The organism is Mycobacterium nebraskense, assembly GCF_002102255.1.
GTDB classification, from domain to species: Bacteria; Actinomycetota; Actinomycetes; order Mycobacteriales; family Mycobacteriaceae; genus Mycobacterium; species Mycobacterium nebraskense.
Map to the genome: position 1 here is coordinate 57,041 of NZ_LQPH01000138.1, position 57,671 is coordinate 114,711.

Consider the following 57,671-nt stretch of genomic DNA (forward strand, 5'->3'; position numbering starts at 1 on the left):
CCCCGGCGGGCGCCGTGTATCGCGAAATCACACCGACCGACATCGAGCCCAACCCGCGCCAGCCGCGACAGGTATTCGACGACGAGGCGCTCTCCGAGCTGGTGCACTCCATCCGCGAGTTCGGTCTGCTGCAGCCGATCGTGGTGAGGGCCGTCCCCGGAGCCAAGACGGGCCCGCGGTATCAGATCGTGATGGGGGAGCGGCGCTGGCGGGCGGCCCAAGAGGCGGGGCTTGCCACCATCCCCGCCATCGTGCGCGAGACGGGCGATGACAACCTGCTCCGTGACGCCCTCCTGGAAAACATCCACCGGGTCCAGCTCAACCCCTTGGAAGAGGCGGCGGCGTACCAGCAACTGCTCGACGAATTCGGCGTCACCCACGACGAACTCGCCTCGCGCATCGGCCGCTCGCGGCCGTTGATCACCAACATGATCCGGTTGCTCAAGCTGCCGATCCCGGTGCAGCGGCGGGTGGCGGCAGGGGTGCTGTCGGCCGGCCATGCCCGCGCACTCCTATCGCTGGAAGCCGGTCCCGAGGCGCAAGAGGAGCTGGCCAGCCGGATCGTCGCCGAGGGGCTGTCGGTGCGGGCGACCGAGGAGGCGGTGACGCTGGCCAACCGCGCCGGCGCGGCCACCCCCGCGCCCCAGCGGCGCAAGCCGATCCAGATGCCCGGCCTCCAGGAAGTCGCCGAGCGGCTGTCGAACGCATTCGATACGCGCGTGACCGTCAGCCTGGGCAAACGCAAGGGGAAGATCGTCGTGGAATTCGGCTCCGTGGACGATTTGCAGCGAATCATCGACATGATGACCGCCGCCAAGGCCTGACCGGCCACACCCTGTAATTACGTCACTGTGACACCGGAGCGGTCACGGATGAGGCAACACCAAGCTTTCGGCGCCGTAGTATTACGAAAGCACATGCGTTTCAAGGATTCTCGGTAAAGAATCGATCTGGACGCTAACGCGCTGAGCGTTCCGGCGCCGTGATCGGTGCCTCGACCACAAAGCTGGCCCGATTGCGACATCCTCTCCTATCCTGGAGGGGTTGCCGGTGCAATTGGCTGCAGTACCGCACAGGAGCCAGGAGGCTAGTGTCCGCTCGAATCACACCGTTGCGCCTCGAGGCCTTCGAACAGCTTCCCAAGCATGCCCGCCGCTGCGTGTACTGGGAAGTCGACCCGGCGACCCTCGGTAACCAGGACCACCTCGCCGACCCGGAATTCGAAAAGGAAGCCTGGTTGTCGATGGTCATGCTGGAGTGGGGCTCCTGCGGCCAGGTCGCCATGGCGGCCACGGACGAGAGAAGCCAAGGCGAGCCCCCGTGCCTGGGCTATGTCTTCTACGCGCCGCCGCGGGCGGTGCCGCGGGCGCAGCGGTTTCCCACCGCGCCGGTCTCCGCGGACGCGGTGCTGCTGACGTCGATGGGCATCGAACCCGGGCAGGCCGCCGACGATCTGCCGCACGGTCTGCTCGCCCGGGTGATCGACGAACTGGTCCGGCGTGGAGTGCGCGCGCTGGAAGCGTTCGGCCGCACGCCGGCGGTTTCGGAATTGCAGGACCCCCTGGCGGCTAGCCCGGATGTGCGGCCGGTGTTGGAGGCCGTCGGCGACTGCTCGGTGGACCGTTGCGTCATCGACGCGGAATTCCTGCAGGCCGTGGGTTTCGTTGTGGTGGCGCCACACCCGTACTTCCCGCGGCTGCGGCTCGAATTGGACAAAAACCTCGGGTGGAAGGCCGAAGTAGAGGCGGCGTTGGAGCGCCTGCTGGAGAACGCACAGCTGCAAGAGCCGGTCGGAGCCGGGTCTGCGGCGGGGAATGCGTTGTGGGGCGCCGAGATCGGCTAGGAGCCACCGAGTCGGCTGGTCCGTTCCACGGACAGTTCGTGGGCCAGAAGTTCGGCGAAGGTGAATGTGCCAGTGGGCCGGTCGTTCTTGCCCAGAAGATAGAGCCGCTTGACCGCGGCGAGGATGCCTTCGGCGATGGCGTCGCGGGTTTGCGTGGAAATCAGCATCGCCCGATCCTGCGGATTGGTGATGTAGCCGATGTCAACCTGCACGGTCGGCATCCGGGTCAGGCGCAACAGATCCCACGTCCGACCATGCGTCCGGCAATCTCGTAACCCCGTGCGGGCCACCACTTCTCGTTGAATGAAGTCCGCAAGATTGCGCCCGATGGTGGACACCGAGCCGTGCGAGTTTCCGAAGTGAAAGGAAGCGACGCCGTTGGCCACGGGGCTGGGCTGGCTCTCGCAGCGCAGGCTGATCATCAGGTCCGCCCCGACGTTGTTGGCCGTGGCGGCGCGTTCGGCGTCGGACGGGCTGCGGTTGACCGGCCGCGACAGGAAGGTCTCCATGCCGATGGCGGTCATCCGCCCTTCGAGCCGGCTTGCCAAGTCCCACAACACATCCGCTTCGCTGACCGGTCCCGACGGGCCGTGCATGAGCTCGCCGTGGTCCGTACCTCCGCGACCGGGATCGATGATGATCCGCTTGCCCGACAGCTTGGGCCCCGACCGGCGGACCAGTTCTTCCTCGCGGATCGCGTGGGGTGAGCCGCCTGTGACACGGGAGCTCAGAAAGTACAAGGAGCGCAACGTTTCTGGACCACAGATGCCGTCGGCGGCGAGCCCGTACTCACGCTGGTAGGACATCAGGGCGTTGTGCGTCTGCAACCCGAAGTGGCCATCGACCAGGCCGGTGTAGAAACCGAGGTCCTGGAGGCGCGCCTGCAGGGTGGCGACGTCGTCACCATAGAGCGGGGCGCCGAATTGGTGATACAGCGTGCGCGCACCGAGGCGGTACGACGCCTCCTTCAAAGCCCGATAGGTGGCCTCACCGACGATGCCGTCGACCAGCAGGCCGCGGTGCTGCTGGAAGGCGCGCACCGCCTGGTCGAGTTCGATGTCGAAGAGCTCGGGGGGCACGTGCCGGCCAGTAGTGAGATCGTCCTCGGGGCTGTCCAGCAGCCCTAGCGCTGCCAACGTAGCCCGAATTTCGGTCACAGCTGCGCTGCGGTCACCACAGCGCAGCGCATCGCCGTATTCACGGCGCGGACTCGACATACCAAAGGCCCTCCGGGACACACTGACAGGCACGTATCTGGGCAACAGCTAACCGTAATTGTCGCAGACGGTTGGCATATTCGGGAAAACCCCAGGCTGAACGCCGGGGCGTGGTGCGGCGAACTTAGATCACGATCAGCTGAGGTTGGGAACCGCGTCGGAGAGCTCCCGCAGCAGCGCTGCCTTGCCTTTGGCGCCGACGATCCGCTTCACCGGCTGGCCGTCTTTGAACAGAATCATGGTGGGGATCGAGACCACCTGGAAGTCGCGCGCGGTTACCGGATTGGCGTCCACGTCGAGTTTGGCGATGGTGAGCTGCTCGGCTCGCTCGCTCGCGATCTCCTCGAGAACCGGCGCGACCATCTTGCAGGGCCCGCACCAGGTCGCCCAAAAGTCAACCAGCACAGGCTTGTTGCTGGACAACACCTCGGTGGAGAACGATGCGTCAGAGACTTCGATTGTGGCCCCGGCTTTTTCGGCGTCGGTCATTGAGGTGCTCCAATCATCTCGGTACTGCCAGGAAATTCGGTTGCGTCGCGTTGGGCGGCCGAGCTCGATTCGACGCGGTCGGCCAGCCAGCGTTCGGCGTCGATGGCCGCTGAGCAGCCGCTGCCGGCGGCGGTGATGGCCTGGCGGTAGGTGCGGTCCACCAGGTCCCCGGCGGCAAACACCCCCTCGATCGAGGTGGCCGTTGTGTGGCCCTGGACCAGAACGTAGCCCTCGGGGTCGGTGTCGAGGACGTCGCGCACCAACTCCGAGCGCGGGTCGTGACCGATCGCCACGAAGACACCCGTGACGGGAAGGGTTGATTCTTCACCACTGAGGGTGTCGCGGACCCGCAAACCCATCACCGTCTGATCCCCTTCGACCCCCAGCACGGCCTTGTTGGTCAAGATCGTGATCTTCTCGTTGGCCCGTGCGCGGTCGAGCATGATGCGCGATGCTCGGAATTCGTCGCGGCGGTGCACCAGGGTGACGCTGCGCGCGAACCGGGTCAAAAAAGTGGCTTCCTCCATCGCCGAATCCCCACCACCGATGACCGCGATGTCTTGATCTTTGAAGAAGAACCCGTCACAGGTCGCACACGAACTCACCCCACGCCCCAGCAGCTCCTGCTCACCGGGCACCCCCAGATACCTCGCCGCCGCGCCCATGGCCAAGATGACCGCCCGCGCCCGAAAGGTCTCGCCCTCGGCGGTCGTCACCGACTTGACCGGCCCGTCCAGCGACACCGACTCGACGTCTTCCATCCGCAGATCGGCCCCGAAACGCAGCGCCTGTTCGCGCATCTGGTCCATCAGCTCCGGACCGGTGATGCCATCACGAAACCCCGGGAAATTCTCCACCTCGGTGGTGGTCATCAACGCGCCACCAAACGACGTCCCCTCGAACACCACCGGCGCCAACTGCGCCCGCGCCGTATACAACGCCGCGGTGTACCCAGCGGGACCCGAACCGATGATGATCACGTCGTGCACAGTGTCGGCGGTCATAGAACCCTTTCAAACGATCGTCCCTGGATTCGTACAAACGCCAGCGTAGGCACGGCTGTTCCCGGGAGCCCCAGCACCTCCGGCACAACCCATGGCACCACCCTAAGGGCGGGGGATCTGGGTGTTGGCCAACAAGCCCGTATCGGCGGCGTTGCAGTTCAGCGCCACCGCGTACACCTCCAGGCTGTGGGGAGTGTCGCCCGGCACCACCAGCACGACGCCGGGGCGGGCGTTGATCTCTACCCGGCGCGCGCCCAGCACCTGCGTGGACGCCGGATAGCCCAGCCCGGTAAGGCATGAGGCGCGCCGTGCCGGGTCGCCGAGCGGGCCGTAATCCGGGCTCTGGCTGAGGAGGCCGAGGATCTCGTTCTGCGACAGCGGGATCACCATCGGCGGGGTCGAGACGGTGATGTGCTCGGCTGTCACCGGGGTGCTGGGGGCGGGCCCGGGCGCGGTGATCAGCGCCGCGGTGCCCACACCGACCGCCGCGAGCACCGCGCAAACGCCGGCCACCCCGGCGACCACCCGCCCGGACCGGATCCGCGGCCGGGCCGAGTGGGCAGCGGGCGGGCCTGCCTCCGCCGATCCCAGTGCCGCCGAGATTCGGGTGGTGAGCTCGGGCGGGACATCCGGCGCCGGGCCGGCGCCCAGCGTGGCGACGTCACAGCGCACCCGATTCAGGGCGCGCAGGAGTTGCTCCGCCTCGGGGTCATCGCGGACCCGTTGACGCACGCGGGCCGCGGAATCGTCGTCCAGCAGGCCGGCCTGCAGGTCGGCGAGCAGCTCAACCGTCAGGGGCGGCTCCGTGTCGTCATCGGCTTCACCCATCCGCCCCAGTGTCCGTCATGCGCTGCTTGACGGCCATGGGTGGGGCCAGGTCGGGTGGGGCTTTCAGGTAGCCCAGGAGCTCGGCGAGGCGCACCCGGGCCCGGGCGCATCGGCTCTTGACGGTGCCCTCGGCCACGCCCAGTAGCGCGGCGGTGTCGGCCACCGAGTAGCCCTGCATGTCGACGGCCACCACCGCCGCCCGCTGTTCGACGGGAAGCCGCATCAAGGCGCGCTGCACTGCCAGTGCGGTCTCGACCTGGGTCGTCCGGTCAGCCACCGGGTAGATGTCCTCCAGCGGGACGGTCGGGTGGGCCTTGGTGCGCCGCAACCGGTCCAGGCAGGCGTTGACGACGATGCGGTGCAGCCAGCTGCCGACCGCGGCGTCATGCCGAAACGCGCCGGCGCCGCGGTGCGCCGAGAGCATGGCGTCCTGCAGCGCGTCCTCGGCGTCCTCGGCAGTGCGCGTGGTGAGCCGGGCCAGCCGGTGCAGCTGTCGTTGATGGCGAAGGAACAACTCGCCGAAGGCGTGGCGGTCGCCGGCGACGTGGGCTGCCAGCAGCTCGGCATCACTGCGTTCGCGCTGGATGTCTCCCCGGGAGCCCACGGCCGGACAGTAACCAATCGGCTGCGGGGCGGCACTTCACCACGGCACGGCTATGTGAGCGCCGTCAGGAGGCGGCCTGAACCGTGATCTCGGAGAAACCGGCCTGGCTCTTGCCGTTGGTGGTGCCCAACGTGGAGATCCACACCAGCAGATTCGATGTCGGCGAACCGGCCCTTACGGGGATGACGTTGTGGCCGGGCTTGAGCGTGAAGGCCGGCGCCAGCACGGTGGTGTCGTTCAACGATGCCGGCGCCGCAGTGGCCGAAGATCGGATCTCGACCTTGGTCCCGCTGCTGGGCGTGTCGATGGTGACTTGGCCGACCACGGTCGGGTTCGGCAGTTGCAGGATCAACCCCTCGCCCTGCTTGAAGCTGGGGAAGGGGACGGCGTCGGTATAGACCTCGGTCGCCCAGGCGGTGGAAGGGTCGCCGTCGATGGCCTGGCCGGCCGTGCCCGCGTTGTCGGCATCACCGTCGGGGGAGTAGACCGTTGCCCTGGTCGGTTTGACAACGCTGCCCGCGGCCGCGGAACTGGTGGCCGACGACGAGCCGGAAGACGAGGGCCCGTTCAGCCCGAGCTCGTCCTTGTTGAGGCCGCCGCCGACGTTGCCGAAGATCTTGCTCACCACGGATGCCAGGACCAGCAGGGCGACCACGATGACGACAAGGCCGGCGCCGACGCCGATCAACACGTTGCGGCGCCGCCGCGCGAGGGCCGCCTCGTCCTGCCCCGCGGATGCGCGGGCGGTGGGCGGCGCGGGCGAATCGTCGATGGGCCCCAGCACCTCGGTCCGGTCGGCCACCGCGGTCGCTTGCTGCAGCAAGTTCAAAAGCGTTGAGGCGCTGCGTATCCCACCATCCTCCTGAACCGCCCGGACCGCGACGGCCGAAATCTGGAAGGGGATGTCGCGGTCGATGACCATCGGCTCCACCGGCTGGCCGGTCGAATCGCGTTCGGCCGGGGCGAGCCCGCTACGCACGCTGGACTCCGCGAGCGGCCACCGATTGACCAGCAGGGCATACAGCGCGGCGCCGATACCGCGGATGTCGCCCTGCGGGTTGGCTTCGGGCATGGTCGCCGGGTACGCCAGCACGACGTCGCCCTCGATGCTGACGCGCACCCGGCTCGGGTGGTCGATCGACAACGCGACGCCGGCCCGGTGAGCCGCGTCCGCGGCCGCCGCCAACGACTGCATGGCACGGACGGCGCCGACGGGCGACGGCGCGGTGTCGGCCACCTCCTGCAACGAACCGCCCCGCACCCACTCGGAGACCACCAGGCCGCCGTGGCCGGTGTGGACCACGTCGAGCACCCGGGCGATACCGGGCTTGTCGATGCGGCTGAGGCGCAAGGTGCGGGACAGGATTTCCTGCAGCACGTCGTCGGGCAACGCCCCGTCGGGGTCGACGAAGGTCAGCGCCACCTGCCGGTCTAGCGCGGTGTCCAGCGCCTGCCAGAACTGCAGCGGCGGCGCCCCGCCGTGGAAGACCAGCAGGCGATACCGGCCACCGGCGATGCGGGCGCCGGGAACCAAATGGACGTCGTCTCCCGCTGGGTCGCCGCCGCGGTCGCGGGGCGCATCCAACGGGGCCGGCCCGCGCCGCGATTCGGCGGGTATGTCCCCATTGGACGGCCGCGACGTCGGTGGTTCGGGCTCGCGGTCGGCGGGGATGTCGGGTTGGAAGTCGTCGGCAACCGGTCGTGGCAGCTCGGCACCCGACGCGGCACTCTCGACAGGGCGGTCGGTCACCTCCGGTCCTTTCGCTAGCCGGGCTGGGATTGCCCGCTCCGGAGGTCTGCGCCGGATCGGCTCCTGGACCGCATTTACCCCAGGCGGGGACGAATTCCTCTGCTCAGGGTACGTGACCGGGGACCGGCGAGACGATCGATCCCGTGTCAGAGGTTTGCGGGAAACCGGCGTCCGGCCTCCGAAGCGGCGCCTGACGGCGTCCAGCGCGGCCTGCGCCTCGGGTACCTGCGCGCGGAGCATGACCGTGGCCATGATGGGCAGCATGATGACCGCCAGAATGACCAGGCGCAGCAACGAGCCCGCGCCGCCGCCATGCGCGGTCAGCAGGTCCAGTCCCATCAGCCGGTCGGCCACATGGGCCAGCAAACCGGCCAGCATGGAGGCGGTGATCGTGACCAGGATGGTGCGCAGCTCACCTCTGCCGATCAGGTGCCCGCCCGTCGGCAGCAGGGTGCGCCGCAGCAGGAGGTAACCGATGAGGGCGCCGGCCAGAAACCCGATGCCGTTAGCCAGCCCCAGATAGCCGGCCACCAGCTTGGGGTCGTCGGTGAGGTGCGGCGCCAGCACGGATCCGACGATCTTGACGGCCGTGATGACGAGGATGATCACGATCGGCGTCCAGGGCTGCTCGCGCGCGTAGAAGACGCGCAGTTGTAGCAGTACCAGGCCGTACGGGATCAGCGTGAACGCCGACAGGGCGATCGCGGTGCCCAGGTACCCGGCGTCGACTCCGCCGAAGTGGCCGTAGGCGAACAGCGCGCTGCCGATCGCGGGCCCGCCGACGGTCATGAACGCGACGATCGGGATCAGCGTGATCAGGGTGAGGCGGGTGGCCAGCGATAGGTCGGCAAGCACGGCCTTGGTGTCATCGGCGGCGGCGTTGCGGCTCAGCCGCGGCATCACCACCGTCAGCACGGTGACCCCGATCATCCCGAACGGCAGCATCAGGACCAGCCAGGTGTAGTTGTAGATCGCGGGGCCCGAGGCCGCCGCCGTACTCGCGATCTGGTTGCCGACCACCAGGCCGAGCTGGCTGATCAAGACGTAGAGCACCATCGCGGCGGCCATCGTGCCGAAGCGCTTGAGGCGCTCGTCGATTCCCCACATCGGGCGCAGGTCGACGCGCTGGCGCCGCAGCGCCACCAGCAGCACCGCGGTCTGCGCGAACACGCCCAGCGTGGTGCCGATGCCGAGGACCAGCAGCTTGGTGTTGCCCATCCGAACGGGGTCGACGGACAGCTCACCGGGCGCGGCCGCATACACCGCCAAGGTGGCGAGGGCGACGACGTTGTTGACGACCGGTGCCCACGCCGTCGGCCCGAACACGTTGCGGGTGTTGAGGATCGCCATGAACACCGACGTCAGGCCGTAGGCCAGCACCTGGGGGAGCAGCAGGTAGGCGAAGGCGGTGGTCAGCGGTTCGTTGACCTGCGGGGCGCGGCCGAGCATCAGGCGCACCAGCAGCGGCGCGGCGAGCACCGACAGCGCGGTCGCCACCACCAGCAGCGCGGTCGTCAGCGTGACCAGGCGCCGCACGAAAGCCGCGCCGCCGTCGGCGTCGCCCTGCTCGGCGCGGGCCAGCACCGGCACGAATATCGCCGTGAAGGTGGCCTCCAGCACCAGCGCGGCCACCAGGTTCGGCAGCTGGTTGGCCACCGAGAACGCGCTGGAGAGCGCGGCGCCCAGGATGGCCGCAAGCAGCACGATCCGGGCGAAGCCGGTGAGCCGGCTGACCAGCGTGGCGAATGCCATCGCCCACGACCGCGACACCAGGGCGGCGTCGGAAAGTTCGGGCCGCCGGCGATCGATGCCCGCGGGGACGGGCGGAAGCGGACCCGTCGGTGGCGAGCCCGGGACCCTGGGTCGCCGCGGCGGCTGTGGCAGGCGGTGTTGTTGCGGAGCGGCCTGCCGGCGGGCGGGATTCATACTCGGTGCTCTTGTTCGACCCGATCGTCGGTCTCGTCGTCCACGTCAGCGGACCTGGCACCGGGTGGGTCGGGCCGGTCCAGGTCGGCGCGGTCGGGCTGGCCGCGGAAGCGGTGCCAGAGGCGCCGCCCGGCCAGCAACACCAGCACGGCCGCGGCGGTCATGGTGATCGCGAACAGCACCTTGCCGTAGGCGTTGGAATGCACCGACAGGCGCACCGGGTCGCCCAGCCGCATGCCGTCCGGGGTTCGTAGCGTCACGTCGATGGCGACCCGCTGCGTGAAGTTCACCTCGATCGGCACCCGCAGCGGTAGGTATCCCGGCGGCAATTCGATCTGGCCGACGTCGGTGACCGTCATTCCCGGCGGGGCGTCGACCTGCAGCCGCACCCGGATGGGAACGGCCAGGCCGTTGTGCAGCGCCAGCGGCAGGGGGCTGTGCTCGGTGGCCAGGGTGTAAGAGCCGCCCGGGTTGACGATCGTGACCGCGCCGAACAGGTCGTTGATCGTCTTGCCGACGACGGCCAGGCGTTGCTGGGCCATTCCGTTGCGGGTGTCGGGCGGCTCGGATTGGCTCAGCGCGCGCAGCATGTCCTCGCGCAGCGGGGCGGTGTACTGGATGCCGGTCAGCCCGGTGCGTTCGTCGGTGCTCAGCGCCGATGTCAGGCCCCACAGCCGGCCCACCTGACCGGCGACCGCGGCGGTGACGTCGTCGCCGAAGCGGCCGCGCGTGGCGGCGTAGGCGCCGGCCGGCTCGGACGGCTCGGTGCGGGCGGCGGCTTCGGCGACCACCGCCGGCAAGGGCCGCGGGACCGCCAGGCCGGATCGGATGCCGGTGGTCAGCGCGGTCAAGATGACATGCGCGTCGTCGGCCTGCAGGTTCCACGTCGCCGGCGGGACCAGGATCTGGGTGCGCGGCGCGTCGTCGTGGCGCAAGGCGTGCCAGAGCATGGACCCCAGGGCGTCCTGGCGGCGCGCGGTCACCGAATCATGCGCGAGCCGGACGGTCAGCGAGGAGTCCAGGTAGGTGGGGACAGCGGGAGAGCTTCCCGCCCCGGCCAGCGCGGCGCCCACCGCCGGGTCGAAGGGGGCGACCACCACTTGCGGGGACAGCCGCTGCGGCGCGGTGTCGACGGTGGCCTCGGAGGATCCCTGCGCATCCGGGGCGGACAGGTCGGCGGCGGCAATAGCGACGGTGCTTTCGTTGGCGCCGAGCAGGTTGACCGCGCGGTTGGTCAACGGGCCGTCGGGCAGCAGCGTGGCGCCGCGGGCGGAGGCCACGTCCAGGATGCGGTCGACGATGCTGTTGACGCCGGAGGTGGCGGCGGTGCTGAGCCCTCGGTCGTTGACGCGTTGCAGGGCGTCCAGATCGGCTTGCGCGTAGGGGAGCGGCGCGACGCAGGTGCGGTGCGCCAGGGCGCGCAGCCGGTTGAGCCACTCGGTCGCGACGGCCTGTCCGGCGCCCGGATGAGTCGGGGTGCCCGGGAGTTGGGCGGGGCCCTCGGGTGAATCGGACACCACGTAGCCGGCGGTCATCGCGTTGACGGTGACGAGCAGGTCGGGGTCGACAGCCAGACACAGCGCCCGGCCGACGGCGCCGTCGGGGTCGACGTCGTGGCTGGTGGCGACTTCGGCCGCGGACAGCAGGATGTCGAGCCGGCCGCCGCTGGCCAGGGAGGTGGCCAGGTCGTCGTCGATCAGGCGCACCGGAATGGTGCCGCCGGGCACGCCGGGGGCCAGCCGGGGCCGGTCGGCCAGCGGCCACAGCATGGTGATCCACACGGGTTTGGAGGTGTCGGGCGCGACGGCGGAGCCCAGATCGCCGGCCTGGTCGGGTGGCACACCGACGACGGGCAGCAGGAATCGCGCGTTGTCGAGCCGGGCGGGGGCGCCGTAGTCCGGTGTGCCATTCACGTTGACCAGGACCGGATAGATGCCCGGCTTGTCGATCCCCAACGACTGCTTGGTCAACGAGCGCAGCGGCGCCGACAGGGTGAAGCCGGCTTCTTGCCCGCGTTGCAGTTCGGGAGCGACCGTGAGGAAGTCAGCGGCCGGTTGGTACCCGTCGGTGTCGCCGTCCAGCGTGGTTCGCAAGCCCGCGGACGCGGTGATCGCCCCGCCGTGTTCGAGCCGGACCATCACGTCGCGGACGGGGCGGTCGCCGATGTTGGTCACCATCCCGCTGACGGTGACGACGGGTTGGCTGGACGTGGTGACCACGTCCGGGGTGACTTGGTCGATGCGGACCCGGACGAACGGCGTCACGCCGGGCTCGCCGGCGGTCGCGGGCGGGACGGCGGGCCCGGTGAGCACCGCGAACCCGGCCACGATGCCGATCACTGCCGCGAGGCGCAAGAAGCAGAGTCGGGATGCCGTCACGGCCCTGGCCCGTGGCCGTTCTTCCGGCCGGTGGCCGGTTTGTCGGCGTGCCGGGTACGCGAGTGTGTTTGCGGACGGCGGCGGGGAGAAGTGGGTGGCAGCGGCGGCAGGGCGGCGGGGCCGTCGCTCTGCAGCTTGTCGATCAGCTCGTCGGCCACCCGGGCCAGGCGACGTTCGTCGGCGTAGGCCAGCTTCGATGGCAGTTCATGCACCGGCACCCAGGCCACCTCGGCGACTTCGAGGTCCTCGTCGCACAACTCGCCGCCGGAGAAGCGCAGTAAATAGTGGTGCACGGTCTTGTGGACCCGGCGGCCGTCGGTGACGAACCAGTAGTCGATGCGACCGAGCGCGGCCAGCACGCTGCCGCGGATGCCGGTCTCTTCGGCGACCTCTCGTATAGCGGTCTGTTCCGCGGTCTCACCGAGTTCGATGTGCCCCTTGGGCAGCGACCACAGCATCCGGCCCCGCCGATCGACGCGGCCGATCAGCGCCGCGACCTGGGAGTCGCGCGGACCGTCAAGGCCGTCGATCACCAACCCCCCGGCGGATGTTTCGTGCACAGTGCGGAGCCGGTCCGGTTCGCGGCGAGGCGAACGGGATCGGCGCGATTTCGTCGCCGTCGAGTCGGCGGGCGTTTGGCCGTTCGTCTGGTTCTCGGTCGAACTCGCAGCGCCACGACCGCGTCGCCGCCCCCGGCGTCGACGTGGCTTGCCTTGTTCGCCGTCCGACACCCAAGCGATAGTAGCTGGCACGGCATTTTCTCCCAGGACATACTCGCCGCTGGCGGGGTGCGCGATGGCGCAGTGCCGTGATCGAACCGCGAGGTGCCTATGCCATCCCACTGGTCTGGTCTTGCATCAGATCGGGCCTATCGCGTTGGCGATGGCCCACACCGCACCAAAGATAAGCAGTGAGAGCGGCCCGGACAGGCTCCCGATGAACATTCCGCGCCCGATCTGACCGAGTTGTCCCGGGGCTCGCATGACGAGCGCCGAGATCGCCAAATAGAAGAGAACGACCGGAAGCACGAACACGATCGAGTACGGCATGAAGAGCCAGGTGGCGAACTCGACGACGAGGATATGTAGCACCGCCACCAGGAAGGTGATCGGACCGTAGGGAGACTTCGCTGCCTCGATCACCGATTCATCGGCCATCACAAGACCTTTCAGCGCAAGACCAAGTAAGCGTAGACAATCCCACCGATAAGAACGACCGCGGAAGATCCCGCAATGCTTAGCGCGAGACCATGATTGCGGGGCGCTGGCGAGCGCAGCAATGCGGCGGCGAGCCCAAGGGATACCACCGTCGTGATGACGGCGGCGGTGAGCATCCAGCCGCGTTCGCCGCGTCCGTTCTCGGTCGTAAAGAGCCCTTTGCCTAGCGCCCACATCGTGGCGAGCAGCAAACCCAAGACGATCTGAACAACGAACGGCGCCGACAAGGTCGCCGTGCGCCACGCTTGGGCGTCCAAGTCACGAACTCGAAGTGGCATCTGTACCTGCTCTCAGTTATCCACGGTCACGCAGGAACTGCACTGCCTGTGGGCAAGGGAGGTACCGAAGGAATGTCGGTGACTGGGCCGAAGTCGGTGGCTGGCAGCGGAGTCGGCACGTCGTATTTGGGGTTCCATCCACCGGTGTCGAATGGCGCGAACGCCTTGCCGCCGAGGGCACCGACGTCGTGGTGGCCGGGCAAGTTGAATGCCGGACCCCACGATCGGCCCGACTGGGCGGGGTCGATAAGTACTGTGTGGGTGCCGCCGTTCGGCAAGTCCTGATACACCTCCAAGGAGGGGTAGTCAGTGCGCGTTCCGTTAACTTGCACACCTCCTTGACCGGGCGTGAACACAAGGTCGCCATTGACCGTCACTGTATGGTCTGCAAACGGCCCGTTGGGATCGCCCGTAATGCCTGGCGCGAAAGGATTGCCCGCGTCGTATTTGATCCGGACCGATCCGTCTGGAAGTTGAGTCACGCTGCCTTTGGGTATGCCGACCTTTACCTCGCCCGGCCCGCCGGTCGGATTTTCCTCGACTGAAGGGTTCTGCCGTAAGACGACGATGCCATTTTCGTAGTCGATGTATGTGGTCACCTTGGTGTCTTCCGGGTCGAAATTGGGATTGGGCCCACGGTTGTTCCCGAGGTCTCGCTTCCAAGGCGGAAAGCTCGTCACGTCCCGTTGTTCGATCCACTGCGAGACACGGACGACTCCTTGGCCGGGCACGGGACGAATCTTCACCACTCGGACCTGCGATTTGGCCCCGCTGAATTTCGGGTCGTAGGTTTGCGGGTCTAGAGCTGCCGCGGTCTCCCAATCGGCCGCCGACGTCGGTTCGCGGCCAAAGACTTGCTTGAACGCCTCGATCTGGTTGCGACGCCGTTCGTCTGCGTTCTGCGGGGGTGCTTCCGGGATATCTCCGTCCAGGGCCTGGATTGGTGGCGCATATCCGTCCTGCTTGCCGAGGTTGGCTATCGACGCTTGCAGTTGCCGAGAATACTGATCGCGGACTTGGTTTAGTTTGTCGACCGAGGCCTTGGTGTCGTCAATCGCGTGCTTCTCAAGGCCGTTGATGTAGTGGTCCAGCAGCTGCCGTTCTGACTCTGGTAGCCGGCTATCTTTCTCCAGCTCGACGGCCTCACCGATTTGATCGTCGAGACCTTGTAGCAGTCCTTCCAGGGCGGAGATTTCGCCCCGTCCGGACCGCTGGGCCTCGGCCAGCGCGGCCGCAACATTTTCGAGATCGGTGCCGATCTTGGGCAATTGAGCAGCTTGTAACCCGAGTGACCTGGTGGCCCGCCGTACCTCGGCGGAGTCGTTGATCGGATTACCGCCATCCTGATGGATCCACGCCTTGTCGAAGCGGTTTCGCGCCAGCTTGAATGCGGCTTCTGCTTCGCCCGTGGACTGGCCCGCGTTATGAAACGCTTGCGCAAGGTTCGAGATCTGTGCTGGCCGACCGCTTTGCAATGTTCCGTCGATGCTCCACGGGTCGCCGCCCGCGAACGCGATCAGTGCGCCCTTGCTTATGTATCGGAAATGCACCGCATTACCCCGCCGTTCCACCCTTCCCGTAGCGCGTAACGCTACTACCGGACGTCGGCCGGTCAATTCACCGTCGATGCGTGCCAGTGGTTCCCGAGGGCAGGTGCGAGCCTCCTCACACGGGCTTTTCGGCCCCGGCCGACTACGCTGATCGAACGTGTCCGAAGCCGATGTCGAGCTGCTCGCCGCCGCCGCGGTTGCCCTGAATCAACACGCGCCGATGCTGCGCGAGCTGGGTTCGGCGTTCGACGTCGCAGGCCACGAGTTGTACCTCGTCGGCGGTTCGGTGCGAGATGCCCTGCTGGGCAGGTTGAGTCCCGACTTGGACTTCACTACCGACGCCCGCCCCGAGCAGATTCAACAGATCTTGCGGCCATGGGCCGACAACTTGTGGGACACCGGCATCGATTTCGGCACGGTCGGCGTCGGCAAGGGCGGCCACCGCTTGGAAATCACCACGTTCCGCGCGGACGCCTACGACCAGGTATCGCGGAAACCCGAGGTGCAGTACGGCGAGCGCCTCGACGACGATCTGGTTCGCCGCGACTTCACGGCCAACGCGATGGCCGTGCGCATCACGCCGGACGGACCGGGTCAATTCCTCGATCCCCTTGGCGGTTTGGCCGCTCTGCGCGATCGGGTGCTCGACACCCCGGCGGCTCCGTCGGTGTCCTTCGGCGACGACCCGCTGCGGATGCTGCGCGCGGCGCGGTTCGTTTCCCAGCTCGGCTTCGCGGTCGCGCCGCGCGTGCGTGACGCGATCGAGGAGATGGCCTCCGAGCTGGGGCGGATCAGCGCCGAACGGGTGGCCGCCGAGCTGGACAAGCTGCTCCTGGGAGACGACCCGGTGTCCGGCATCGACGTCCTGGTGCAGACCGGCATGGGTGAGGTGGTGCTGCCCGAGGTCGGCGGCATGCAGATGGCCATCGACGAACATCACCAGCACAAGGACGTCTACCAGCATTCGCTGACGGTGCTGCGGCAGGCCATCGCGCTGGAGGACGACGGCCCGGATCTGGTGCTGCGCTGGGCCGCGCTGTTGCATGACATCGGCAAGCCCACGACCAGGCGGCACGAAGCCAACGGCGGCGTGAGTTTCCACCACCACGAAGTGGTCGGCGCCAAGATGGCGCGAAAGCGGTTGCGGGCGTTGAAGTATTCCAAGCAGATGGTCCAGGACGTCTCGCATCTGGTGTATCTGCATCTGCGGTTCCACGGCTACGGCGAGGGGAAGTGGACCGATTCCGCGGTGCGCCGCTACGTCACCGATGCCGGGCCGCTGCTGCCCCGGCTGCACAAGCTGGTGCGGGCGGACTGCACGACCCGCAACAAGCGTCGGGCCGCGCGGCTGCAAGCCAGCTATGACCGGCTGGAGGCGCGGATCGTCGAGCTGGCCGCCCAAGAGGATCTGGCGCGGGTGCGTCCCGACCTCGACGGCAACCAGATCATGGAGTTGCTCGACATCCCGGCGGGCCCGCAGGTCGGCGAGGCATGGCGCTTCCTGAAAGAGCTGCGCCTGGAGCGCGGGCCGTTGACGACCGATGAGGCGACCGCGGAACTGCTGAGCTGGTGGCGCTCGCGCGGGAACCAGTAGCGGCGGTCGAGCGTCCGATCTTTCGTGGACTACTGCATGGCTGGCGACGACGGCACGGCGGCGATCTGGCACCGCCAACTTGATCTTGACCTGGACGGCGACGGCCGGCTCGATGCGTTCGGGCTGGACTTCGATGGTGATGGGCTGCACGACGACGCGCTCGCCGACCTTGATGGTGACGGCATCGCTGATCACGCGGTGCTCGACCTCGACAACGACGGCGCTCCCGAGGCGTACTTCACCGATGACGGATCCGGGACGTGGGGGGTAGCCACGGACCAGGGCCGGCAATTGCGATGGTTCGGGCTCGATGGCGTCGAGCACTCCGGCGGCCCGTTGGTGGATTTCGACGGCCACGGAGACCCCGACGATCGGCTGTTCGATGCCGACGGTGACGGGGTGGCCGATCGGGTGCTGTGCGCCGATGAGGGCGGCGTCACCGGATACGTTGACACCGACGGCGACGGCAAGTGGAACGTCCGACTGACCGATTCGGATGGCGACGGTTTCGCCGACGGCGCCAGCGCGTTATAGGCCGCGGCCACGGCCGCGATGACGTGAATTGATCAGTGTCGTCGGGGTATTTAGCGTGGTCAATAGCGGCGTGACAATGCGATTTCGTGCGCACGTCGGTTGGAAAGGGTGGCAATGTTCGTCGACACAGCGCTGCTGCACTCCGGAGGCAACGAGTCGCACCGCGCGGGCGGGCACGCGCAAGAGGGAGCCGACCAGCTCGCGGGCGGGCCGCTGGCGTCGGGAATGTTCGGTGACTTCGCCGCTGCTGATGCCTTCCACCAGGTGGTCACCGCCGCCCAGACCCATCACGTGCAGAACCTGCAGGGCCACCAGCAGACGCTGACCGACGTCGGCGCGAAGGCGCATTACGCGGCCAAAGGATTCACCAGCATGGACCAGCACAATGCCGGCGAAATGCAGGCTGTGCGACCGGGTTCCAACAACTCAACGTCGCAGACTTAACCGCGGACTCACCTTCACCGACTGACCAGCGGCACCTCGCGGGTGTGAAGGTCTTGCCTTCCCGACTCCCGCAGCACATCATGCGGGGAACTTCCGCATGAATTCCCAGGTCTGCAGGACTGAAATGAGGTCGTGATGACCGGTGAATTGCTGCCCGGCAGTTCCCTGCCCCACTATGGAGCGGGATGCACGGGCAAATCTTGACACATTGTCTCCACAGGGTTGGTGGCTGTGAGGAGGGCACATGGTGGGGAACCAGCCTTGGGGGCCTGACGTGGGGCCAGCCGCCCAGCCGCCTGCTGGGAATTGGCCACCCAACTATCTCGGGCAGCCAGCATCCCGTCCGCGCCCGTGGCTAGCGGTCGCCGTAGCCTTAACCGCCGCCGTGGCCATCGCCGCTCTAATCGTGGCCCTTGCGCGACCTACGGCTACGAGCCCGTCGACCACAGTTACCGCGCCAACACCTGGACCTGGGGAAATTGCCGCCGCTCAACAGCAACTTTGTGACGTCTACAAACTGGCGGCTCAAGCGGCCCAGGTCGACACGGCTGGAACAGACAAAGCGCTAGCACGCATCGCTACAACCAACGGCGCCCTGCTGCTCGAGATGGCGGCGGCTAATCCTGTTCTCGACGCGAAGCACCGGGATGCGGCGCAGGCGCTAGCGATGGCATACGGAACCCTTACAGCGAAGGGCAGCGCTGGAGTTGCGACTGACGCCGAGTACCAGGCGGCACTTAATGACGCAGTTGCGAAGGATGCCGCCATGAAAAAGGTATGCAGTGGCGGTTGACCTTCCGCCTGGTAAGTGGACAGCGGCGTTGATTGGGCCGTGGTGGCCGATGCCGTCAACGACTCTGCGCGGCGCCGCTCAGCATTGGAGCCAAGCATGCGCGGAGCAGCAGTTGTTTTCGCAGGACCTTCGCAGGCAGTGGATGACGATAGCGGCACACAACCAGGGCCGCACGGCGGACGACCTCATATCTAGATACCAAGGAGGCGAAAAGTTTCATCTGGATCTCGCCGAGAAGTACCAGGCCAAGGCGGAAGCCTTCGATTCGGGCGCTGATGTAATCGACTATCTACGAAGTCGATTGGCAGACATAGCGAATACAGGCAATAGGGAGATAGATCAAATACTCGCGTCGAAAAAGCCGGTGCCAGAGCAGGTCGCAGAGGTGCAGGCCGTCCAGTTGCGTTGCAACGGCGATGCCACGAACGCGAGCATGATGGCGGTCGACAAACTTATGATGGCGACCCAAAAGATTCTCGACGCTGAAGGTGTTGGTGGTGACGCCCGAACGTGGGCGCGTGAAAACGGCTTCAACATGGACAATGCTTCACCACCGCGGGCGATCAGCAAGGGCGACTTGAGTGGTGGGCCACTAAGTTCAGGTGGCCGTGGCGTGGGTTCCGCGAACGTACCCGCGGCTAGCACGCATGAGTCACAGCCAGGTCCACTCGCTGCAGGAGGCTTCACCGGAACCGGTAATAACCCGGGAGGAGTACCGAGTGCGGTAACCCACGGACCACCTCATACAGCACTTGGACCTGGTGGATTTGCCGAAGGGTCCTCGTCGCTTGGAACGCCGGCCGCGTCGACTGGTGTTTCGTTGCCTGGTGGCGGTGGATCAATGGCATCTGGGATGCCGGGCATATCCGGTGGCGGTGCCATGTCAGCGGCGGGACTTGGACAAGGCGGAACGCCAAATTTGGCGCAGTCCTTCGCATCCGGAATGGCGACGGGGCAACCGGCCGGTGCCGGTGCTCAAGGGCTGTCGGCAGGCGCGATACACGCGATGGAGTCCGGTGCGGGTGCGCCTCCGGAGGCCGGGCCGCCGGCCGGGATGCCGCCAGTGACGCCGACCGCACCTAGCGACGGCGTTTTCATTCCGACGAGCACCCCAGTCGACACCCCCCCGCCGGCCGCTTCAGCACCACCGGCTACAGGTGGAGCCGCTCCGGTAGCGCCGGTGATGACGGGGGGCACTTGGTCGGGGTCTGCAGCGCCAGTAGCCGGTAGCCCAAGTGTCCCTGCTGGGCCATTGCCCGCATACGGGTCCGACCTGCGCCCGACGGTCGCGGCGCCCCCATCCATGCCGTCGGTCCCTACAGGGCCGGTTTCCGGCGCGCCGGTCGCGCCCTCGCCGGCATCGTCCCCGTCCTCGGGAGGACCGGTGGTTTCTCCGGTGGAACGCGCGGCTCCCGGAGCCGCCGGGCAGGCGGGCGCGAACTCGTCGAGCATGGTCGGCGCATCAGCGGCGTCGGCGGCGACCGGCGCGACTGCCGGTGCGGCATCCGGTAGAGCGGCCGAACAGCAACGACTGCAGCGGCTCGTCGATGCGGTGGCGCGCCAAGAGCCGCGGCTGTCGTGGGCGGCCGGGCTCCGCGACGACGGCACTACGAGCCTGCTGGTCACCGACCTCGCCTGCGGATGGATTCCGCCCCACGTCCGATTGCCCGCCCACGTAACCCTGCTTGAGCCGTCGGCGCGTCGGCGTGATGCCAGCGTGGTGGACTTGCTGGGCGCCGTCGTGGTCGCAGCTGCTCACGAGCACAACACCTATGTCGCCGAGTCGGGCCCCGACGCTCCGACGCTGAGCGGCGATCGACCAGCCCGCTCAGCCGCGCCCCAGGTAGGGGAGTTGGGGCCAACGCTTGTCGAAGCCGTCCGCCGTCGGGACGGTCTGCCGCGAATTGCTCAGGCCGTCGCGGCGCCTGCGGTCCGAAATACCGGCGTGCTCGAAAACGAAACCGGACTCTTGCGTAGCTGCATTGCCGAAATTCAAAGCTCGGTGCTGGCGGCGTACCCCAACCACGACCCGGCTGCCGTCCGGGATTGGATGCTTCTCGCCGCAATTGAGGCCCTGATCGATGGGCACGAGTACCTCGCGAATTACCACATGGCGTGGTTTGAGGCGATCAGTCATCAGGCCGGCGTGTAGGGCGGCCTGCGGAAGATACCGCGCATTGGCTTTGCGCCTGATAGCGCTGTCGAAATTCGAGGTGAATACCGATCGCAGCGCGCTATGCCAAAATGATGAATACCAATCGCGTGTGCCGGAGCGCATGAAGCGGTTGCAGACTTCTGTAAACGGGGTGGAGGTGCGGCTATGACCGGGGGCGATGGCACCATCAAAAACGCTCCGGCCGTATTGGGAGGGCTGGTCGGCGCGCCGGAAGCGCCACCGCCGATGCCCTTTCCGGCTTCCGCGGGCGGAACCGCCCCCGGCGACATCGGCCAAGGATTGTTGCATTCCGCCGGCAATGCCGGCGTGCCGAAGGACGCGGCTGACAGCGCCGCCGCGGACGCCGATCGCCGGGCGCATGCGGCCGACGCCGCAGCGAAATTCCCTGCCAATGAAGCTGATTCGGCCCAGCAGATGCAAAACGTCGGCCAACAAGCCCCGCAGATGATGCAGCAGATGCTGCAAAGCATCACCGGCGCATTGGGCGGTGCGGTCGGCGGCATCATGGGGCCGCTGACGCAGTTGCCGCAGCAGGCGATGCAGGCCGGCCAGAGCGCCATCCAGCCGCTGATGAGCGCGGTTCAGGGTGCCCACGGCGCCGAAGCTCTCGCGGGCGACCCGCATCTGGTCGACAGCGTCGGCGCGGGTTCCGGAGCAGGCGGTGGTTCGGGCTTGGGCGGTGGCGGAGGCCTCGGTGGTGGCGGCGGCACCACCCCGGCCAGCTCTCTCGGCCCGCCACCCGCGCCGACATCGTCACCGCCGACAACTCCTGCCGGGGCGGCGAGGGCGGCCATGATGCCGCCGGTCAGTGGCGCGCCGACTACGTCGGGGCAGACCGGTATGGGTGGTATGGGGATGATGCCGCCGGGCGCGATGGGCGCACACGGCGACGGCGGCAACAAAGAGAAGCTTCCGGAGAAACGGATCTCGGCCCCCGGCGTGCCCAACGGCCAGCCCGTCAAGGGTCGCCTGACGATGCCGCCAAGCGCCCCGGGACCCAAACCCGGGGAGGACAAGCCAACGGTCGTCACCAACCGGCCGAATCGACGGATCGTGATCATGCCGACCGGGGACGAGCCGAAGGAATAGCCGGGCATTCGCGCCATTCCCACTCCGCCTGGAGGTGAGTGGTCGGGTAATGCGCCCGGCAGTAGGGTCGCTACGTAATCAAGCGAGCTTGGGTTGCTCGCTATTGACAGCGGAACCGCCGATTCGTGCATGCTATTGATACGGATTTTTCGCGGCCAAAGGGTGTGGGAGTAGTAGCTCGAGTGTCCGGAATGGATGCGGCGCCGAGGGGGCGCAGAAGCCGGTTAGAGCGGGGAAGGCGTTGACCGATCCGATCATGACCGAGGCGGTGGCAGCGTTGTCCCGCGGCCACGGTCTGTTGGCCGGCGACGTCATCGGCGCCCGTGTCGGCACTATGCCGGAACACCTTTACGAGGACGCGACCCGCAGCCTTCCCGCCGGCGCAGCGAAAAGGTCGACGCACGCGCTGAACGAACTTCGCCGGTCGAGCGACACCGACCGCGAGCTCGCGCGAATCTTTACGGCGGCCGGGGCCGACCACGCGTACGCACGGACGGCGACCCGTGCGGTCCTGGACGACGCGAAGGCTGACGCGCCATCGGCGGCCGATACCCCAATGGCGCGTCGCGAAGCGATGGCCCGGATGGCGGCGAGGTTGCGGGCTCAGCACCGCCACATCATGAACGTGCGTCGGCGGGCGCGGCTGCTGGCGTTGCGGCTGCGGCGCCTGCGCTACCGGCAAAGGCGGACGGCGATGCGAGGCGACCGGGCCAGCGGGCGGGCGGCGGTAGTCGCGGCGATCCGCAAAGCCTTGGATATCAAGGGCATTCACGACCCGGCCGCGCGTGCACGCTGGGAACGCGGCATGGATTTGGTTGCCCGCCGCGAGTCCAACTACGACGCCAACGCGGTCAACGATTGGGACTCCAATGCGGCACGGGGCACACCGAGCAAGGGCGCCTGGCAGTTCATCGGGCCCACGTTCGCGGCGTATCACCAGCCGGGAACGTCGCGCGACATCCGCAATCTGGTGGCGCAGGCATGCGCGTTCATCAACTATGCGATGGGCCGCTACGGCGTTGCCGCGGACGCGACCAATTTGGCTGATCTGATTCAGCAGGCCGATCCTCGCCGATCACCGAAGGGGTATTGAGCATGCCGCTGAGTTTGTCGAACCGCGACCAGAATTCCGGTCACCTGTTCTACAACCGACGGCTGCGGGCGGCCACCACCCGGTTCTCGGTACGGATGAAACACGACGATCGCAAGCAGACCGCCGCGTTGATGTTGTCGATCCTGTTGGTGGCCATCGCCGCCGGATGGATGCTGTTGCTGAACGTTCTGAAACCGACTGGCGCAGTTGGTGAATCATCAATCATCGGCGACCGCGATTCCGGCGCGATCTACGCTCGCATCGACGGCCGGCTTTATCCGGCCCTGAACCTGACGTCCGCCCGGCTGGCCACCGGGACGGCGAACCAACCGACGTGGGTGAAGCGCAGCGAGATCGCGAAGTATCCGACCGGGCCACTCATCGGCATTCCGGGTGCGCCGGCCGCGATGTCGGTGAATCGGGGCGCGATTTCGGCGTGGGCCGTGTGCGATACGGCGGGGCGTCCGCGCAGCGGGGAGAAGCCGGTCGTCACGTCAATCGCGGGCACGCTCAACGGCGGTGGCCGCGCGGCACCATTGGCCGAGGATGCCGGCGTGCTCGCCACGTTCGAGGGCAACACCTACGTGATCTGGGGCGGCAAGCGTTCGCAGGTCGATCCGGCCAGCAGGGCGATCACCTTGAGCCTGGGGCTCGATCCCGGAGTGACGTCGCCGGTTGAGATTTCGCGCGCGCTGTTCGACGGGCTGCCCGCGACCGAACCGCTACGCGTGCCGGACGTGCCCCAGGCGGGCGCGCCGTCGACGTGGGTCTCGGGTTCACAAGTGGGCGCGGTGTTGCAGGCCCAAACGGCCGGTGGCGGCAAGCAGTTCTACGTACTCCTGCCCGACGGGGTGCAGAAGATCACCAGCTTCGTCGCCGATCTGCTGCGCAGCGCCAACTCCTACGGGTCGACGGCACCCCGCGTGGTGACGCCGGACGTGTTGGTCAACATCCCCCAGGTGAACTCGCTGGCCGTGGACTACTATCCGACAAGGCGCCTGAATTTCGTTGACACGGCAGCTAATCCGACCACGTGCGTCGGCTGGGAGAAGGCCTCGACGGATCCGCAGGCCCGGGTCGTCATCTATAACGGGCGGGGCCTTCCGGCGTACTCGTACCTGGACGACCGGATCGTGCGCCTGGTGCGTGACGACCGCGACCCCGGGTCGGTAGTAGCTAACCAGGTGCTGGTGCTGCCGGGGGCGGCCAACTTCGTCACCTCGACCAGCGGGGTCGTCACGTCTGATTCCCGCGAATCGTTGTTCTGGGTTTCCGACAACGGCGTGCGTTTCGGCATCGCCGCCAACGACGAGACGATGCGTGCGCTCGGGCTCGACCCAGCCTCGGCGGTACAGGCGCCGTGGCCGTTGCTGCGCACTTTCGCTGCGGGCCCGGCCTTGTCGCGGGAGGCAGCGCTCGTGGCTCGCGACACCGTGCCGGCGCTCGGCAAGGCAGCCGTGGTGACGACATCAGCGAAGGTGGGAGGCTAGGGATGTCCAAGAAAGCGTTTCCCATCAACCGGGTCAAGATCGAACCGCCGAAACCCGTTCGGGTAGCACCGAATGCGCCGATCGCTCTGCCGGAGCGCGAGCCCCGCAACATCTGGGTGATGATCGGGGTGCCCGCGCTGATCGTTGCGCTCATCGGCACCATCGTCATGCTCTACGTGTCCGGTGTGCGCAGTCTGTCCACCGGGTTCTTCCCCTTGATGGGCATCGGCGCGTTCAGCATGCTGGCGTTTTCCGGACGCTTCGGGCGGGCGCGCAAGATCACCTGGGGCGAGATGGAGAAGGGCCGCCGCCGCTACCTTCGCGACCTCGACTCTAACCGCGATGAGATCCAGACCGCGGTGTGCGCGCAGCGGGAATGGCAGAACGCGTTGCACTCGGATCCGCGCGGGCTGGGGGCAATCATCGGCGGCCCGCGGATGTGGGAACGTGGACGCGGAGATGTGGATTTCCTCGAGGTGCGGCTGGGCACCGGAGTGCAGCACGCACCCGACTCGGTGTTGTCGGTGACCTGGCCCGACATCGCCTCCGATGAGGAGCTCGAACCCGTCACAGGACAGGCGCTGCGCGATTTCATCTTGGAACAGCGCAAGATTCGCGACATCGCCAAGGTCGTCAACCTGCGGTCGGCGCCGGGCTTCAGCTTCGTCGGCGACGACCTGGACCGGCTGCGCTCGCTGATGCGTTCGGTGCTGTGCTCGCTGGCGGTGTTCCACAACCCGCGTGACCTGAAACTGATGGTGGTCACCCGCAACCCCGAGATCTGGTCGTGGATGGTGTGGCTGCCACACAACCTGCACGACGAGCTGTTCGACGCGTGCGGCTGGCGGCGGCTGGTGTTCGCCACGCCGGAGGAGCTGGAGGAGACCCTCGGCGCCGAGCTGCACATGAAAGGAAAGCGCGGCGCGTGGACGCCGCTGGCGGCGGCCAGCCCGACCGCGATGGGATCGGCACTCGAAACCGGCGGCGACGGTGTGGATCTGGGACCGCACCTGGTGATCGTCGACGACAACACCGGCAGCCCCGACGCGTGGGAGAGCGTGGTCGGGCAGGTCGGCAAGGCGGGAATCACCTTGCTGCGCCTCGCATCCCGGGTGGGCACCGGCGTTGGCTTCGCGCAGGACCAGGTCTTCGAGATGGGCGAACGGCACAGCGCACCGGTCAACGGCGAAGTCAAATTCGGCCGAAACGGCTTCGACGCTGAGGGCGAAGACGGGCGCCCGGCACCCCTGCTGAGGGTGCGCGGCAAATTCTTCGCCCATGCCGACCAGCTTTCGATCCACCGTGCCTACCGGTATGCGCGCGCGATGGCACGGTGGTCACCGACCAGCCGTAGTGAGATCGCCGATTCGGCCGGCGGCGCAGCCGAGTTGCTGCGCGGGCTGGGCATCATCGATCCCCGCGAACTGGACGTCGATCGGTTGTGGGCCGAGCGGCGCGGCCGCGGCGACGAGCGGTGGTGTGAAATCCCGGTCGGCGCGAAGCCCACCGGCGAGTTGCAGAACATCATCATCCGTGCGAAAGACTTCGGCGGCTTCGGGTTTCACTCCGTCGTCATCGGTACCAGTGGCTCGGGCAAGTCGGAGTTCTTCCTGTCGCTGGTCTACGGCATCGCGTTGACGCACTCACCGGAGACGTTCAACGTCATCTTCGTCGACATGAAGTTCGAATCGGCGGCCCAGGACATTCTTGGCCTCCCGCACGTGGTGGCCGCCCTGTCGAACCTCGGCAAGGACGAGCGACATCTGGCCGAACGGATGCGCCGTGTCATCGACGGCGAGATCAAGCAGCGCTACGAGCTGTTCACCTCGGTGGGTGCGCGTGACGCCAACGACTACGAAGAGATCCGGCTCGCCGGACGAGACCTACCGCCGGTGCCGGTCCTGCTCGTCATTGTCGACGAGTATCTGGAACTCTTTGCCAATCACGAGAAGTGGATCAATCTGATCATCCACATCGGGCAGGAGGGCCGCGGCGCCAACGTCTTCTTCATGTTGGGCGGGCAGCGGCTGGACCTGTCGTCGCTGCAGAAGGTCAAGTCCAACATCGCGTTCCGGGTAGCGCTGCGCGCGGAGTCCGGTGACGACAGCCGTGAGGTGATCGGGTCGGACGCGGCCTACCACCTGCCGTCGAAAGAGAACGGGTTCGCCCTGCTGAAGGTGGGGCCGCGCGACCTCGAGCCATTCCGCTGCTTCTACCTCTCGGCTCCCTTCGTGGTGCCCAAAGGCAAGGAAGTCGCGACCACCGTCGACATGACCCTGACCAAGCCGCGGCTCTACAACTGGCAGTACCAACCACTGGAGGCGGCTGACGCCGCGGCGCTGGAGGCCGCCGCCGCCGTCGACACCGAGCCGGACGAATTCCTTTACCACGATGACGGTTTCAAGCGGAAGAAGATCGTCGACGTCCTGCGAGAGTCGTTGCAGCACGTTCCGCACCGGTCGCCGCGCCGGCCGTGGCTCGAGCCGCTTGAGGACCCGGAGCCCGTCGACGTTCTGGTGTCGGCCTACCGCGGCAAGCCGTGGCATGTGGACTACGGCCAGAACGGGGGGCTGATGTTCCCGGTGGGCGTCATGGACATCCCCGAGGAGTCCAAGCAGATCGTGCATGCGATCGATGCGCTGCGGAGCAACGTCATCGTGGTGGGCGCCAAGCAGCGCGGCAAGACGACCACCCTGATGACGCTGATGTGTTCGGCGGCAACGATGTACAGCCCGGCGCGGGTGACGTTCTTCTGCATCGGCGGGGCGACCCTGGCCCAGGTGGCGTCGCTGCCGCACGTCACCGACATCGTGTCGCCGAAGGACGCCGAAGGCATCGAGCGGATCTTGAGCAGCATGGACGCCTTGATCGACGCGCGCGAGGACTCGTTCCGCCGGCTGAAGATCGACCTCGACGGCTTCCGCGAGCGGCGGTTCGCAGCGGGCAGCGACGGGCTGGGCGGCACCGACCCCAACGATCCCTTCGGCGATGTGTTCGTGGTGGTGGACGACTACGACGACGTGTACTCGAAAGACACCGTCTTGGGGGATCGCATCATCTCGTTGAGCAGCCGCGGCCCCGAGTACGGGGTGCATGTGATGTGCAGCGCCGGCGGGTGGATCCACGGGCAGCGGCAGAGCCTGCTGCAAAACGCCACGGCGCGAATCCAATTGCGACTGGCCGACCCGAGCGAAAGCCAGATGGGGCACTCATCGCTCGAGTCGCGTGACGCCGCGCGGCGCACGCTGAGCCGGCCGGGCTTTGGTCTGACGGACAGCCTGCACGAGCTGCGGGTCGGCATCCCGGCGCTGGCCGACCCCGCCACCGGCACGCTGGTGAGCATCGTCGACGTCGGCGCGCAGATCGCCGATGTCGCGGGAGTGACGAAACACGCGACGTTGCAGCGGCTTCCGCAGCGGGTCGAATTGCGGGCAATTCTGGAGTACGACGCCGCGCATCCGAGCGGCGACGATCTGTCGATCGCGTTCGCGATTGGCGAGCGTCACGAGCTCGGTCCGGTCCCGCTGAAGCTCCGGGAAAGCCCGGGCTTGATGATCCTGGGCCGGCAGGGCTGCGGCAAGACGCTGTCGCTCGTTTCCATCGGCGAGGCGATGATGAGCCGGTTCGGGCCCGAGGAGGCGCAGCTGACGCTCATCGACCCGAAAACGGCTCCGCACGGTCTGCGGGATCTGACCGGCCCGGGCTATGTGCGCGCGTATGCCTATGACCAGGACGAGATCGATGAGGTGATCACCGAACTCGCGCAACAGGTCCTGCTGCCCCGACTGCCCCCCAAGGGCTTGAGCCAGGAGGAGCTGCGCGCGCTCAAGCCGTGGGAAGGCGCCCGGCACTTCGTGCTCATCGACGACGTCCAAGACCTGCGCCCGGACCAGAGCTACCCGCCCAAACCCCCGGTGGGGGCGGCACTGTGGAAGCTGATGGAACGCGCCCGGCAGATCGGCCTGCACGTGTTCACCACCCGCAACAGCGCGAACTGGGCGACGCTGCAGATGGATCCGTGGATGCGGTTCCAGAACTCGGCGAAGGTGGCACAGCTGTACATGGACAACGATCCGCAAAACCGGATCAACCGTTCGGTCCGCGCCCAAGCGCTGCCGCCGGGGCGTGGCCTGATGGTGAGCGTCGACGGTGACGTCGAAGGCGTGCTGGTCGGGATGCCGTCTACGGCCGCCATCCCGCAGCGGTAGCAACCGGAACCGGCTGCGGCTCGGGCGTTTCCACGGCAACGCTGGCCCGGCGGGGTATTGTGCGCGGCCACCAGAACCAGCGGCCCAGCAGCGCCACGATGGACGGCACGATGAACGCCCGCACCACCAGGGTGTCCACCAAAAGCCCCACCGCGATGGTCGTCCCGATCTGGGCGATGCTGAGCACGCTGCTGCTCAGCAACGCCAGCATGGTGAGCCCGAAGACGATGCCCGCAACGGTGACCACTCCGCCGGTGCCGCCGAAGGCGCGAATGATGCCGGTCTTAAGTCCCGCTGCCGCTTCTTGTTTGATCCGCAACGCCAGCAGCAGGTTGTAGTCCGCGCCGACGGCGATCAGCGCGATGAACGCGATCAGGGCGACCGCCCAGTGCAGATCCTGGTGAAGCAGGTGCTGCCAGATCAGCACGCTGGCACCGACAGCCGACGCGTACGAGGTGACGACGGTCCCGACGACGACCAGCCCCGCGACCGGGCTGCGCAGCATCGCCGTCACGATCAGAAAGATGAGGACCAACGCGGCGCCCACGAGCAGCTTGGTGTCGCCGGCGACGAACCGCTGTAGATCGGCGGTCACCGGGCCGACGCCGGCAAGGTCGACCTCCGTGGGGGTCAGGGTGCCTTCCTTGGTGGCCTCCTTGATGGCGGCGCGGACCTGGTCTGCCCGCTTGGCCCCGTCGCCACCCCACTCCGAACCATCGCCGTACACCAGCAGGTAAGCGGCACGGCCATTCTCGGAGATCAGGTGACCCAACGCGGCGGTGTACCGCGGATCGGCCAAGGCCCGCTGCGGCAGGTAGAAGTCCGCCGCCGCGCTGCCCTGAAATTGTGTCGCGATCTCGTTCAGGTAGTCGGTCAACTGATGCATCTGGGGTCCGAGCGTATCGGTCAGACCCAGTAGGTCTTGGGTGGCTGAACGAGCTTGCCCCAGCGCGTCTTTCATCGACGTCACGCTCTGCGGCAGACCGGACATCGCGGTGGCGGCCGTGCTCGAGCCGCTGGTGAGTTTCGCGGCGCCGGCGTTAAGCCGCGTCGACGTCTGCACCAGGCTATCGACCGGCTGCAGCACTCGGTCGACCGTCGAGCAGATCGGATTGGCGGCGCAGTCAGGGGTTCGCCCGACGAAGTCCCGTAACGGATCGAGGTAACCCGACACCGTCGTGACGTTTCGCTGCAGGCCGTCCATACCGGCGCGCATGTCCTCGGCGGCACCGGACATGTCGGCCAACCCCGCACTGCCGCCTCGCAACCCATTCCCGAGGCCGTCCACCGCGAGCTGGGTCTGCGCCAGCGCGCTGTCCAGCTCGGAGACTCGCTTGAGGCGTTGGGTCAGCGAATCCATGGTGTCCCCGAACTGACGGCCGAGCACGCCGGCCTGATAGCTCAACGTCGCCTGTTCGGGGACCTTACCGTCGGGACGGCTCGCGGACTGGACCGCGCGCACACCCGGTACGGCCATGACGCGGCGCGTGATCCGCTCGATGGCTATCAGGCCGGCCGGGTTGCGCAGGTCATGGTCGGCCTGGATCGCGATGACATCAGGCAACAAAGAATTGGCCGCAAAATGCCGGTCGGCGCTGACGTAGCCGCGGTTGGAGTCGGTGGACGATGGCGTGGCGGCGGGTTCGTTGAAGCCGACCCGCATGCCGGCCAGCGGCAGCGCGACCAGCAGGGTCAACCCGCCGGCGGTGACCAGGACCGGCCCGGGCCAGCGCGCCACCGTCGTTCCGACGCGACGCCAGCGCCGCGCCGTCCTCGACGGCCGCGGTTCGAGGTACCCGCGGCGTATCGCGAGGCTCATGAGCGCTGGCGTCAGGGTCAGCGCGGCAACCATGGTCGCCAGAATGCCGATGGCGCACGGCAACCCGGCGCTTCGGAAGGAACCCACCTGGGCGAACACGAGGCACGCGAGTGCCACCGAAACGGTCAGCGCCGATCCGATCACGACGGGCGCGATGGAACGGTAAGCCTCCGCCAGCGCTTGGGCCGGTGTGACGCCGCGGCGGCGGCCCTCGTGGTAGCGGCCGACCAGGAAGATCGCGTAGTCGGTGCCGGCACCCAGCGTCATGGCCGCCATCAACGCAACCGAAAACAGCGACACCTCAACCACATTGGACTGCCCGAGGGCGGCGACGACCGCACGGGCCAGCGCAAGCGCGAGTCCCACCGAGATTAGTGGAATCGCGGCCGCGATCGGCGATCGGTACACCGCCAGCAGCAGAAGCAGGATGAGACCGATGGTGGCGGCGGTGATTCCGAGCATCTGTCGATCGATCGCGGAGAATTCGTCGACGATCGTGGCGCCGGGCCCGGTGACATGGACTTCCAGGCCGGCCGGCGGCGCCAGTCTAGCGACGGTGGCGCGGACAGCGTTCACCGAATCGCGCGCCTGCGCGGTGCCGAGCATGCCGGCGAGCCGCACCATGACGCTGACGGCTCGCCCGTCCGAACTCTGCGCGCCGGCGGCCGTGGCGGGCTGCGACCACAGGTCGGTCACCGCGTACACGTGACGCCGATCGGAACCCAGCGCCGTCGTCATCGCGTCGTAGAACTGGCGGTCGCGTGGAGTCAGCTTCTGATTGCGTTCGAGCACAACGTAAACGAAGTTGTTGCTCGGGGTCTGATCGAACAACTGGGCGGCCCGCGAGGCGGCGACAGCGCTCGGCGCGTCGGTGGGCATGAAGGACCGGGCGTGTGAATCGACGACTCGCTCCAGTTGCGGGACCGCAAGGTTCGCGGCCGCCGCCGCCAGGACCCACAACCCGACGATCAGGACCGCGGAGCGACCCGTGACCCGCGTCAGTATTCCCTTTCCGTCATGCAACGGTCTGCCGATCACCGGTCGGTCCACCGAAGAGGCCCACGGCGACGTACTCGCCCCGGCACAGGGAGCGCACCCGCAGGGATCGCCGGGAGCCCATCCTGACCAAGGCGTGCAGGCCAGGCTCGGCGTCCTCGAGATCGGCTCGCACGTCTTCGGCCGACAACCCCTCATGGGCCGCCTGATCCAGCTTGGCCACCAGCATGGTGATCCAGCGCTGTCCCAACGAAAGCAGCAGGCCCTCCTCGTCGCCGAACAGCCGAGGCACCTCGGGTGAGTTGGCGACCAATGCAAGTGCCGCCTCAGGGTCGGTGTCGGCGGCTTTGATCACGTCGGCCATGAAGGCCATCCGGTCGTGCAGCAGTGTCCATGTCATGACTCGACGCTAGGAAATCGGCCGGCTGGTGCGCGTCGTGCCGAAGTGCAGTCTTTGCCTCCTACCACGGGCGGAGGCACTTGCCGCCCACGGCACGATGTGAGCGGGTGGCGCGCTCTTTTAGGATTGGACAATGTTGCGTGCTGCAACGAGATACTTGCGCGAACAGTTTCGCCGGCGAGGCGAACTGATTCCCGTCGGTCTCACCTGGGCGTCGCTTCTCGCCGTCGATGTCAGCCATGTCGGCGGCGGGGTGATCGCGATCCTGCAGCGCCCCTCCGCCGACCTGCCCGTCGGGCTGGCCGCGTTCGCGGTGTCCATCGCGCCGACGCTGGTGTTCTTCTTCCTGAACACGAAGCTCAGCCCGGTGTTGATGTGGGCGACCTGGTCGACGGCCACCGCCATGATGCTCTTCGGCACGTCGACCCCCATTCACGCCGATTTCGCCCCGGCGCTGCTGGTGCTGATGGTGTTGTCCATTGCGACGTTGAGCTCCATCGCGGGCGGATTCCTGGCCGCCACGTCGGCGGCCGCGCTGCTGCTGGCCGCCTCCGCACTGCACCGGCTCGACGCGGTAGTGCTGTACCTGGCTTTCGTCGGGGCGGGGTGGCTGCTCGGTTACGTGATGCGCACCCAACGGCTGCTGCTGGCCGAACAGATTGAGGCGCAGAAGATGTTGGCGGAGCACGCGGCCGCCGATGAGCGGCGTCGCATCGCCCGCGAGGTGCACGACGTCATCGCCCACTCGCTGAGCATCACCTTGCTGCACGTGACTGGCGCCCGTCGGGGACTGCAGCAGGATCGCGATGTCGATGACGCGGTCGAGGCGCTCGAACAGGCCGAGCGCCTCGGCCGGCAGGCGATGGCCGACATCCGGCGCACCGTAGGACTCCTGGACAGCTCGCCGACAAAATCCGCACAGACCACGCCCGAACCCGGCATCGACGACGTCGGCGTCCTCGTCGCGGATTTTCAGCGTGCCGGCCTGGACGTCACGCTGCGCATCGACGGAGCCACCGGACGCGCCTCGGCGGCGGTCGGCCTCGCGCTGTTCCGCATCACCCAGGAATCGTTGACCAACATCGCCAAACACGCGCCCGACTCGAAATCGACAGTGGCACTGAATGTCTCGGCGTCGTCGGCGAGCCTCACGGTCGACAATCGGTTACCGGTGGCGATCGCCGCTCCGCATTCCGCTGAAGGGCGCGGGTTGCGCGGCATGCGCCAGCGCGTCGAGCTGCTGGGCGGGGCCATCGACGCTGGCCCGACCGACGACGGATGGTCGGTGCGTGCCGACATACCGCTGCACGAAGGTGACACCGGCTGGCGCCCGTGGTGGTGCAAGTTGTGATCCCACACAGCCTGGAGACCCCCGAGATCACCGTCCTGCTCGTCGACGACCAGGAGCTGGTGCGCTCGGGGCTGCGCCGGATCTTGCGCCGCAAGGACGGCTTCGCCGTCGTCGCGGAATGCTCCGACGGTGACGAGGTGCCCGCAGCGGTGGCCGAGCACCGGCCCGACGTCATCGTGATGGATCTGCGCATGCGCCGAGTCGACGGCATCGAGGCGACGCGCAGGCTCCGGGGGACGCCGCCGGTGCTCGCACTGACCACATTCAACGAGGACGAGCTGCTGTCCGAGGCGCTGCGCGCCGGGGCTGCCGGCTTCGTGCTCAAGGACTCCTCCGCCGAGGAACTGATTCGTGCCGTGCGGGCGGTCGCCAGGGGTGACAGCTACCTGGATCCCGCGGTCACCGCGCGCGTGCTGACCACCTACCGCAAAGCCGCTCCCGGTCCTCGCGGCACCGCGATCGCCGAGTTGACCACCCGCGAGCTCGACGTGTTGACATTGATCGGCGGGGGCCTTTCCAACGCCGAGATCGCCGACGAACTCTGCATTTCCGGCGTCACGGTCAAGAGCCATATCGGCCGGATCTTCGGAAAACTGGACCTGCGGGACCGCGCGGCGGCGATCGTGTACGCCTACGACAACGGCATCGTCGTCCCGCGCTGAGGGTTAAAGAGGCGCGCCCTGCTCCGCGAGGTTGAGCAAGAGGTAAGCCATGCACATCAGGAAGTTCAACACCACCAGGACCAGCCCGGCGAACATCAGTGAGCGGGTGCCCTGTCGCTTCAGCCGCTTGTACCGCGCGATGCGCGTTTCACGGTCGAACTGCAGCGCGATCAATGCGAAATTCACATCCGTCACTTCATGAGCCGCAAGGGGCGCCCCCGCCAGCATCTCCCGCAGGCGCTCCGGCGCCGTGCGGACGCCGACCCGCGCGAAGTTCTGGCACATTCGCCGCGCGCGTCTTCGCGCGAGTGGTTGATATCGCATCTGTAGCTGATGCGCGAGTTGCCCTCGGTCGTCCCCCCACGGGTTTGACGGGGTCATCACGAGACGGATTCTAAATCGCATCCGACGGATTACGGCGTGTCTACACGAATTATGTTGGCGGCGGTTGATTCGTCGTGCCACCGCTCATTCGCTCAGACTGGGGCAGGTCCAGATAACGCTCGAGGTTGCGGTGCATGTTGATCACGCGCCGTTCCTCGCTGGACAGCACCAAGTGGGTGAAACCCGGCTGATGCATGCCGCGCTGCAGGCCCGCGAGCACCCGGATGTCCTGGGTGAGCACCACGCCGGGCTCGGCCTCGCCGGCGGTCACCCGGACGTCGGTCGGCTTGGCGCGGGCGGCGCCCGGCGGCATCCGCGTCATCAAGAACATGACCAGCTCGCCTTGATCGGGATCGCGGCCGGGCCGCGAGCACATGACGGTGAGGTGGTCGGCGTTGGCCAGCAGCGTCATGTTCGGGAAGACGTTGTACTGGTGCAGCCGGGTGATCCGGTCGGTGTCGGCCCAGTCGAGGGCGACCCCGCGGGTGGCGGCAAACGCCCGGGTGTGCTCGGCGATCAGATCCTGGACCGTCTGCCCGGGCCGGCGTTTCTCGGTGGGAAAGGGGGTGCCTTCGGCCGCGCCCATCAGCGCGCCCTGCGTGTAGACGTAGGCGTCCCAGACCTCTTCGTCGCTCAGCGCGCCGTCAAAGCGTGGGCTCTGCACCCCGTAGGGCTGGTCGGATTTGCCGGTGTGACCCCAGATCTGTTGCGGCGCATGGATGTCGTCGACACAGCGCAGCAACTCCGGGTGCAGCGTCTGAACGTGGTAGGTCTCGCTGTAGCCGTCGGCGATCGTCTTCCAGTTGGCGTCGACCTCGACGGTCAGCGTGGCGTAGCAGCGGAAGTCACTCAGCCGGCACCAGGCGATGTCGTCGGGCACCGCCTCCAGGTACTCGAGCAGCGGCATCGCGTCGAGGTCGAGATTGACGAAGACGAGTCCCTCCCAGGTGTCCACTCGAACTGGCACCAGCGGGAAGTCGGACATCCGCAGCGACCCGAAGCCCTTGCGGTTAGGCACCCGTTTGAGCATGCCGGCCAGGTCCCAGGTCCAGCCGTGGTAGCCACACTTGAGCTCGCGCAGCCCCGAGCCCGACCCCACGCACACCGAGTTGCCGCGGTGGCGGCAGACGTTCTGGAAGGCGCGCAGCACGCCGTCGTCACCGCGGACGATCAGCACCCCGTACGTACCGCAGCGGTACTCGAAGTAGTCACCCGGCTCGGCGACGTGGTCGACCATGCACGCGAGCTGCCAGACCTTCGGCCACATCCGCTCGACCTCGAGCGCGGCGAACGCCGGCGAGTAATACCGCTGCGCCGGCACCAGGGTCGGGCTATCCGGCGGGGTGCCGATCGCGTCCTCGTCGCGGGTGCGGGTCGGGTTGCCGGCGGGCGCGTTCATGCGTCGAGCCTTAACGCGCTCCGCGCACCAAACGTCCGGGACGGGCCCCGGTGTCGACGTCGTCGCGCCGGGTCACGGTCCCGCTGACGATCGTGGCCGCGTAGCCGCTGGCTCCCTGCAGGATTCGGTTGCCGCCGGCGGGCAGGTCGAAGGCCATCGCCGCGGGATGCAGTGTCAGGGCGTCCATGTCGATGACGTTGATGTCGGCCTTCTTGCCCGGCTCGATGGTGCCGCGATCGGTGAGACCGAATAGGTGGGCGGTATCGCGGGACTGCTTGCGGATCACGTACTCCAGCGAGAGCTTCTCGCCCCGGCGCCTGTCCCGCGCCCAGTGCGTCAGCAGGAACGTGGGATACGAAGCGTCGCAGATCATCCCGCAGTGGGCGCCGCCGTCGGAAAGCCCGAGCACGCCGGCCGGGTGCAGCAGCATCTCCCGGATCGCGTCGCAGTTGCCGTCCGCGTAGTTGAACAGCGGCAGCATCAGCATGGCGGTCGCGTTCTGCTCGAGCATGAGGTCGTAGAGCGTGGATAGCGGGTCCTCGCCGCGGGCTGCGGCGATGGCGGCGACGGTACGGTCCGGGGTGGGCTCGTAGTCGGGCGGATTTCCGAGCGCGTACAGCCGTCGGAGCGAGTGCTGGACGAGCGCGAACATCCCGTCGAACAACAGCGTCGGGTCGGCGGGCAGGTCCTCGTCGGCCAGGATGGCGGCCTTCACCGCTGGGTCGGCCAGCCGCTGCGCGAGCTCCTCGCGGCTGTATTTCGCCGCCAGTCGGCGGTAGGTGGGCCGGTGGCTGAAACCGTGATGGCCCTGGAATCCGATCATCATGCCGAACGGGCGCGCGGCGACTTGCGGGTAGAGGCGGGCACCCGCCGCGTGCGCGTCCGCGGAAAGGTCCAGCATTTCGCGCCACAACTTCGGATCGGCGTCCACCTGGATCAGGGCGAACGACACCGGCCGGTCGATCTCGCCGCTCAGCCGGCGCATCCAGTCCAATTCCTTCTTCGGCGCCACGATGTCTTCGCCCGCGGATCCCTGCGGGGCCAGCTCGAATACCGCCTGACCGCCGGCGGCCATGGCCCGCCCGAGTCCGAACAGCTCATCCTCGGCCGCGAACGTGCCGGGCACGGGCTCGCCATCCATCGCGCGGTGCCCCATCGTGCGCGACGTCGAAAACCCCAGCGCCCCCGCCTCGATCGCCTCCCGAACCAACCGGCCCATCGCGTCGATGTCGTCGGGCGTAGCCGGCTCGTTGCGGGCACCGCGCTCGCCCATCGCGTAAGCACGGATGGCGCCGTGGGCGACCTGGCTGCCCACGTCGATCGCGAACTTCTGCTTGCCGATCGCGTCGAGGTACTCGGGGTAGGTCTCCCAGCCCCACGTGATGCCCTCGGTCAAGGCGGTGCCGGGGATGTCCTCGACACCCTCCATCAACTCGATTAGCCACTGCTCGGTGCCGGGCCGGACCGGGGCGAAGCCGACGCCGCAGTTGCCGGTCACGATTGTGGTGACGCCGTGACCGCTGGAGGGCTCGAGGAGGCCGTCCCAGCTCACCTGGCCGTCGTAGTGGGTGTGGATGTCGACGAAGCCGGGGGCCACCACACGGCCTGTGGCGTCGATGGTTTCGGCGGCCCCGGCCATCTCCAGACCGCCGGTCTTAGGGTCACCGGCGCCGCGGCGGACGACGTCGACGATCTTGCCGTCCTTGATGCCGATGTCGGCGGGATAGCGCTCCGCGCCCGTCCCGTCGACGACGGTGCCACCAATGATCTTTAGGTCGAACATGAGACTCTCCTTGCCGCCAAGGGCTGAAGACGCACAAGACCCGCAGCATTACGCTACGGGAAGTAGCGTAACTCGTGTGGCGGCCAGCGCAATAGGTTCGGGCCAAACTTGGTTCGTCAGAGGGAACTCTTCAGCGCCGCGACCGTTTCCAGATCGTCGAGCGCCGCGACGCCGCGCCGCAGCCCTTCCATGGCGATGTCTTCGACCTGCATGCCGCCCATTCCCGCGGTGATCAAAGGGGCCACATATGCGTAGAGCGCGGCCTGGCGGAACCGCAGCCAGAGTTCGTCGCGGTCCAGTTCGGGTCCACCGGCCGCCGCGAGGGCGCGGCGGTAGTCGTCGAGTAGCTCACGCTGGGTCGCTTGGCGATCTTCGGGCGTGAGGCTGGTGATCAGCGTGTAGGCCAGTTCACGGGACGGGTGCCCGCGCCGTACCGCCTGCCAGTCCAGGAGCCCCGCCTTGCCGCCGTGGAAGTACATGTTGCCCGGGTGAGCGTCGCCATGCATGACGGTGTGTGGGGGAGTGTCGATGAGGGCGGCAACCGCACGGTAGTTGTCGGCGATGAAACGGCCGTTCTCGACGGGGATCTCGGTGTGCTCTCCCAGGCGCTTGATCGAGGAGTGCATCAGCGGGCCGGTCAGCAGTGAGGTGACGTCGCCGGACGGCGTATAGAGCCAGCGCAGCGGGCCGCGCGCATCGCGGGGGAGTCGTGTCCAGAAGGTGGCGTGCAGGTCGGCCAGCAGCTCGACGATCAGGCTGGCCTGCGCGGGCGACAGCGGGTGCAAGGTGTCGGGGAACTCGCACGACTCGGCGGGGAGATCTTCCAGCACCACGAGGTAGCGCCCGGTCCATGGATCGAACGCCGCACCGTAGGCATACGGTGCGCCGACGACCTGCGGGGCGAGCTGGCGGTAGAACCGCACCTCCGTCTGCCCGAGCCGGCCCAACTCACCCATCAAGCGGGTGGCCGCCGTCTTCGCCGCGAGCTTGACGAACACCGAGTCGGGGACGTTCTTTCCGGTCAGCACCAGCCGTGCCCGCGCCGACGTCCCCGCGTCGCTCTCAAGGAGGCGGACGGTTCTGACGGTGGTGCCCATCACCTTGGAGAGCACCGCCGCGTCGATGTCCTGCACTCGGCGGGGCAAGCCCAACCGTCCACCGACCACCGCGTCGGTGGCCACCCGGCCCACGCCTCGGCCCAGGTGAGCGGCTAAGCCGACGGCTGAAACAGCCTGTCCAACAACGCTTGTCATATCCACCACGCAGTTCGGGAGCCGGGCCGTTCGGCCGGTTGGGCCGCCGAACCGGCGCAGGGGCCGTCAGACAAAAATACTCGAACGTCTGGACATCAGACAATACGCCGTTATTGTCTGATCTGTGGTACCAGGGCCCGCACCACGAACTGCTCGACGAACTCGCGTTTGTCCGCGGCCGGTCGGTACCGCCACGAGGGCGCCAGCAGAAACAAGGTGGTCGCGTGGAGCCACTGGACCACCGACCGCGGATCCAGATCGTCGTGCAAGCGGCCCGCCGCCTTCCACCGATCCAACAGCGGTTGGTAGTGCCGCAACAGCGTCTCCACGATGGGCGCCGAACCTTTCTCGAGGGCCGACGCGACAGCGGTGCTCTCGGCGGCGAACAGCGCCTCGTTCAGCGGATCGCCCTCCACCGACTCGACGCGGGCCAGCACCATCTGAGGCACCGACCGCACGGGATCATCCGGAGCGGCCAGCGAGCGCACCAACTCGCCGAGTGCGTGGTCGACGCGCGTCAGGATCAGGCCCAGCAGGACGTCGTCGCGGCCGGGGAAATACCGGTACACCGTGGACCGCGACACCCCCGCCTCGTCGGCCACCTCGCCCATCCGGAACTGAGTGTTGCCGCGGTGCACGATGCAGCGGCCCGCGGCGTCCAGGATGCGCCTGCGGGCCTCCTCGTCGTCGAGGATCGCGCGGTCGTCGCCCCACCGACGGCTCGGTTGCATGGCGCAGATGTTACGGGATCGGTTGGGCAGAGCAACGAATTCCATTGCGAATCAAGCACATCGCCAGAGAGGGCAATCATGGCTTACTCCGCTGCCGACGAGTCGTTCACTCACCAGCTCCCGACGACCTTCGACGCGGTGCACGACCCCGATCCGACGTGGTCGGATCGATGTTACTTTTTCGCGGCGTCGCCGGACGGCACGATGCTGTTGGCCAGTGGCTACGGCAACAACCCGAACACCGCGAGCGCACTCGGCTACGTCAAGGTCAGTCTCGCCGATGGCCGGCATTGGGACCTGCTGTCGGGTCGGCCGGTGACCGCTGGTGATCGCGCCGAGTTGAGCGCCGGGCCGATGCGGTGGACCTGCGTTCAGCCGCTGAAGAAGTGGCGACTTGACGTGGAACCCAACGGATCCGGAATCGAGTGGGAGCTCTACTACGAGCCCACCGCACCGATGTGGGAGTTACTGCCCATGAAGGTGGTGGGCGGCGACGGCCGGCTGCTCGCCGACATGTATCACATGAAAGAACCCGGACGGTGGAGCGGATGGGTGCAGATCGACGGCGAGCGCATCAGCGTCGACGGATTCCACGGCGGTCGCGACCGTACCTTCGGCTTGCGCGTGTCCGACAAGATCGACTTCTGGCTGTGGCTCGACGCCGGCTTCGACGACCACGCGATTGAAGCGTGGATCATTGAATCAGCCGACGGCACAGTGCAATACGTGGACGGCGGGATCACCTACGCGGACGGCACCTTGTCGAAGCGGTTCGTCAAGATCGAGCACGACGTCGAGTTCGACGGTGAGCGCAAGCGGCCGGTCCGCGCGGTCCTGGTCTTCACCGACGAGGACGGCAAGACCCATCGCGTTACCGCCGACGCCCCGCACCAACACGTCAACGCCTACTACGGGCTGCCGATGGCGCACTGCCAGTACGAGGACCTCGGCGCCGGTGTGTACTTCATCCATTTCGATTGGGACAGCAGCGATCTCGAGCAGCTCGCCGAGACGGAAGGAAACTCGATGGCGCTCGACCAGCTGATGCGCTTCGAGCGCGACGGTCACACCGGTTGGGGCATCTTCGAATTGCTGCTCGGCGGCGACGGCTACCGCCGGTACCCGAACTGGACGGCGATGGATATGTCGGCGTTCACCCAGGACAAGACCCCGGTCGAGCGCCTGCCGGCCGGTAGTGACGAAGGAGCCCGTCAGTGACGGTGGACGCCGACTTCGAGGAGCGCCTGACCGCCTGGCTGCGCACCCGACTGCCCGACTCCGGTGACGTTCGCGTCGAGGGCCTGGACCGGGTGAGCTTCGGGCATTCGGCCGAGATGCTGATGCTGACGGTGGTCAGCCAGGACGGTGATCGGCGTACACGCCAAGATGTGGTGCTGCGGCTGCGCCCCAGGCCTCCCGCGCTGCTGGAGCCCTACGACCTCGCACGCCAATTCCGCATCCTGCGCGCACTGCAGGACACCGCGGTACGCGTGCCGCGGGCGCTGTGGCTGGAGGAGACCGGCGAGGTGTTGGGCCGGCCGTTCTTCGTGATGGAACGCGCCGCCGGCGACGTCTACGAGATGCAGGCGCCCGCCGACGTCGCCGACCACACCGTGGTGCGGATGTGCCAAAGCTTGGTCGAGCAACTCGCCGCGATCCATTCCGTCGACCTGACCGAGACCGGGCTCGACACGCTCGATGACGGCGGCACGCACCTCGGCCGAGAACTCGACCACTGGGCGTCGGAGATGGACCGGGTCAAGCGCGACTCGCTGCCCGCGCTCGAACGGCTGCACCGGGCGCTGCGCGAACGGCAGCCCGCGCCATGCCCGACGATCACCCTGGTGCACGGCGACGCCAAACCGGGCAACTTCGCCTTCACGGGCGGGGAGGTGAGCGCGGTGTTCGACTGGGAGATGACCACGGTCGGCGATCCCCTGACCGACATCGGCTGGCTGGAAATGCTGTGGGTGCAGCCGGTCGGCATCAACAGCCATCCCGCCGCGCTCCCCATCGACGCCCTGCTCGCCCACTACGAGCAGGCCAGCGGCATCAAGGTGCAAAACCGCGAGTGGTATCGGGCCTTCAACGCGTACAAGATGGCCGTCATCTGCCTCATCGGGGCGATGCTCATCGAGGAGGGGCACAGCGATGATCAAAAGCTCGTCCTGGCCGCCTACGGCACCTCGCTGATGACCAGAGCCGGGCTCGCCGAGCTCGGCATCGACGAACCCCTCGACGACGGTCCGGTGCTGCCACGAGAGGAACGCATCCAGCAGGTCCTGGCGCATGCCACGTAGCGCGCAGGTTTTAAGTGTCGGACCGCCGGGTCAGGTCGGCCCAGGTCAATGTGACGCGGGTTCCGTGCGGCGTGAGATCGATGGTCACTTCGTCGGCGAGTGCCTCCATCAGCGGGATGCCGCGTCCCCGGAGCTGCTGATGGTGCTGGGTCGGAACTTTCTGGCGCCAGCGGCCGCGATCGTCGACCGCGACGGCCAGGGTGTCGGACTGGCGGTCGTAAGCTGCGCTCACGTCCAGCGTCCCGCACTGCGAGGCGTCGCAATAGGCGAATTGCGCGGCGTTCGCGATCGCTTCGTTTACCGCTAGCAGGACGTCGCTGAACCGGTCGGCATCGAGCGTGAAATGGGTTTCAAGCCATGACCCGAACTCGGCGCGGGCCCGAGCAGCGCTGCGCGGGTCGGCGGCGACGCGCTTCCGCACGAAGCGGGACCGGTCGTCGATGTTTGACACGCTTTGCGGCTGATGATCAGAGCGCCCCATCGTCCCCAGTTGTGCCCCCATCTCCAGATTCACCCACCAGCAATGCCGCTCAGCGCGTCGTCAAGCGAGCTGTAAAGCGCGAGCACGCTGTCGATTCCCATCAGCTTGATCGGCCTGCTCGTGGCCGAGCCGTTGGCGACGACGGCGAATTTGGTGGGCGGCTCGGTGTCCGCCTGCGCCGTGACCAGGACCGTCATCCCGGCCGACGCCAAGAAGTCCACTTTGGACAGGTCAACGATCAGCGCGGCGGGTTTGGTCGCCAGCGCGGTCTGAATCGCCTCGGCCAGATGCGGCGAGCTGAGCATGTCCACTTCACCCGAGACGGTGAGCACGACCGCCTGATCTACCTGCTGTTTTCCTACTGCAAAAGCGGTCGGATCGATTGGATCACCGGTTAGTTCGCCCATGGTCTATCACTCACATTCGGTCCCTGTTGGGACACTGCTAGCTCTCAAAACAGCCACTGCCAAGCCCCGGGGCTGCTTGTTCAACCCCATCGGAAAGCGCTTGCCCGTCGGAGGAGACACACTCCGTCGATCTGCGCGCCAGCTACAGATGCAGCCGCAAGTTGTTTACTCAATGGTATGGCACGCGGCAAACCACACTCAAAACGAGTGAACGAATCGCGACGTCGCGACGTCCTGTGAGTGTGTGCGAGCATCCCCGCAGAAGTTGCGCATGGCGCCGGCCCATGCGTGAATTAACTCCACCGGATTCGTGTCCAGGCTGGGCCCCGTGGCCTGCGCAAACACGGAAGGGCGGTGGCCGTGGAGCCCGGTGATGGCGGCGGCGAGGCGGACGACCCGCCCGGCGATGTCAGACCCAGCCGGCCCCTTGCCGACGCGTTGACACGACGGCGCGCGTTGCTGGGCATGGGTGCGGTGGCCGGCATCGCCGCGGTCGATGTGGGTGGGTTCGCCTACGCCGGCGGCTGGCTGCGGCCGGGCGCGCTGACGCCGCCCCGGTTCGCCGACCGCTTCGAACACGTCTACGGACGTCACGACGGTTTTCGCCGCAACCACGCCAAGGGGCTCAGCGCGGTAGGAACCTTTGCGAGCACCGGGGCGGGGGCGGAGGTCTGCCGGGCCGCGGTCTTCCGGGCGGGAAGCGTGCCGGTAATCGGCCGGTTTTCCCTGTCGGGCGGTCTCCCGGATCAGGCGGACATGCACGGCACAGTCCGGGGACTGGGCCTGCTGTTCCAGGGATCGGACGGCCAGCAATGGCGCACCGCGATGATCAACATCCCTGTCTTCGCGGACAGCACGCCCCAAGGGTTCTACGACCGGCTGCTCGCCTCCAAACCCGTGCCCGAGACCGGCAAGCCCGACCCCGAGCAGATGGCCGCCTTCCTCGACCGCCATCCCGAGACCGTCGCGGCGATGAAGGTCATCAAGCAGGCCCCACCGAGTGCGGGGTTCGCCGACAGCGCGTTTTACGGCCTGAATGCGTTCCGGTTCACCAACGGCGCCGGAGCGAGCGTTCCGGTGCGCTGGGCCGTCCTTCCGCAGCAAGCGGCGGGCGTGCCGGTGTCCTCGACCGGCAAGGATTACCTGTTCGACGAACTTATCCACGCGCTCGCCCAGCGACCACTGAGTTGGCGGCTGGTGCTCACCATCGGCGAGCCGGGTGATCCGACCAACGACGCCACGAAAGCCTGGCCGCGGGAGCGCCGCACCGTCGACGCCGGCACCATCACCGTCACGGCGGTGCAGACAGAGGCGCCCGGCAACGCCCGCGATATCAACTTCGACCCGCTGGTGCTGCCGGACGGCATCACCGCCTCCGACGACCCGCTGCTCGCCGCGAGATCAGCCGTCTACGCCCGCTCGTTCACCCGCCGCGCCGAGGAACCCAAGAAGCCCAGCGAAGTCGACGTCTCCCGGGTGCTCCAGTGAAGGAAGGCGCCGCCACGACCCGGTTCGCGCTCCCGTCCCGCGTGCTGCACTGGCTGATGGCGCCGATGGTCATCGCGCAACTGCTCATCGGCGTCACCATGGTCGCGGCCTTGAGCTACTACCCGCTGCTGCTGGCCATCCATCGGCCTCTGGGTGTGCTGATCCTGGGGTTCGCCGTGGTGCGGCTCGCGAATCGGCTCAGGCACCGGCCCCCACCGTTTCTGTCCACCATGAGCGGCGCCGAAAGGCGCATCGCGACGTGGTCGGAATACCTGCTCTACGCCCTGCTGCTGGTGCAGCCCCTGACCGGGTGGGCCATGCTGTCGGCGGCGCGGTTCCCGGTCACGCTGGTGGGCCCGCTGCGACTACCCGGCATCGCGCCGCACAACATAGACGTATTCGCGGTGCTGCGCGAGTGGCACGGCGCCTTCGCGTTTCTGCTGTTCCTGACGTTTACCGCCCACATGTGCGCGGTGCTCTTCCACACGCTCGTTCTGCGCGACCGGCTTCTTGATCGCATGGCGCTGTGGCGCGTCAGACCCGCCTCCCCGCCGGACCAAGCCGAGCTGTGACGACCGGCCTCCCCGGGCTCTGATCGGCCGAATATGATCGGCACGATTATCTCAAGGGTGCGGAGCACCGCAGGCGCCGTGACCGTACGGGACCACGAAGGAGTGGAGAACTTCCATGCCGAACGAGAAGCAAGCGGACCGGATGACGTCGGGGAAGGGATTCATCGCGGCGCTCGACCAGAGCGGCGGCTCCACGCCCAAGGCGCTGCGCCTCTACGGCATCCAGGACGACGCGTACTCCTCCGAGGAGGAGATGTTCGACCTCATTCACCAGATGCGTTCGCGGATCATCACCGCCCCGGCGTTCACCGGTGACCGCGTGCTGGCCGCGATCCTGTTCGAGCAGACCATGGACCGGGAGATCGCGGGCAAGCCGTCGACCACCTACCTGTGGGAGACGAAGGGCGTGGTGCCCATCCTCAAGATCGACAAGGGCCTGGCGGAGGGGTCCGACGACGTGCAGTTGATGAAGCCGATCCCGGGACTGGACGATCTGCTGGAACGTGCGGTCGGCCTGGGTGTCTTCGGCACCAAAGAACGGTCGGTGATCGGCGGCGCCAACCCCAAGGGGATCGCCGCCGTGGTTGCCCAGCAGTTCGAGCTGGCCGGTCAGGTGCTCTCGCACGGTCTGGTGCCCATCATCGAGCCCGAGGTCACCATCTCGATCTCGGACAAGGCCGAGGCCGAGGCGATTCTGCGCGACGAGATCGCCAAGCAACTCGAGAACCTGCCCGACGGGCAGCGCGTGATGCTCAAGCTGAGCCTGCCCAGCGAGGTCAACTACTACCGCCCCCTGATCGAACACCCGAAGGTCATGCGGGTGGTCGCCCTCTCCGGCGGCTACTCGCGCGAGGAAGCCAACGAGCTGCTGGCGAAGAACACCGGGTTGATCGCCAGCTTCAGCCGTGCGCTGACCGAGGGGCTGACCGCCGACCAGTCCGACGAGCAGTTCAACGCCACGCTGGACAAGGCGATCCAGTCGATCTACGACGCCTCGGTCGCCGGCTGACCTAGTAGCTGTGATGGGCCATGCGCGGCGGGCCCTCGTCGGTGTCGTGTTCGTCCGACACCACCGCGGGCACCATCTCGCTAGTCACCAGCCCGTCGTCGCGGGTCAATTCGTCTATCACATCGAAGGATTCGGAGATGTTGGCCGGGGTGTCGACGACGATGGTCACCACGGGGACGCGGCGGCGTAGCGAGAGCCACTTGTCACCGTGCGGTTGATGGTCCCCGTGGTAACCCCAGATGCCCCGCAGCACCGTCGCGCCGTCGGGCGCCTCGCGCTGATAAAGCCGCTGCACGATGGCGCGGTGAATCGGCACCCCGTCATGTAGTGCCGACTCGGACGTGTAGATCGTCAACTTCTGGAACAACGCCAAACCGCAGTCGTCGAACCCCGGGAGAGCGTGCGGCCGCTCCAAGAGTTCGCCGTCCCGTTTGCACACACGGACCCGCTCCAGCGTCATCGTGGGTCGGCGCAGCAGCGCCGCCAGTTCCGGCAAGACCCCTCCGATGCGCTCGCCGGATCCGACGGCGACGATCATCATCGGCACGTTGGCGTTACGACCGAAGAAGCGCGCACGTTGCCGCTGCCCGTGGGTGACGCCGTCCACCCCCAGCAGCACCGACGCGCCGGCTATTCGGCGCCGATGTAGCAGATCGCAGACGCCGACATAGGCCGGCGCGCCGTCGACGCGTTCCTTGCGGCCGACGTAGACCGTCAGCTTGACGGCTTCGCGCAACTCGTCGGGGAGCTCCACCGGCCCGAGGAACGCCCCGTCCTCGCGCAGCAGCCGCGCCCGCTCCAATGTGACCAGGCCGCGCTGCTTGACGGCGAGCACTTGGTCGAGCAGGGCTTCGATCTTCGCCTTCGTGTCGACGGCAACGATCGCGACGGGCGGATCATGGGACAACGTCAGCGACTCGTCGGTTCTCAGGTGGCGCCCGCTCCCGAAGCCGCCGATGCCGCGCAGCACCACGCCGCAGGCGACGCGATGCCGGGCATACAGGTCGAGCAGCACATCGGCGACAAAGCCTTCGTCAGTTCGCCGACACTCGGCCAGATAGGTGGTGAGCTTCAGGCAGTCTTCGTCCATCGCCGCTCCAGTCGCTTTGCGGCGATCCTACTCGCTTCAGACCCCAAGCGTCACAACGGTGTTCGACCGGCCCGCGTCACCGCAGCTTTTCGGTCGGCACCGCGTAGCGGTCCTGGTAGGCACGCACCCGTTCCCGCACCTCGCCCGCCTCAAGGCCGGTGTCCGACCAGGTGTAGCGGCCACGACCGCCGTCGCCGGGGTGGGCGGCGAGGAATTCACGCATCTTCTGCTCGGCGTCGGGTCGCAGCTCGCGATCCAGCCGCTGGTAGATGTCCTTGATCGTGGTCCACGGGTCGTTGATGAAGTCGCTGTACTGCACGTCGATCACGCGGTCCGCCGGCACCGCCCCGCTGTCCCGCAGGGCCATCTCGCGCTCCAGACCGACGACGATCTCCTCGTAGGACTGCGCCGCGCACTCGGCGATGCTGGACTCGTCGCTGCACATCCGGCGTAGGTGGTGGGTCAGGGCGGCGATCGACGAGATCACATTGAGCGGGTCGCGGTGGGTCTGCACGATCAACGCGTCGGGGTATTCGGCCAGCAGCGTGTCGAGCTGCCACAGATGCGCCGGAGACTTCAGCAACCACTGACCGGACACACCGGACTGCAAGTGCTGCAGGAAGATTCGGTGATAGCGGTAGGCGCCCGCGTGGTCCGCCTCATAGAGCAGCCAGCGGTAGTAACTGGGCAGGCGGTACTGCACCGAGAAGATCATGCTGACGAACTCACCGGCCGTGATGCGCACGCACTCCTGCCCGACGAGGGCGCCCATCGGATGAAACGCCAGAAACCCCGGCATGATCTGTTCGGACATGTCGATGCTGGCCTGCGTCTGCGCGATGCGCGGATCGTCGTGATAGGTGTCCGGCTGAGGAACCGGACAGGGCTCGTCGACCTCCCACGTCAACGGGGCGCGCAACTCGGGATCCTGGGCCAGTAGGTCGTAGAGGATCGTGGTGCCGGTGCGGGGCTGGCCGACGATGAATATCGGCGCCGCAATCGGTTTGGTGGCGATCTCGGGATGTTGCTTGCGCCAGGCGATCACGCCCAGGCGATTCTTCAGGGCCCGCATGATGTCGAGGTGGGCGATCTCCACGCCGATGTCCGACAGGCGCGCGTCGTTGATCAGCCCGTCGGTCAGGCGGTGCAGCCCGGGCCGCCAGCCCTCGGCACCGAAGTCGTCGCTTCCGACTTCCTCGCAGGCGGCGGCGATCAGCCGCTCGGGGGCGAAACGGTCCCGCAGTGTCATACCGGCTCCTCACATTCGCGCACCGACACCGTCACGTCAGGAGGGCTGGGGTTGTCCAGCCAGCGCAGGACGATGAAGCCCCGATGCCGGCCACCGGTGTCGAGCCAGTGGCCCATCCCGAAGTCCTTCGCGGACAGCGCGATTCGCACCCGGCCGTCCGCATCGGGCGCCACGCCGCGGTTCGTCACCGAGCTGTGCCGGGCGCGCGGTTCCAGGCATTCGTGCCAGATGCTTTCCAGCGTGACGTTCCAGTACCGGGTGTCCGGGGGAGCGATGTCGAGCACCAGGGCCTCGTTGGGTCCGAGCCGGTAGGTCCCGATCATGTACAGGTTGTCCGGGGTGGTGTCGGCGGCGCCCAGGCTGGCGGCCTCGGCGGTCAGCAAGGTGTTGGGCGCGTCGAGCAGCTCCGGCTTGATGGTGCGGTGCAGCGTCGCGAGCTTCATCAGTGACCAGGCCATCGCGGTGAACTGATCGGCGAGCTCGCCGTCCGTCAGCGGTGTCAGCGGTCCGGGGTCCAACGCCTCGATCCGCAGCGTGGCCAGCTCTTCGCGCGCGCGATCACCGATGTACTCGCGGACCACCACCGACGACGCGTCGTCGGGAATCTTCACCCACTGCGCGCCGGCGAGATCGGAAGGTTCGTCCGCCGAGAGCACGAGCGCGAATTCGCCTGAGTCCAGCGCCAAGTCGACGTCGCTGACGTATCCCGCCATGCGGCGTGGCGTGAGTCCAGTGCCGGCCAGAATCTGCAGCCCCAGGTAGGCGCTGGTGCCCCGGGAACCGGTGATGCGGTAGCTCCGGTCGCCACGAATCATCGCCAGGTAGTAGTTACCGTCGGGATTGGGACCGCCGACCATGCGGTTCTCCGAGCACATATCGAAGAAGGAGGGCCGCTCGGCATCGGCCTCGACGGACATCTGCGCGCACAGCGACGAGACGCGGGCGATCAGCCGCAGCCCTTCGAGCAACTCCCGCTCGGACTCGGCGTCCTCGGTGACGATCTTGGTGACGTCGGTGACCATCTGCTGGAAGAACTGCCACGCGGCGCGCGCCTTCGGGGCCGTCTGATCGGACGAATCGGGAGTGTGAGACATCGTCTCATGCTAAGACTGTGTCTTACGATTAGGCGTCGATTCGCGGGAAAAGGTGGGGGCTTGGCTGCTGCAGTGTCTGCCACGCCGTCGTTGGCGGAACGGAAACGAACGGCGATGCGTCAGCGTATCGCCGCCGCCGCGGCTCAGCTGGTCGCCGATCGCGGTTTGGCGGGCACGACGGTGGACCGCATCGCCGACGAAGCCGACATCGGGCGGGCGACCTTCTTCCGGTACTTCAACTCCAAGGAAGACGCTGTCGCCGAGGGCATGACCGTCCATTGGCTCAACCGGATCACCGCCGCCTTGGCGGCCCAGCCCGAGCGCTTGAGCGCCACCGACGCGGTCATCGGCGCCTTCACGGAGCTGGCCGGCGGGTTCGCCGACATCGAGGACCAGATTCGTGAATTGGCCGTTCTCACAAGGTCTTCCGAGACATTGGATGCCTGGACACTGCATATCTATGTGCGGTACGAGCTGGCGATCGCCGACCTGATCGCGCCACGGCTGCCGCGCTTGGCGGCGCAGGACCCCCGGCCCAGGCTGATCGGCGCGCTGGCGATGGCGACGGTGCGCATCGCCCTGGATGACTGGCTCAGCCACGGTGGGTCCCTCCCGGACCGCGTGGGTCAGGGCCTCGCCGCCATCAGGATCGGCTGATCAGCCCCGCAGCGCCTCGACGATGAGGCGCGTAGTGCGTTCGGCTCGTCGTCGCGAGTACGGCTGGGCGCCGGAAAGGATCGGATACACCACACCGCCGACGATCGCGTCCGCTGCCGATTCGGCGGTGGCGGCGGCGATGCCGTCCGCGAGCAGCCGGGCTCGCACGCTGTCGTGCAGCGGCGCGCTGAACCCGGCCCGCAGTCTGACGGCGGTGTCCTCGTGTTCCATGCAGGCGACCGTCAGGGTCCGCAACATGGCGGAGCCACGGGCGGTCGTCAGACTGGTGACCAGCTTGCCCACCCACCCCACCAGGTCGGCGGCCAGATCGTCGGTGTGGGATACCGACGCCAGCAACTTGTCGGCGTCCTCGAGCATGACGTCGGCGACTAGGGCCGGGCGGCTGGGCCACCACCGGTAGATGGTCTGCTTGCCCACCCCGGCCCGAGCGGCGACCGCCTCGATGGTCAGACCGTCGAACCCGCGCGCGAGCAGCAGTTCGCGCGTGGCGGTGACGATCGCCGTGCGCGACTTCTCGCTTCGGCGCCTCGGCGGGCTCACCTGGGTGAGATCGCTTGGCATATGGTGATCCTCACTGCCGCGGTGGCCCGCTTTACATCGCCTGACTACCCCCGGTAGTCTGCCACAAGACGAGACGGTCCGTCTTGTAACTCGGAAGGATAGCAGTCCGTGCGGCCAACCTTAGTCACCTCTCGGCCGCCATCGTGACCCTGGGACTGAGCCCGGAGCAGCAGGAGCTCAGCGCTGCCGTCGGACAGTTCGCCGGCCGGCACGCCCCCATCGCCGCGACCCGCGACAGTTTCGACGACCTCGCGGCGGGGCGCCGGCCCGGATGGTGGGATGCCCTCGTCGGCAACGGCTTCCACGCGGTGCACCTGCCCGAAAGCCTCGGCGGGCAGGGCGGCCGATTGATCGACGCCGCCTGCGTCCTGGAGGCGGCAGGCAAGGCGCTCTTGCCCGGCCCGCTGTTGCCGACGGTCGCCGCGGGAGCCGTCGCGTTGCTGGCCGACCAGACACCGGCCGCCGAAGCATTGGTGCGCGACCTGGCCGCCGGCGCAACCGCGGCCGTCGTGCTTCCCGACGACGGTGACTTCAGCGCACGCACCGACGACGGGGGATGGCTGATCACCGGCACGTCGGAGGTCACCGCGGGAGTGTGTGCGGCGCGGGCGGTCCTCGTCGCCGCGCGTGCGGAGGACGGCGACCTGGTCTGGGTGCCGGTCGACACCGAAAAGCCCAGGGCAACAGCCGAACCCGTAAACGGCACGGACCTTGTCGCCGACGCCGGCATCTTGCGCCTCGACGACTACCGCGCGGCCGATGCCGAGGTGCTCACCGGCATCGATCCCGACCGCGCGAGGTGCGTCACGGTGGGCCTCCTGGCCAGCGCGATGGCGGGAATCGTGCAGTGGTGCGTTGAGGCGGTCACTGCGCACCTACGCAGCCGCGAACAGTTCGGCAAGGTGATCGGCACCTTTCAGGCGTTGCAGCACAACGCCGCGATGTTGTTGGTCAGCAGCGAGCTGGCCACCGCGGCGGCCTGGGACGCGGTGCGCGCCGCCGATGAACCGATCGACCAGCACCGCATCGCCGCCGGCGGTGCGGCGGTGATCGCGATTTCACCGGTGCCCGATCTCGTCCTCGACGCGTTGACCATGTTCGGCGCCATCGGATTCACCTGGGAGCACGATCTGCACCTGTACTGGCGGCGGGCGACCAGTCTCGCGGCCTCGATCGGCCCGGCGAATCGCTGGGCCCGGCGCCTGGGGCAACTGACCTGCACCCAGCAACGCGACATGTCGGTCGACCTCGGCGACGCGGAATCGGAGTTCCGGTCATGGGTGGCCGAAACCCTCGATGCCGCACTGCTATTGCGCAACGATCAACCTGGGCGACAGGGCGACTACGAAGAGTTCGAGACGGGACCGCAGCGCACCCTGATCGCCGACGCGGGCTTGATCGCGCCGCACTGGCCGGCGCCCTGGGGCCTTGATGCCGGCCCGCTGCGGCAACTCATCATCGACGACGAGTTCGCCAAGCGACCGGGTCTGGTCCGCCCCTCCTTGGGCATTGCCGAGTGGATCCTGCCGTCGGTGCTCCGGGCCGCGCGGGCCGATCTGCAGGAGAAGCTGATACCGGCGACGCAACGCGGCGAGATCTCGTGGTGCCAGCTGTTCAGCGAGCCGGGTGCCGGATCGGATCTCGCCGCACTGTCCACCCGGGCCACCAAGGTCGACGGCGGTTGGAACATCAACGGGCACAAGATCTGGACGTCGGCGGCGCATCGGGCTGACTTCGGCGCCCTGCTTGCGCGCACCGATCCCGAAGCCGGCAAACACCGCGGCATCGGCTACTTCATCATCGACATGCGATCCGCCGGGATCGAGGTCGAGCCGATCAAGACGGCCACCGGCGACGCACACTTCAACGAGGTCTTCCTGACCGACGTGTTCGTGCCCGACGACATGCTGCTCGGCGACCCGACCGGGGGGTGGAACCTCGCGATCGCCACCATGGCCGAGGAGCGTTCGGCCATCAGCGGTTACGTCAAGTTCGACCGCGCCGCGGCGCTGCGGCGGCTCGCGGCCGAACCGGGACCCGACCGCGACGACGCGCTGCGCGCGCTCGGCGAACTCGACGCGTACACCAACGCCATCAAGGCGCTGGGGGTGCGGGAAACCATCCGGCTGCTCGACGGCCAGGCGTCGGGCCCGGCGTCCAGCATCGCCAAGGTGGCGATGAACGTACTGCTGCGCAGAACATTCGAGGCCACGCTGCAGCTGACCGGGCGCATGGCGATGGTTGCCGACTCCGACCCCGACATCGTGGAGCGCTACCTGCACCTGCCCGCCGAGTTGATCGGCGGCGGAACCCTGGAGATTCAGCTGAACATCATCGCGCAGATGATCCTCGGACTACCCCGAAAGTAGGATGACGCATGGGATTACGCGGGGAAGCCGCGATCGTCGGCTACGTCGAGCTTCCGCCCGAGCGGCTCAACAAGGCCTCACTCGCGCCATTCGCGATCGAGCAGTGGGCGGAACTCTCCGCGGCCGCACTCGAGGACGCCGGACTGCCGGGTGACGTCGTCAACGGGATCGTGGCGTCGCACTCGGCGGAGTCCGAGATCTTCGTCCCGTCGACCATCGCCGAATACCTCGGCATCGGAGCCCGGTTCGCCGAACACGTCGACCTCGGGGGCGCCAGCGCGGCGGCCATGGTCTGGCGGGCGGCCGCGGCGATCGAACTGGGGATCTGTGACGCCGTGTTATGCGCGCTGCCGGCGCGATACATCACCCCGTCGTCGAAGAAGAAGCCCAGGCCGTTGGTGGATGCGATGTTCTTCGGGTCATCGAGCAACCAATATGGTTCTCCCCAGGCCGAATTCGAGATCCCCTACGGCAATCTCGGCCAGAACGGGCCCTACGGTCAGGTGGCCCAGCGCTACGGGGCCGTCTACGGCTACGACGAGCGGGCGATGGCCAAGATCGTCGTCGACCAGCGTTTCAACGCCAACCACACCGAGGGGGCGATCTGGAAGGACAAGCCGCTCACGGTCGACGAGGTCCTGGCCAGCCCCGTGATCGCCGACCCGCTGCACATGCTCGAGATCGTCATGCCCTGCGTCGGGGGCGCCGCAGTCGTGGTCGCAAATGCCGATTTAGCCAAGCGCGCGCGCCATCGTCCGGTGTGGATCAAGGGATTTGGCGAACACGTGCCATTCAAGACCCCGACTTACGCCAAGGACCTGCTGCACACCCCGATCGCCGAGGCCGCCGACACCGCGTTCGCCATGACGGAGCTGAGCCGCGAGCAGATGGACATGGTGTCGATCTACGACTGTTACACCATCACCGTGCTGCTGTCGCTGGAGGACGCGGGCTTCTGCGAGAAGGGCAAGGGGATGGAGTTCGTCGCCAACCACGACCTCACTTTCCGCGGCGACTTCCCGCTCAACACGGCGGGTGGGCAACTGGGCTTCGGTCAGGCCGGGCTGGCCGGTGGCATGCATCATGTCTGCGACGCCACTCGTCAGATCATGGGCCGCGCGGGTGCGGCGCAGGTCGCCGACTGTCACCGCGCCTTCGTGTCCGGCAACGGCGGGATCCTGTCGGAACAAACCACGCTGATCCTCGAGGGGGATTGATCGGAAATGGCCACCTTCGAGCGCCCGATGCCCGTCAAAACCCCCACCAGCGCGCCCTTTTGGGATGCGTTGGCGCAGCACCGCATCGTCATCCAATACTCGCCCTCGCTGCAGAGCTATGTCTTCTACCCGCGGGTCCGCGCGCCGCGCACGCTCGCCGACGATCTGGAATGGCGCGAGATCTCCGGCATGGGAACGTTGTATTCCTTCACCGTGGCGCGCCGGCCGGTCAGCCCGCACTTCGCCGACGCCGTCCCACAGTTGCTGGCGATCGTCGAATGGGACGAGGGACCAAGGTTTTCCACCGAGATGGTCAACGTCGACCCCGCCGACCTCAGGGTAGGGATGCGGGTGAAGCCGGCGTTTTTCGACTACCCGGAGCACGACGTCACGATGCTGCGGTACGCGCCCGCCGACTGATGCACACCCGCCGCCGGTTTGCGCCGATTGAGTGGCGAGGCGAGGGACTAATAGTCCCTAAGGTGTCGCTGGCGAAGCCGTGAAGAGGCTGGTGGAGCGGGTCGGCGGCGAGGGCAATGTGCCGTTGCGATGCAACCCTTTAGCTGCGGCGCCGAATCGCCTCCGGGGCGGCGCACATGGTTGACACTGTGATCGGCGCCATTATCTACTAGTCACTACATCGTTGAGGAGTGCGGCATGAACAAGGACGATTTGATCCTGATCAGCGTGGATGATCACATCGCCGAGCCCGCCGACATGTTCGACGCGCACGTACCCGCGAAATACAAGGACCGCGCTCCCCGGGTGGTCATCGAACCCGACGGCATCCAGCAGTGGTATTACGGCGAGGTCCGCGGGCGGAACATGGGCCTGAACGCCGTGGCGGGAAAGCCGCGGGAGATGTACAACATCGACGCCTCCCGCTACGACGAGATGCGGCCCGGTTGCTTCAACGTAGACGAGCGGGTCCGGGACATGAACGCCGGCGGTCAATTGGCCGGACTGAACTTCCCCAATTTCACCGGCTTCTCCGGCCAGGTCCTTAACCAGGGTCCGGACCGTGAGGTCAACCTGGTGATGATCAAGGCCTACAACGATTGGCACATCGACGAGTGGTGCGCGGCCTACCCGGGCCGATTCATCCCCTGCGGCATTCTGCCGCTGTTCGACGTGGGCGAGGCGGCCAAGGAAGTCAAACGCCTGGCAGGCAAGGGCTGCCACGCCGTGACGTTCTCGGAGAATCCAGAGGCGTTGCAAATGCCCAGCATTCACACCAAATACTGGTACCCGCTGTTCGAGGCGGTGTGCGAGAACAAAACGGTGCTGTGCACGCATGTCGGCTCCGCATCGCGTTCACCGCAGGTGTCGACGGACGCCCCGCCCAGCGTGCAAATGACGGCGTCGTCCATGATGAGCATGTTCACCTTCACCGAGCTGATCTGGGCCGAATTCTGGGCAGATTTCCCGCAGCTGAAGTTCTCCCTCACCGAGGGCGACGTGGGCTGGATACCGTACTTCCTCTGGCGGGCCGAGCACGTCTACAACCGTCATTCGGGGTGGACGCTGGCTAAGTTCCCACCCGGTTACAGCGGCCCGGCCGACGTGTTCAAGCGGCACTTCTACACGTGCTTCATCAGTGACAAGGTCGGCGTACACAACATGGACTGGTTCAACGAGGACATGCTGTGCTGGGAATCCGACTTCCCCCATTCCGACAGCAATTGGCCGTTCGCGCCCGAGGACGTCATGGAGACGATGGGGCATCTCGATGATTCGGTCATCAACAAGATCACTCATGAAAATGCCATGGCCGCCTACTCATTCGATCCGTTCCAGCACATCCCCAAGGAACACGCCCGCGCCGGACACCTCCGCGCCCAGGCTGCCGACGTCGACGTGGTCACGCACGTCGGCCGCCTGGCCAGCCAGCGCGACCGTGACGCGTGGACCCGGATGACCCAGTTCGCCCTGCAGGCGCAGGTGACGGCGGAGGCCGCCGGTATTGCGGGACGCGCCACCAGCCTGGGCAACTGAACGTGACAGCTCGAGCGCCGTTCGCGGATTGGCGCGTGCTGGAGTTGTCCAACGGAATCGCGGTGTCCTACTGCGGCAAGATGTTCGCCGACGCGGGCGCCGACGTGGTCAAAATCGAATCGGTGCAGGGGGATACGGCGCGGGGCTGGTCGGCCGGCGGGCCGCCCGGGGCGTTGTTCGGCTATCTGGCCGCGGGCAAGAAGTCGGTGACCAACAGCGTGCAGGCTGAGATCGACGCGCTGCTGGCCGGTGCCGACATTGTGCTCACCGACTTGACCGACGGCTGGACGCTCGACGAAATCACCGCCCACACCGGCGCTGCGGCCGTGGTGGTCGCCGTCACGCCGTTCGGCATAACCGGCCCTTACGTCGACGATCGGGTGATCGCCAACGAGTTCATCTTGCAGGCGTTGTGCGGCTCGACCGCCGGCCGCGGGTGGCCGGAGGACGAACCGGTGCAGGCCGGCGGTCAACTGGGGGAGTGGTTGGCGGGCACCTTTGCGGCAGCGGTCGCCGCGGCGACCGCCCGGCATGCCGCGCGAAGCGGCCGCGGGGAGATCATCGACGTGTCGACGTACGAGGCGATGGTGATCGCGATGGGCGGGCTGTCCGCCATGTCGGCCAGCGTGCTGGGCGCGGATTCTCTGCTGGGCCGGCGCAGTCTGGAGCTGCCGTCGATCGTCCCCACGGCCGACGGCATGGTCGGCTTCTGCACTATCACCGCTCAGCAGTTCCAGGACTTCCTGGTGCTGATCGATCGCGCCGATCTGCTCGACGACGCCGAACTGGCCTCGTTCGACGGACGCGTGGCCCGCCGCGACGAGTTCGTCGGCATGGTGACGCAGTGGACCCAATCCCGCACCACGCAGGAGATCGTCGACCTCGCGGTCGCCTTCCGAATCCCGGTGGCCCCCATCGCGACGCCCGAAATGCTGGCCAAGATCGACCATTTCGTGGAGCGCGGCGTGTTCGTCGAATCCGAGGCGGGCGTGTTGCAGCCGAGGGTGCCGTATCGCAGCGACGCGATGACGACCAGGCCGCCCGGGCGGCCCCCGCGACTCGGCGCCGACAACGGCCGGGTGCACTGGCCACCGCGGACCGTCCAGCCCCGCACCGTCGACGCCGACGCACTCCCGTTGGCCGACACCCGGATCACCGACTTCACCGCCTTCTGGGCCGGGCCGGTCGCCACGCAACTGCTGGGCACGCTGGGTGCCGACGTGATCAAAGTCGAGGGGGTCCGTCGGCCCGACGGCATGCGGTTCTCCGCCGGCCGCCCACCCAGCTGGGACCAGTGGTGGGAGTGGGGCCCGGTCTTTCTGTGCAGCAACAACAACAAGCGCGGCGTCAGCGTCGAACTCAGCACCGAAACCGGGCGGGCCGTCGCGCTGGAGCTCATCGCCGCAAGCGATCTTGTCATCGAGAACTTCTCGCCACGGGTCATGACGAACTTCGGTCTGGGCTGGGATGCCGTGCGCGCGGCCAACCCCCGCGCCATCATGGTGCGGATGCCCGCTTTCGGCCTCGATGGCCCCTGGCGCGACCGTGTGGGCTTCGCCCAGACGATGGAGCAGTCGACCGGCATGGCGTGGATGACCGGACACGCCGACGGCCCCCCGGTGATCCCGCGCGGCGTATGCGACCCGATCGCGGGCCTGCACGCGGCCTTCGCCGCCGTGGCCGCGCTGGTGACCCGCGACCGCGACGGGACCGGGATGCACGTCGAATCCACCATGGTGGAGGCGGCGCTGAACGTGGCCGCCGAGATGTTGGTCGAGTACTCCTGCAACGGAATAGAGATGCGCCGCAACGGCAATCGGGGTCCCGGCGCCAGACCCCAGGGGGTCTACCGCTGCCGGGGCGATGACAACTGGGTCG

The 57,671-nt window shown here is 67.4% G+C and carries 48 protein-coding genes (2 of these 48 running past the window's edge); 24 read left to right on the forward strand and 24 right to left on the reverse strand.

The annotated features are described in order from the left end of the window. Positions 1 to 824 carry the 3' portion of a ParB/RepB/Spo0J family partition protein gene (locus AWC17_RS18705; protein ID WP_085164939.1) on the forward strand. It extends 160 nt beyond the left edge of the window, so 824 of the gene's 984 nt are visible here — the last part of the coding sequence; the start codon falls outside the window, past its left edge; the stop codon is at positions 822 to 824. A 266-nt stretch (positions 825 to 1,090) separates the two neighbouring features. After that, on the forward strand, positions 1,091 to 1,843 hold the full coding sequence (locus AWC17_RS18710; RefSeq protein ID WP_047322613.1) for a hypothetical protein: 753 nt from the start codon (positions 1,091 to 1,093) through the stop codon (positions 1,841 to 1,843). Here AWC17_RS18710 and AWC17_RS18715 read toward each other — a convergent pair. The 11 genes from AWC17_RS18715 to AWC17_RS18765 all read right to left on the reverse strand — a co-directional run bounded on the left by AWC17_RS18715 (position 1,840) and on the right by AWC17_RS18765 (position 15,084). After that, the gene (locus AWC17_RS18715; protein ID WP_046186274.1) at positions 1,840 to 3,060 is read right to left on the reverse strand and encodes an N-acetylmuramoyl-L-alanine amidase; all 1,221 of its coding nucleotides are present in this window, start codon (positions 3,058 to 3,060) and stop codon (positions 1,840 to 1,842) included. The two genes, AWC17_RS18710 and AWC17_RS18715, sit on opposite strands and share 4 nt — an antisense overlap. A gap of 135 nt (positions 3,061 to 3,195) precedes the next feature. After that, a complete protein-coding gene (trxA, locus tag AWC17_RS18720; protein WP_046186273.1) occupies positions 3,196 to 3,549 on the reverse strand; it encodes a thioredoxin in 354 nt (117 codons plus the stop codon). Next, positions 3,546 to 4,553, reverse strand: coding sequence for a thioredoxin-disulfide reductase (gene trxB, locus AWC17_RS18725; RefSeq protein WP_046186272.1), 1,008 nt, complete (start codon positions 4,551 to 4,553; stop codon positions 3,546 to 3,548). The genes trxA and trxB overlap by 4 nt, the downstream gene beginning before the upstream one ends. A 102-nt stretch (positions 4,554 to 4,655) precedes the next feature. Then, on the reverse strand, positions 4,656 to 5,381 hold the full coding sequence (locus AWC17_RS18730) for a hypothetical protein (protein WP_047322614.1): 726 nt from the start codon (positions 5,379 to 5,381) through the stop codon (positions 4,656 to 4,658). Continuing rightward, positions 5,374 to 5,985 carry an RNA polymerase sigma factor SigM gene (gene sigM / locus AWC17_RS18735; protein ID WP_046186476.1) on the reverse strand — a complete coding sequence of 204 codons (612 nt, stop codon included), beginning with the start codon at positions 5,983 to 5,985 and terminating at the stop codon, positions 5,374 to 5,376. The genes AWC17_RS18730 and sigM overlap by 8 nt, the downstream gene beginning before the upstream one ends. 64 nt (positions 5,986 to 6,049) lie before the next feature. Next, positions 6,050 to 9,661: a murein biosynthesis integral membrane protein MurJ gene (locus AWC17_RS18740; protein WP_046186477.1), complete on the reverse strand. Its 3,612-nt coding sequence runs from the start codon at positions 9,659 to 9,661 to the stop codon at positions 6,050 to 6,052. Further along, positions 9,658 to 12,039, reverse strand: coding sequence for a hypothetical protein (locus tag AWC17_RS18745; protein ID WP_047322615.1), 2,382 nt, complete (start codon positions 12,037 to 12,039; stop codon positions 9,658 to 9,660). Before AWC17_RS18745 ends, AWC17_RS18740 begins: the two co-directional genes overlap by 4 nt. Further along, a complete protein-coding gene (locus AWC17_RS18750) occupies positions 12,036 to 12,770 on the reverse strand; it encodes an NUDIX hydrolase (RefSeq protein ID WP_046185506.1) in 735 nt (244 codons plus the stop codon). Before AWC17_RS18750 ends, AWC17_RS18745 begins: the two co-directional genes overlap by 4 nt. Before the next feature lie 126 nt (positions 12,771 to 12,896). Beyond that, entirely contained in the window at positions 12,897 to 13,196 is a 300-nt protein-coding gene (locus tag AWC17_RS18755) for a hypothetical protein (protein ID WP_046185509.1), read from the reverse strand. An 11-nt stretch (positions 13,197 to 13,207) separates the two neighbouring features. Next, positions 13,208 to 13,513 (reverse strand): hypothetical protein, encoded by a 306-nt coding sequence (locus AWC17_RS18760; protein ID WP_231588634.1) that lies wholly within the window; start codon positions 13,511 to 13,513, stop codon positions 13,208 to 13,210. A 47-nt stretch (positions 13,514 to 13,560) separates the two neighbouring features. Then, complete coding sequence (locus AWC17_RS18765) at positions 13,561 to 15,084, reverse strand: putative alpha/beta hydrolase (RefSeq protein WP_046185507.1); 1,524 nt, start codon at positions 15,082 to 15,084, stop codon at positions 13,561 to 13,563. A 157-nt stretch (positions 15,085 to 15,241) separates the two neighbouring features. On the opposite strand from AWC17_RS18765, the gene AWC17_RS18770 reads away from it, so the two are divergent. From AWC17_RS18770 to AWC17_RS18810, 9 genes are all read left to right on the forward strand, one after another. Further along, complete coding sequence (locus AWC17_RS18770) at positions 15,242 to 16,678, forward strand: CCA tRNA nucleotidyltransferase (protein WP_046185505.1); 1,437 nt, start codon at positions 15,242 to 15,244, stop codon at positions 16,676 to 16,678. 24 nt (positions 16,679 to 16,702) lie between these two features. After that, complete coding sequence (locus AWC17_RS18775; RefSeq protein ID WP_046185504.1) at positions 16,703 to 17,212, forward strand: hypothetical protein; 510 nt, start codon at positions 16,703 to 16,705, stop codon at positions 17,210 to 17,212. Positions 17,213 to 17,326: 114 nt separating this feature from the next. Beyond that, complete coding sequence (locus tag AWC17_RS18780) at positions 17,327 to 17,656, forward strand: DUF2563 family protein (protein WP_046185503.1); 330 nt, start codon at positions 17,327 to 17,329, stop codon at positions 17,654 to 17,656. 244 nt (positions 17,657 to 17,900) lie between these two features. Beyond that, positions 17,901 to 18,449 (forward strand): hypothetical protein, encoded by a 549-nt coding sequence (locus AWC17_RS33590; RefSeq protein WP_082123117.1) that lies wholly within the window; start codon positions 17,901 to 17,903, stop codon positions 18,447 to 18,449. 1,384 nt (positions 18,450 to 19,833) lie between these two features. Next, complete coding sequence (locus AWC17_RS34025) at positions 19,834 to 20,601, forward strand: DUF5631 domain-containing protein (protein WP_308292919.1); 768 nt, start codon at positions 19,834 to 19,836, stop codon at positions 20,599 to 20,601. 168 nt (positions 20,602 to 20,769) lie between these two features. Then, positions 20,770 to 21,714 carry a hypothetical protein gene (locus AWC17_RS18795; protein WP_372517390.1) on the forward strand — a complete coding sequence of 315 codons (945 nt, stop codon included), beginning with the start codon at positions 20,770 to 20,772 and terminating at the stop codon, positions 21,712 to 21,714. 256 nt (positions 21,715 to 21,970) lie between these two features. Further along, positions 21,971 to 22,807, forward strand: a complete 837-nt coding sequence (locus tag AWC17_RS18800; RefSeq protein WP_197083357.1) for a transglycosylase SLT domain-containing protein — start codon at positions 21,971 to 21,973, stop codon at positions 22,805 to 22,807. A gap of 2 nt (positions 22,808 to 22,809) precedes the next feature. Further along, positions 22,810 to 24,297, forward strand: coding sequence for a type VII secretion protein EccB (gene eccB, locus AWC17_RS18805; protein ID WP_046182534.1), 1,488 nt, complete (start codon positions 22,810 to 22,812; stop codon positions 24,295 to 24,297). 2 nt (positions 24,298 to 24,299) lie between these two features. Continuing rightward, entirely contained in the window at positions 24,300 to 28,505 is a 4,206-nt protein-coding gene (locus tag AWC17_RS18810) for a type VII secretion protein EccC (protein ID WP_046182533.1), read from the forward strand. Here the strand turns inward: AWC17_RS18810 and AWC17_RS18815 are convergent. Further along, entirely contained in the window at positions 28,480 to 31,347 is a 2,868-nt protein-coding gene (locus tag AWC17_RS18815) for an MMPL/RND family transporter (protein WP_046182543.1), read from the reverse strand. The two genes, AWC17_RS18810 and AWC17_RS18815, sit on opposite strands and share 26 nt — an antisense overlap. Further along, positions 31,340 to 31,720 carry a hypothetical protein gene (locus AWC17_RS18820; protein WP_046182532.1) on the reverse strand — a complete coding sequence of 127 codons (381 nt, stop codon included), beginning with the start codon at positions 31,718 to 31,720 and terminating at the stop codon, positions 31,340 to 31,342. The genes AWC17_RS18815 and AWC17_RS18820 overlap by 8 nt, the downstream gene beginning before the upstream one ends. A 133-nt stretch (positions 31,721 to 31,853) precedes the next feature. On the opposite strand from AWC17_RS18820, the gene AWC17_RS18825 reads away from it, so the two are divergent. Together AWC17_RS18825 and AWC17_RS18830 are read left to right on the forward strand one after the other, a co-directional pair. After that, positions 31,854 to 33,071, forward strand: coding sequence for a sensor histidine kinase (locus AWC17_RS18825; protein ID WP_046182531.1), 1,218 nt, complete (start codon positions 31,854 to 31,856; stop codon positions 33,069 to 33,071). Positions 33,072 to 33,082: 11 nt separating this feature from the next. Beyond that, positions 33,083 to 33,733, forward strand: coding sequence for a response regulator transcription factor (locus AWC17_RS18830; protein ID WP_046182542.1), 651 nt, complete (start codon positions 33,083 to 33,085; stop codon positions 33,731 to 33,733). A gap of 3 nt (positions 33,734 to 33,736) precedes the next feature. Here the strand turns inward: AWC17_RS18830 and AWC17_RS18835 are convergent, their stop codons facing one another. The 5 genes from AWC17_RS18835 to AWC17_RS18855 form a co-directional block, all read right to left on the reverse strand. Then, positions 33,737 to 34,018 (reverse strand): hypothetical protein, encoded by a 282-nt coding sequence (locus AWC17_RS18835; RefSeq protein ID WP_141224685.1) that lies wholly within the window; start codon positions 34,016 to 34,018, stop codon positions 33,737 to 33,739. Between the two features lie 148 nt (positions 34,019 to 34,166). Further along, positions 34,167 to 35,516 (reverse strand): aromatic ring-hydroxylating oxygenase subunit alpha, encoded by a 1,350-nt coding sequence (locus AWC17_RS18840; RefSeq protein ID WP_046182530.1) that lies wholly within the window; start codon positions 35,514 to 35,516, stop codon positions 34,167 to 34,169. Positions 35,517 to 35,526: 10 nt separating this feature from the next. Continuing rightward, entirely contained in the window at positions 35,527 to 37,299 is a 1,773-nt protein-coding gene (locus AWC17_RS18845; RefSeq protein WP_046182529.1) for an N-acyl-D-amino-acid deacylase family protein, read from the reverse strand. A gap of 116 nt (positions 37,300 to 37,415) precedes the next feature. Beyond that, positions 37,416 to 38,552, reverse strand: a complete 1,137-nt coding sequence (locus tag AWC17_RS18850; protein ID WP_046182528.1) for a phosphotransferase — start codon at positions 38,550 to 38,552, stop codon at positions 37,416 to 37,418. A gap of 110 nt (positions 38,553 to 38,662) precedes the next feature. Next, complete coding sequence (locus AWC17_RS18855; protein ID WP_046182540.1) at positions 38,663 to 39,283, reverse strand: TetR/AcrR family transcriptional regulator; 621 nt, start codon at positions 39,281 to 39,283, stop codon at positions 38,663 to 38,665. A 78-nt stretch (positions 39,284 to 39,361) separates the two neighbouring features. Here AWC17_RS18855 and AWC17_RS18860 point away from each other — a divergent pair, with 78 nt between their 5' ends. Both AWC17_RS18860 and AWC17_RS18865 read left to right on the forward strand, forming a co-directional pair. Beyond that, entirely contained in the window at positions 39,362 to 40,501 is a 1,140-nt protein-coding gene (locus AWC17_RS18860; RefSeq protein WP_046182527.1) for an Rv3169 family protein, read from the forward strand. After that, positions 40,498 to 41,583 carry a phosphotransferase family protein gene (locus AWC17_RS18865; RefSeq protein ID WP_046182526.1) on the forward strand — a complete coding sequence of 362 codons (1,086 nt, stop codon included), beginning with the start codon at positions 40,498 to 40,500 and terminating at the stop codon, positions 41,581 to 41,583. The genes AWC17_RS18860 and AWC17_RS18865 overlap by 4 nt, the downstream gene beginning before the upstream one ends. A gap of 10 nt (positions 41,584 to 41,593) precedes the next feature. Here AWC17_RS18865 and AWC17_RS18870 read toward each other — a convergent pair whose 3' ends face one another. Then, positions 41,594 to 42,034 (reverse strand): ATP-binding protein, encoded by a 441-nt coding sequence (locus AWC17_RS18870; protein ID WP_046182539.1) that lies wholly within the window; start codon positions 42,032 to 42,034, stop codon positions 41,594 to 41,596. Positions 42,035 to 42,093: 59 nt separating this feature from the next. Continuing rightward, a complete protein-coding gene (locus AWC17_RS18875; RefSeq protein ID WP_046182525.1) occupies positions 42,094 to 42,471 on the reverse strand; it encodes an STAS domain-containing protein in 378 nt (125 codons plus the stop codon). Positions 42,472 to 42,831: 360 nt separating this feature from the next. On the opposite strand from AWC17_RS18875, the gene AWC17_RS18880 reads away from it, so the two are divergent. The 3 genes from AWC17_RS18880 to AWC17_RS18890 all read left to right on the forward strand — a co-directional run bounded on the left by AWC17_RS18880 (position 42,832) and on the right by AWC17_RS18890 (position 45,540). Then, entirely contained in the window at positions 42,832 to 43,959 is a 1,128-nt protein-coding gene (locus AWC17_RS18880) for a catalase family peroxidase (protein WP_276807351.1), read from the forward strand. Next, entirely contained in the window at positions 43,956 to 44,531 is a 576-nt protein-coding gene (locus AWC17_RS18885; RefSeq protein ID WP_082122891.1) for a cytochrome b, read from the forward strand. Before AWC17_RS18880 ends, AWC17_RS18885 begins: the two co-directional genes overlap by 4 nt. Positions 44,532 to 44,646: 115 nt before the next feature. Next, a complete protein-coding gene (locus tag AWC17_RS18890) occupies positions 44,647 to 45,540 on the forward strand; it encodes a fructose bisphosphate aldolase (protein WP_046182524.1) in 894 nt (297 codons plus the stop codon). A 1-nt stretch (position 45,541) separates the two neighbouring features. Here the strand turns inward: AWC17_RS18890 and AWC17_RS18895 are convergent, their stop codons facing one another. The 3 genes from AWC17_RS18895 to AWC17_RS18905 all read right to left on the reverse strand — a co-directional run bounded on the left by AWC17_RS18895 (position 45,542) and on the right by AWC17_RS18905 (position 48,973). Further along, positions 45,542 to 46,630, reverse strand: coding sequence for a DUF190 domain-containing protein (locus AWC17_RS18895; protein ID WP_046182523.1), 1,089 nt, complete (start codon positions 46,628 to 46,630; stop codon positions 45,542 to 45,544). A gap of 76 nt (positions 46,631 to 46,706) precedes the next feature. After that, positions 46,707 to 47,879: a sulfotransferase family protein gene (locus AWC17_RS18900; RefSeq protein WP_046182522.1), complete on the reverse strand. Its 1,173-nt coding sequence runs from the start codon at positions 47,877 to 47,879 to the stop codon at positions 46,707 to 46,709. After that, complete coding sequence (locus AWC17_RS18905; protein ID WP_046182521.1) at positions 47,876 to 48,973, reverse strand: DUF1214 domain-containing protein; 1,098 nt, start codon at positions 48,971 to 48,973, stop codon at positions 47,876 to 47,878. The genes AWC17_RS18900 and AWC17_RS18905 overlap by 4 nt, the downstream gene beginning before the upstream one ends. 114 nt (positions 48,974 to 49,087) lie before the next feature. Between AWC17_RS18905 and AWC17_RS18910 the strand changes: the two genes are divergently transcribed. Next, positions 49,088 to 49,630, forward strand: coding sequence for a TetR family transcriptional regulator (locus AWC17_RS18910; RefSeq protein WP_046182536.1), 543 nt, complete (start codon positions 49,088 to 49,090; stop codon positions 49,628 to 49,630). Here the strand turns inward: AWC17_RS18910 and AWC17_RS18915 are convergent, their stop codons facing one another. After that, a complete protein-coding gene (locus tag AWC17_RS18915) occupies positions 49,631 to 50,212 on the reverse strand; it encodes a TetR/AcrR family transcriptional regulator (RefSeq protein ID WP_046182520.1) in 582 nt (193 codons plus the stop codon). 143 nt (positions 50,213 to 50,355) lie between these two features. On the opposite strand from AWC17_RS18915, the gene AWC17_RS18920 reads away from it, so the two are divergent. From AWC17_RS18920 to AWC17_RS18940, 5 genes are all read left to right on the forward strand, one after another. Beyond that, positions 50,356 to 52,581: an acyl-CoA dehydrogenase family protein gene (locus AWC17_RS18920; RefSeq protein ID WP_085164942.1), complete on the forward strand. Its 2,226-nt coding sequence runs from the start codon at positions 50,356 to 50,358 to the stop codon at positions 52,579 to 52,581. A gap of 8 nt (positions 52,582 to 52,589) precedes the next feature. Continuing rightward, entirely contained in the window at positions 52,590 to 53,798 is a 1,209-nt protein-coding gene (locus AWC17_RS18925; protein WP_046186413.1) for a thiolase family protein, read from the forward strand. A 6-nt stretch (positions 53,799 to 53,804) separates the two neighbouring features. Further along, positions 53,805 to 54,218 (forward strand): Zn-ribbon domain-containing OB-fold protein, encoded by a 414-nt coding sequence (locus AWC17_RS18930; RefSeq protein ID WP_046186412.1) that lies wholly within the window; start codon positions 53,805 to 53,807, stop codon positions 54,216 to 54,218. Between the two features lie 237 nt (positions 54,219 to 54,455). Beyond that, a complete protein-coding gene (locus AWC17_RS18935) occupies positions 54,456 to 55,793 on the forward strand; it encodes an amidohydrolase family protein (protein ID WP_046186411.1) in 1,338 nt (445 codons plus the stop codon). A 2-nt stretch (positions 55,794 to 55,795) separates the two neighbouring features. Next, positions 55,796 to 57,671 carry the 5' portion of a CaiB/BaiF CoA-transferase family protein gene (locus tag AWC17_RS18940; RefSeq protein WP_085164944.1) on the forward strand. 458 nt of this gene lie beyond the right edge of the window, so only the first 1,876 of its 2,334 coding nucleotides appear in the window; its start codon is at positions 55,796 to 55,798; its stop codon lies off the right edge, out of view.

Coding starts and splice junctions, on each gene's coding strand:
- AWC17_RS18860 (WP_046182527.1), top strand. CDS start 39,362: ATGGCTTACTCCGCTGCCGACGAGTCGTTCACTCACCAGCTCCCGACG.
- AWC17_RS18845 (WP_046182529.1), bottom strand. CDS start 37,299: ATGTTCGACCTAAAGATCATTGGTGGCACCGTCGTCGACGGGACGGGC.
- trxA (WP_046186273.1), bottom strand. CDS start 3,549: ATGACCGACGCCGAAAAAGCCGGGGCCACAATCGAAGTCTCTGACGCA.
- AWC17_RS18855 (WP_046182540.1), bottom strand. CDS start 39,283: ATGCAACCGAGCCGTCGGTGGGGCGACGACCGCGCGATCCTCGACGAC.
- AWC17_RS18930 (WP_046186412.1), top strand. CDS start 53,805: ATGGCCACCTTCGAGCGCCCGATGCCCGTCAAAACCCCCACCAGCGCG.
- AWC17_RS18890 (WP_046182524.1), top strand. CDS start 44,647: ATGCCGAACGAGAAGCAAGCGGACCGGATGACGTCGGGGAAGGGATTC.
- AWC17_RS18915 (WP_046182520.1), bottom strand. CDS start 50,212: ATGCCAAGCGATCTCACCCAGGTGAGCCCGCCGAGGCGCCGAAGCGAG.
- eccB (WP_046182534.1), top strand. CDS start 22,810: ATGCCGCTGAGTTTGTCGAACCGCGACCAGAATTCCGGTCACCTGTTC.
- AWC17_RS18850 (WP_046182528.1), bottom strand. CDS start 38,552: ATGACAAGCGTTGTTGGACAGGCTGTTTCAGCCGTCGGCTTAGCCGCT.
- AWC17_RS18900 (WP_046182522.1), bottom strand. CDS start 47,879: ATGACACTGCGGGACCGTTTCGCCCCCGAGCGGCTGATCGCCGCCGCC.
- AWC17_RS18840 (WP_046182530.1), bottom strand. CDS start 35,516: ATGAACGCGCCCGCCGGCAACCCGACCCGCACCCGCGACGAGGACGCG.
- trxB (WP_046186272.1), bottom strand. CDS start 4,553: ATGACCGCCGACACTGTGCACGACGTGATCATCATCGGTTCGGGTCCC.
- AWC17_RS18810 (WP_046182533.1), top strand. CDS start 24,300: ATGTCCAAGAAAGCGTTTCCCATCAACCGGGTCAAGATCGAACCGCCG.
- AWC17_RS18755 (WP_046185509.1), bottom strand. CDS start 13,196: ATGGCCGATGAATCGGTGATCGAGGCAGCGAAGTCTCCCTACGGTCCG.
- AWC17_RS18925 (WP_046186413.1), top strand. CDS start 52,590: ATGGGATTACGCGGGGAAGCCGCGATCGTCGGCTACGTCGAGCTTCCG.
- AWC17_RS18715 (WP_046186274.1), bottom strand. CDS start 3,060: ATGTCGAGTCCGCGCCGTGAATACGGCGATGCGCTGCGCTGTGGTGAC.
- AWC17_RS18800 (WP_197083357.1), top strand. CDS start 21,971: ATGACCGAGGCGGTGGCAGCGTTGTCCCGCGGCCACGGTCTGTTGGCC.
- AWC17_RS18780 (WP_046185503.1), top strand. CDS start 17,327: ATGTTCGTCGACACAGCGCTGCTGCACTCCGGAGGCAACGAGTCGCAC.
- AWC17_RS33590 (WP_082123117.1), top strand. CDS start 17,901: ATGGTGGGGAACCAGCCTTGGGGGCCTGACGTGGGGCCAGCCGCCCAG.
- AWC17_RS18895 (WP_046182523.1), bottom strand. CDS start 46,630: ATGGACGAAGACTGCCTGAAGCTCACCACCTATCTGGCCGAGTGTCGG.
- AWC17_RS18935 (WP_046186411.1), top strand. CDS start 54,456: ATGAACAAGGACGATTTGATCCTGATCAGCGTGGATGATCACATCGCC.
- AWC17_RS18730 (WP_047322614.1), bottom strand. CDS start 5,381: ATGGGTGAAGCCGATGACGACACGGAGCCGCCCCTGACGGTTGAGCTG.
- AWC17_RS18820 (WP_046182532.1), bottom strand. CDS start 31,720: ATGACATGGACACTGCTGCACGACCGGATGGCCTTCATGGCCGACGTG.
- AWC17_RS18875 (WP_046182525.1), bottom strand. CDS start 42,471: ATGGGCGAACTAACCGGTGATCCAATCGATCCGACCGCTTTTGCAGTA.
- AWC17_RS18835 (WP_141224685.1), bottom strand. CDS start 34,018: ATGTGCCAGAACTTCGCGCGGGTCGGCGTCCGCACGGCGCCGGAGCGC.
- AWC17_RS18905 (WP_046182521.1), bottom strand. CDS start 48,973: ATGTCTCACACTCCCGATTCGTCCGATCAGACGGCCCCGAAGGCGCGC.
- AWC17_RS18795 (WP_372517390.1), top strand. CDS start 20,770: ATGACCGGGGGCGATGGCACCATCAAAAACGCTCCGGCCGTATTGGGA.
- AWC17_RS18740 (WP_046186477.1), bottom strand. CDS start 9,661: ATGAATCCCGCCCGCCGGCAGGCCGCTCCGCAACAACACCGCCTGCCA.
- AWC17_RS18825 (WP_046182531.1), top strand. CDS start 31,854: ATGTTGCGTGCTGCAACGAGATACTTGCGCGAACAGTTTCGCCGGCGA.
- AWC17_RS18910 (WP_046182536.1), top strand. CDS start 49,088: ATGCGTCAGCGTATCGCCGCCGCCGCGGCTCAGCTGGTCGCCGATCGC.